This is a genomic window from Streptomyces sp. LMG1-1-1.1, assembly GCF_040815545.1.
Classification (GTDB): Bacteria; Actinomycetota; Actinomycetes; order Streptomycetales; family Streptomycetaceae; genus Streptomyces.
In genome coordinates this window covers 280057-334379 of record NZ_JBFPNH010000001.1, presented here as the reverse complement: position 1 = coordinate 334379, position 54323 = coordinate 280057, and the positions used below count along the sequence as shown (strand labels likewise).

Here is a 54323-nt window from a genome sequence, read left to right as displayed (position 1 = left end):
GACGGTGAGGCCGAGGGAGTCGGCGACCTCCTCGGCGCGCTCGTCGAGGTCGGCGCCGCCGAGGTTCAGCCAGCGCTCCAGGGTCACGGAGTACGCGTCGTCGGCGCCCGGGGTGCCGTCGACGAGGCCCTGGGTGGCCTCGTCCATGGCGGCCTGGGCGGCGGCGACACCGGTGCGCCGGGCGAGGAACTCGCGGACGGTCTCGCCCGCGCGCCGCTCGGGCTCCTGCGGGAGGTGACCGACGGCGGCGGTCGGCGGGGAGAGCCGCAGCTCGCCCTCCTCCGGGGTGTCGAGGCCGGCGAGCAGCCGCAGCAGCGTCGACTTGCCGGCGCCGTTGACGCCGACGAGGCCGATGACGTCGCCGGGGGCGACGACCAGGTCGAGCCCGGCGAAGAGGGTGCGTTCGCCGTGGCCGGCGGCGAGGTCCTTGGCGACGAGGGTTGCAGTCATCAGGGGACGAATCTTACGGGGGCGCCCCGACCGGCCGTACCGCCGGTCACGGCTCCCGGCCGCACCCTCCGGTCACGCGGGCCGCGCCGTCCGGTCGCGCAGGCCCCGCCGTCCGGTCGCGCGGGCCGCATCATCCGGTCGCGCGGGCCGTCCCCGAGCCCGGGTCGCACGGTCCGGGAACGCCGGCCCGCCGCCGCGTCACACGGTCACACCGTCACGACGTCACGACGTCACGACGTCACGCCACCCGGAGGTCCCGGCCGGTTCGCCCGTGTCGCGGGCGTGCTCCGCGAGCAGGCGGTGGAGGACCGCGCGGTAGGTGGCGCCGTGGAAGAGGTACGGGCCGATGCCGGGGTAGACGTCGCGGTCGGGGTCGAGAGGGGCGCCGGTCTGCCAGGCGAGGTCGCGCCAGACGACGTCCTCGCCGGCGCGCTCGACGACGGCGGTGACGGCTCCGCAGCCGGGGTCGTCGCAGTCGGGGCAGGAGTGGATCACCCGGCGGGTGCCGTCGGCGAGCAGGAGGAGCTCGGCGTGGGCGGCGCGGACCGTCGGCGGGAGGTCCGCCGCGAGCGGCGAGACGGCGTCGACGCCGTCGACCTCGTCGAGCCGGTGGAGCAGTGCCCTGCCGTCGACGAGGACGTCGCGGTGCGGGGCGGGCGCGCCGCCCGCGCGGTCGGCGGGGGCGAGGTCGAAGGGTGTGTACGGGACCGGCATGAGTCGAGTCTTCCGGTTTTCCGTGGCCGGGCCGTCCCGGAAATGTCCCGGTCCCGGTACGGTCCGGGCCATGGAGAGCGACGTGAGCGACGTGATCGTGGTGGGCGGCGGGGTCATCGGTCTGACGACGGCGGTGACGCTGGCGGAACGCGGGCTCCGGGTACGGGTCTGGTCGCGGGACGACGTCACGGCGACGACCTCGGCGGTGGCGGGCGCGCTGTGGTGGCCGTACCGGATCGAGCCGGCGGCGGAGGCGGGGGCCTGGGCGCTCGGCTCGCTGCGGGTGTACGGGGAGTTGGCCGCCGATCCGGAGCGGACCGGGGTGCGGTGGGTGCCGGGGGTCCACGCGGACACCGTCCTCGACGGTCTCGGGTCCTGGGCGAAGGAGGTGCCGGGTCTTCGCCGGCTGGCTCCGGAGGAGGTGCCGGGGCCGTACGGCGTGGGTCTGGCGGCCCGGCTTCCGCTGATCGACATGCCGGTCCATCTGAGGTGGCTGCGGGGCCGGTTCGAGGCGGCGGGAGGGGTCTTCGAGCGGCGTGCGGTCACCGGCTTCGAGGAGGCGGCGGCGCGGGCGCGGGTGGTCGTCGACTGCGCCGGGGCGGCGGCGCGGGAGCTCGTGCCGGATGCCGGACTGCGGCCGGTGCGGGGGCAGTTGGTCCTGGTGGAGAACCCCGGGATCGACGAGTGGTTCACGGCGGCGGACGCCGGGTCGCGCGAGACGACGTACTTCTTCCCGCAGCCGGGGCGGCTGGTGCTCGGCGGGACGGCCGAGGAGGACGACGAGCGGCTCGCGCCCGATCCGGCGACGGCGGCGCGGATCGTCGCCCGGTGTGCGCGGGTACGGCCGGAGATCGCGGGGGCGCGGGTGATCGGGCACCGGGTGGGGTTGCGGCCGGCGCGGGTGGGCGGGGTGCGGATCGAGGCGGTGCCGCTGCCGGGCGGCGGGCGGCTGGTCCACCACTACGGGCACGGGGGCGCCGGGGTGACGGTGGCCTGGGGCTGCGCGGAGCGGGCGGCGGAGCTGGTCTGCGGCTGACCCGGCTCCGGCGGCACCGGGCGTGGTCCGGGTCGGACCACGCCCGGTGCCGGTCCCGCGCGGAGACGGGGCGGGGTCATCCGGGTCCGGGGGCTGGTTCCGGGGGTGTCAGCGGCTCGCCGGGACGGGGACCGCGGCCAGGCGCCGTCGGAGGGCGTCGGCCTCGGGGACGCCCAGCCGTTCGGCGATGTCCAGGGCGGCCCGCAGGTGGGGGATGGCCAGGGTGTGCCTGTCCAGGGCGACGAGGCAGTCCGCGATCCCCTGATGAGCGAGCAACTCCTCGTACAGTGCCTGGATCCTTCCCGCCAGGACGAGCGATTCGCGGTGCCGGGCGGCGGCCTTTTCCGGGTGGCCCAGGGCCAGCAGCGCGGAGCCGTGGATGTACAGGGCGGTCACCTCGCCGCCGAGGTCGCCGAGGTCGCGGAAGGCGGCGAGGCAGCGCTCCGCCTCGTCCCGCGCCAGGTCGTGCGCGCCCCGCAGGAGGGCGGCCTCCGCGAGGTGCAGCTTCGTGTAGGCGCTCCCCATCGCGCTGTTGACCTGCTCGCAGATGGCGAGGGAGCGGCGGAGGCAGTTCTCCGCCTCCTCGATCTCGCCGCGCCGGAAGTGGACCCGGGCGAGGTACGTCGACGAGTTCGCGACACCGAGCCGGCTTTCGATCTGGTCGTGCTTCCGCACCGATGCGGTCAGAAGGGCCTTCGCCTCCTCGTAGGCGCCGGTGAGCCGCAGCACGTCGCCGAGGTCGGCGAGGACGTTCGCCTCCCCCAGGACGTTGCCCAGCTCGCCGTACAGAGCCAGGGCCTGGCGGTGGTGGGTCATGGACTCCGCGTACCGGCCCAGGGATCGGAGGATGTCGGCGAGGGTGGCGAGGGAGTTCGCGAGACCGAGCCGGTCTCCGGTGTCCCGGAACGACGCCAGGGCCAGGCCGACGCTTTCCGCGGCCTCCGGGTAGCGGCCGGCGAGTTGCAGCACGTGGCCGAGTTCGTTCCGGACCAGCCCCTCGTCCCGCCGGTCGCCGGTGCCGGCGAAGCACTCCAGGGACTGCTCCAGCGCGTCGGTGGCCTCCTCGTACCGGCCGGTGAACCGGAACACCCGGCCGAGGTCGTGCATCACCATGCCCTCGCGTCGGCGGTCGCCGCGCGAGCGGACCAGGAGCAGCGCCTGGAGCAGTCCGGACTCCGCTTGTTCGTACGAGCCCTTGAGCGAGTCGACGATGGCGAGGTGGTGCAGGGAGACGGCCTGACCGAGCTCGTCGCCGGCGGTCCGGGCAGCCGCGAGGGCGATCAGGTGCAGGTCCTGGGCCTCACCCCAGTGGCCGTCGACCCGCAGGAAGTCGTGCATGGCGGCGGGCAGGTACACGGCGGCCTCGTGGAGACCGTGGCGGGAGGCGTGTTCGACGGCGGCGCGGAGATTGGCGTGCTCGGCACGCATCCATGCCGTCGCGTCGCCCGCGTCGGCGAACTCCGGCAGCGTCGTCGGTCGTTCGGCCGTCAGCTCGGGCGGCCGCACCGCGTGCCGGGCGATTCTGACCCCCGCGTCCGACGCCGCGTGGAGGTAGTGGTCGAGGAGGCGCCGCACGGCCGGGTCGGCGTCGGCCGGCCCGTCGGCGAGCGCCAGGGTCCGGGCGTACTCGCGTACGAGGTCGTGCATCTGGTAGCGCCCGCGCGAGGGCTCGTCGACCAGGCTGTGGTCGCAGAGTTCCTCCAACAGGCGGCGGGCGGTGCCGAGGTCGGAGCCGTGCAGCGCGGCGGCGGCGCGGACGTCGACGTCGGATCCGGGCAGGAGCCCCAGCCGGCACAGCAGGGTGCGGGAAGGGGATGACAGCGCCCGGTACGACAGGTCGAACGCGGCGGCGACCGACACGTTCTCGGTGGCGAGGGCGGCGAGCCGGCCGGTCGCCGTCCCGAGGTCCTCGGCGATGTCCGCGGGGGACCAGCTCCGCCGGTGGCGAAGCCGGGCGGAGACGAGGTTGAGTGCCAGCGGCAGGTGGCCGCAGAGGTGTGCCAGCCGGGCGAGTGAGGGGTCGTCGGGTGTGATGTCCGGTCGGCCCGACCGGGTGATGAGCAGCCGTATCGCGTCGTCCTCGGCCAGCACGCCCAGGGTGATCGGTGCGGCACCCGTGAGCGCCTCCAGGCGACGCCGACTGGTGACGAGGACCAGCGAGCCCGCCGTACCGGGCAGCAGCGGCTCCACCTGGTCGGAGCCCGAGGCGTCGTCCAGCAGGATGACCATGCGGCGCCCCGCGATCCGGCTCCGCCACAGGCCCGCGCGTGCGGCGAGCCCGTCCGGCACGCGGTGGGGGCTCTCGCCGACGGCGAGGAGCAGCTCGGCCAGGGCGTCCTCGGGGGCGACGGGCGGGGTGCCGACGGTGTGGGCGTGCAGGGGAAGGAAGATCTGGCCGTCCGGGTAGTCCGCGCCCACGTGGTGGGCGACGCGCAGGGCGAAGGCCGTCTTCCCGACCCCGGGCATCCCGTCCACGGTGTGGAGGTCCACCGGTCCCGTCCCGCCCTCCGCTCCCGCGCGCAGGTCGGTGAGGAGTGCACTGATCTGCGCCTCGCGGCCGGTGAAGGCGACCGGGTCGCGCGGCAGGGTCCTGGGGACGGCCGCGGAGCCGGTCACCGGGCGGCCGGACTGCTCGGCGGGGGTGCACTCGTCGTCCAGCACCTGCTGGAAGGCCGAACGCGCACCGGGGCCGGGCTCGACACCGAGGGCATCGACGAGTGAGCGGCGCAGTTCGTGGTACGTCGCCAGCGCCTCGGCACGGCGGCCGGTGTGGTGCAGCATCAGGATGAGGTGCGTATGGAAGGACTCGCGCAGCGGGAACTCGGCTGCGGCCCGCCTCAGTTCGGGCAGCAACTCCTCGTGGCTGCCCAGTCGCAGGACCGCTTCCGCCCGGAGTTCGAGGCACTGGAGTCGGGTCTCCTGCCACCGGGTGAGGTCGGAGGCGGACGCGGTCGCGAGGGCCGGGAACTCTTCGAGGGGTGTGCCGCGCCACAGCGCCAGCGCCGCCTCCGTGAGGCGTGAGACGCGCTCCCAGTCCTCGGCGTGCCGGGCCCGGCGCGCCTCGTCGAGGGCGCTGACGAGGCGGTCGGCGTCGAGTTCCCCGGCCTCGACGCGCAGGACGAGGCCGCGGTCCCTGCTGAGGATCCGTGTCGGGTCGCCGAGGGAACGGCGCAGCCGGGTCACGTGGTTGTGCAGGGACGCGCGGGCGCTGGCGGGCGGGCGTCCGTCCCAGAGCATCCCCTCCAGGCGGTCCAGCGTGACGACGCGATTGGGTGCCAGCAGGAGCGCCGCGAGCAGGGCTCTGGGCAAAGGCGGGCGCGGCGCGCGTTCCTCCCCCCGATCGTCCGTGGCCGACAACGTTCCGAGCAGCGCGAAGCGCATGTCCATACCCCCCGGGTTCGAAGCGCGGGGCAGGCCAGGGCCTCGCGCCAGCGCATCGTAACCGCGGTGGGGGACGGATCCACGATCTTGGTCCGTCACAGGCCTGTCGCGGCCGTGCCCTCGATCGAGGGGCGCGGCCGCGAAGTGTCCGCGCCCGGGGGCGCGGTGGCGTGCGACTAGCCGGAGACGGGGATGTAGTCGTCGGCGTACTGGGTCGGGATGGTCACTTCGCCGATGTAGGCGACCGTGGAGCCGAACGTGCACTCGCCCGCGGTGTAGCCGGTGATGTTGACCGGGCCCTTCCACCACCAGCCGGAGAGGTAGTTGTCCGTGTAGTTGGTGTTGAAGCACGCCTCCACGTACTGGCCGTTCTGGTTGTTGCCCTTGATGCGGACCGAGTAGATGGTGCCCCGGCTGTCGTGGAACTTGATCTGCTGACCGTTGCTGCCGGCGGCCGCGGGGCTCGCACCGCTCATGACGGCGAGGCCGCCGAGGGCCGCTGCCGCGGCGGCGACTCCGAGTCGGCGCAGCGGGGACGTGGTGATCGTGGTGCGGTGGGACACGGTTTCTCCTGTTCGGCCGGGCCGGGAGTTCCGGGCCGGGGTGTGCGGTCCAGTGGGTACGGACGCGTGAGAGGCGGACGCGGCACGCATCGGCGAGGCGGCTACGCGCGGGGCGTGGTCGGGCCCGAGAAAGGATCACCAGTAACGGCGTCGAACGCAAGGCCGAATAGTGCGGGGCCCGTTCCCGCCGACGGCCCCGACGTGGCTCCGGGGCCGGTGGTCTTCGTGGGCGGCGCCATTCCGGCGGGCGGGGTGAGGGAGATCATCCAACAGACCCGCCAGCGGCCTTGGTTGTCGATCCTGGCCATCAACTCGCTGCTGGTGACGCGTGCGTCGGGGTAGACGGCCCGCGCCTTCGCCGTGGCCTGCTCCCTGGTCACGGTCGCGCGGGGCAGGTCGGTGGCGCGGTCGTTCCTGGCGGCGAAGGAGAGGATCTTCCGGTCGGCTCCGATGACGACGTCCAGCCGCATCGGCATGAGGACTCCGTCGACGCGGCTGCGCCACTGCACCACCTTGGCCTGCTGGTCGGGCCCGCCGGCGGCGAAGACCTGTGCCTCGCTGCCGCGCAGGGCCCAGGGGAAGTGCTGCGCGGCGAACGCGTCTCCGGTCTCGCGTGCCGTCCCCTCCGTCAGTTCCGCCCGCGCGGCCTTCTCGGGTACGACGGCCGCGAGCTGGCCCGACGTCACCTCGCGGGAGGGCCAGGCGAGCGTGATGTTCCCCGATCCGGTGCTCACGTCGACCCTGCCGGGCCGCCGTTCCGACGCCGGGGTGTACCGGACGTCGGTCGGGACCGCTCCGGGTCCGAAGAAGGACCGCACGGCATCGGCCGCCGCCACCAGTTGTGCCGCGTCCGGTCGCTGGTCGGCCCGTGCGTCGGACTCCGTGAACGCCAGCGCGGGCAGGGCCACGGCGGACAGCAGGATCCCGCCGCAGACGGAGACGATCACGCCGAGGCGGAGGTCGCGGGCCCGGGTGCGGCCGGTGGACTCCGGGGTCGTCCGGTCGGCGCGGCGCCGGATCCACGCGCTTCCGGACAGGCAGCCCAGCAGCGCGCCCAGCACGTTGGCGCCGAAGTCGGAGGCGTCGCAGGCCCTGGCCATACCGGGGGTCAGCGCCTGTGCCACCTCGACGCCCCCGGAGAGCAGCACCAGCGCGGCGGCGACGGTGGCGGGCCGCCGGGTGGCCACGGTGAGGAAGAGCGCCGGCGGCACGAAGAGGGCGATGTTCATCAGGCCCTGGTCCGCGAAGAGCGAGGCCGCCAGGTCCGTGGGCAGCGAGCACACCCGCAGCGCCGGTGCGTGCGTCCCGAGGGGCGAGAGGGTGGCCGCGAGGACCACCGCGCCCGAGACCGCGGCTCCCAGGGGGGCCACAGGCACCCGGCCGTTCCGCCGGTGCAGCAGCCAGGCCGTGAGGGTCGCGGCCAGGAGGATCAGGGCAAGGGCCGGTATCAGAAACGGACTTGCGCCCAGTGAGGCATCGATCATGGTGGTGGTTCCCGGTGGGACGGCTCGGCGGCGGGCACGGGGTGTGCGGCGCCGGCCCTCCGGGAGGGAGAGCCGGCGCACGCCGTCAGCAGGCGGTCACCGGTGCGTTGTAGAAGGTGCTCTGCCCGGAGACGGCCAGCCAGCCGACGACGTTGTTGCAGTCGTTGAAGCCGAGCCCGTTGAAGAACTCCTGCGACGTGGTGCCGGCGGACTGGGTGAACCAGCCCTTGCTGTAGCTGTAGCCGTGGTAGTTGAAGCCGAACTGGGCGGTGATCGTGCCGCCGCCCGTCTTCTCGTACCACTCGTTCATCTTCCAGTACACGCCCCCGTCGGGCTGCTCGATGGGGTAGTCCCAGTCGGCCGCGATCTGCGTGAACAGGTAGCCGTTGCTCAGCTTGGTCCGCGATGTGCCGTAGTCCCAGTTTCCGCCCGCCGAGGCGGCCGGGGCGACCGCCGTCAGCAGGGCCAGCAGGCCGGCGGTGGCACCGAGAACAGGACGAATCTTCATGATCACCTCGTGAGTGCCCGAGGCCCGAGGGGCGCCGGGAAGCAGTCAGGACAAGGGGACGGCACGGAGCAGGGCGCCGACCGCCTGCGGCCATCCTGTGGAGGCCCTCCAACCGGCGGCCAACCGCCCACCAACAGCGCGTCAGCGGCCCTGCCGCACCGGGTCCACGGGCATGCGAAAGGGCGGGCGGCCTCCGGGGAGACCGCCCGCCCTCTCAGGCCGAGCCCTTCGCCTTCGCTACTTCCAGAGCGGCGGCTTGCTGTTGTTGTCCGCGTCGGCGCACTGGCGGGCGCGCCGCTCCAGGGCGTCGGCCCTGGCGTAGGCCTTGCGGGCGTCCGCCGTGGCACCGAGGCGCTTGAGCTGGGCGGCGCGGGCGCGCTCCTTGTGGGCGTCGGCCCGCAGCTTGGTGATGTTGCAGGTGATGGTGCCGGCGGCGGCGGGCTCGGCGGTCGCGGTCTGCCCGAGCAGCACGCCCCCGGCGAGCAGCGTCGTGGCGAGCAGGGCCGTCAGGGTACGGCGTGCGGGCTTGGTGTGGCGCATGGTGGTTCTCCAACTTACGGGCCGCTGGGGCCGGTTCGAGGCATGGTCAGTACCGATCGGTAACTTTACCTCGGCAAAGGTCGGAATCACGCCACGGCGGCCGCGGGTCACCCGATCGTCAACACTCCTCCACAGGACTCCCACTGACGAGGTGATAGGTCGCGCGCGCGTCGAGGAGCAGCGGGACCAGGGCGCGCTGCGACTGCCGCAGCGGTACGAGGACCCCGGCGCCGTCCCGTCGGACGGTGACCCCGTGCAGGTCGAGTTCGTCGCCGACCTCGGCGTACTGGGCGGCGTCGAGGCGGTAGCCGCACGGAGGGTCGGCGATGACCTCGCCCGGCTCCGGCGCGTCGTTGTCGGCGCCGCCGAGGTACACGGGGCCCCGGTCGGCGAACCCGGCGTTCCGGGCCGCGGCGGTCGCCGCGATCAGCGGCCCGCGCCGCTCCTTCAGGTAGGCGAAGGCTCCGTCGAGCGCCGCGTGCTGGGTGGCGACGCGCCGCCGGTGGTTGCGGGCCGGGTCCGTCTCCTCGGCGTCGTCGAACGCGTCCACCCGGGTCTCGACGAGCAGTCCGGCGGAGTGCTTGATGCCGGCCGTGTTGCGCAGGATCCGCTCCTGGCCGTCGCCGGCGACCTGCTTGAGCGGCTGCCCGGTGACGGGGTCGGTCCAGATGCCGTAGATGCCGCTGCTGTACCCGGCGAGCCCGGCGGTGGGCCGGACGTACGACTCGGAGAGCGTCCGCGACTCGTCGTGGACGCGCGCGTCGGCGTCGAGGCTACGGGGCCAGAGGGCGAGCAGGTCCTTGTCGTAGTAGCGGGGGGTGGCACCGTACTCGTGCAGGTCGTAGACGAGTTCGGGCCGCCGGTCGCGGAGGACGGCCGCGACGGCGCGCGCCTCGGCGGTCCGCAGGGCGATGTGGTCGCGGTTGACGTCGACGCCGGCGCCGTTGCCCCGGGTGTCGGCCTCCCGGCCGTCGGGGTTGGCCGTGGGGACGACGAGGACGGTCGTCCGGGCGAGGAAGCTCAGGGTCTCCCGGTCCCGGGCATACGCGAGGTCGCGCACCGTGCTCAGACAGGCCTCGCGGCCGGCGGGTTCGTCGCCGTGCTGGCTGCAGACGAGCAGCACGGTGGTGCCGCCCTTCCCGGTGCCGAGGGTGGCGAGCCGGAGCGGGCGGCCCTGCGCGGTCGTGCCGATCACGCGCAGCGCCACACGGTCGCTCCCCCGGTCGACCGCCGCGAGGAAGTCCCGCTCCTCGGCCTCGCTCGTCCAGCGGGCCCCCGCGCTCGCCTCGAACCCGGTGCGCGGCGGCGGCTCCGCCGGCGGGGTGTCCGCCGCCTTGGCGGGCACGGTGACGAGCGGCAGCCCGAGGGTGGCGGCCCCCACCACGAGGGCGAGGGCGCGCCGCGAACTCCGGTACGCGGTACGGATCCTCATCGGCCCGCTCCCGGCCCGGGCAGGCGCGGTCCCGCGACGGCGGCGGGCGGTACGGGGCCGCTCAGGGACGGGACGGCGGCGGGCGGCGACGGTACGGCCGGGGCCGCTCCCGTCGTGGCCCGGGCGAACGCGCCCGCGCCGCCGACCAGGGGCAGCTTCGCCCAGGTGCGGGCGAGGTCGAGGGTGAGGGTCGGGGTGGTCGACGGAGGGTCGAGGAGGTCCCTGTCGGTGCCGCCGACGATCAGGGCCAGGCGGTGTCCGGCGGGGACGACGTGGTCGGTGGCGGCGAGCCTCAGCGTGAGCGTGTACGCCCTGCCGGGGGTCAGCGGGCGCTCCCGGCCCGGGTCGGCCCAGGTGCCGAGATCGGCCCAGCCCCGGCTGACGACGGTGAACCCGACGTCCGTGGTGCGGGCGGCGGTCGCCTTGAAGCAGGCGCTGTCGCCGGGGGTGCTCGCACCCCAGCAGGTGCGGTCGGTGAGGGTGGTGATGCCCTCCCCCGCCGCCGCGTAGTCGCGGATCGTGTCCGGGCCGAGGTCGACGAGCACGGCGGAGAGGTGCGCGGTGGCGGTGGTCGGGGTCGCGGTGACCGTCACCGTCGAGGAGCCGGAGATCCGCAGGTCGCGGGAGAGCGGGCGGGTCGCGAACCCGGCCTTCTCGGGGGTCGCCGAGTCGATCCGGGCCGCCCAGTCCAGCTCGCCCAGGCCCGGGTCGTCCGTGAACGTCGCGGTGGACCCGGGGGCGGCGGGCGTGCGCCCGAGGACGCCGGGGCCGGGCGCGGTGCCGGGCGCGGGCCGCAGGGTGGTGGTCGCGGTGGTGCTCGGCGGCCACTGGCGGTCGGTGGTCCACCGGTCCGGGGCGCGCTCGATGTCGGCGACCGGTTCGCGGTCGATGCCGTTCTCGTATCCGAGCAGGTAGTGGTCGAACCAGCGGTGCAGGGTGCGGACCCAGTCGGCGCGCCGGAAGTCGAAGGGGTCGACGTGTCCGGTCTGCGAGAGCCAGATCTTCCGCTCGACGCCGTGGGCGGCGAGCGCGTCCCACCACTGGCCGAACTGGTTGGCGCGGACGTTGAGGTCCTGCTGCCCGTGGACGACGAAGACGCTGGCCCGGACCTTGGAGGCGTCCTTCACGTGGTCGCGCTCGGTCCAGGCGGCGGTGCGGTCGCCGCTGTAGGGGGTGGCGGCGGCGATCCGGTCCTGGACGGCGCCGCAGCGGGCCTGCGCCTCCGGGCTGTTCACGTACTCGGAGAGCCAGCTCGGGTTGGCGTTGTAGAGCGGGGCGCCCTGGGAGTGGAAGTAGTCGTACCAGGAGGAGATCGCGCCGATCGGCACGATCGTCCGCAGCCCCTCGACTCCGGTGGCGGCGACGCCGTTGGCGATGGTGCCGTCCCAGCTCTTGCCGATCATGCCGACGTCGCCCGTGCTCCAGCCGGTGGCGCGGGCCGGGGTCGTGCCGGTCCGGCTGGTGTAGCCGCGGGCGCGGCCGTTCAGCCAGTCGACGACGGCCTTCGCGGACTGGACGTCGGACCGGCCGCCGACGTCGTCGCAGCCGTCGGAGCGGCTGGTGCCCGCGAGGTCGACGGCGGCGAAGGCGTAGCCGCGCGGGACGAAGTAGTTGTCGTAGAAGAGCGGGAGCCGGTCGGGGTTGCCGTCGGCGTCGTACGTCTTCTTCTGGCCTTCGTTGCCTCGTCCGCAACAGGCGTAGTACGGGCTGGCGTCCATGATGACCGGGATCCGCCGGCCGGCCGCCGCGGGCTCCCGGGGCCGGACGATGTCGACGGCGACCCGGTCCGCGCGCCCGTCGCCGTCGCCGTCGAGGCCGGTGTCGACCCAGACGGACTCGCGGACGGCGTCGGCGTACGAGTGGACGGGGCGGGACTCGCGCACGGCGGGCGCGGACGGGGCCGCCGCGACCGGGGCCGCGGGCTGCGGCCGGGCGCCGGCCGGAGTGACCAGCGTCGCGAAGAGGGCGGCCGTGGCCGTGGCCACGAGGGTTCCGTACGACAGTCGGGCTCCGGGTGTTCTCCGCTTTCGCATCGGCATGGGCCGGAACGTACCCCGGTCGACTCCCGCGCAAAAGAGTGCCGGAGGGAATCGAGCGGGAATGGCGTGACGCAAGGTTCATGTCGGCCGAATGGCGATCGTGTGACAGGGGGTCCCCTGGACGTGACGGTGCGTCGGGAGGCTGAATAGTGTCCAAGCTAAGGACCGGCGCCCACCCACACGCCTTACGTTTCTTACGACTTGGAGCACCCGTGCATCGCAGACTCATCGTTCCGAGCGCCCTCGCGGCCTCCCTGCTGCTGGCGATCCCGGCATCGGCGGCCGACTTCGTCCCCGGTGCCGCGGGCATCGGCGACTCCTACTACCCCGCCAGCGGCAACGGCGGTTACGACGTCTCCCACTACGACCTGCGCCTGAAGTACCAGCCCGCGACGGACCTGTTGGAGGGCACGGCGACGATCCTCGCCACCACCACGCAGAACCTGTCCCGCTTCAACCTGGACTTCGCCCTGAAGGTCAGCGAGGTACGGGTCAACGGGCGGTTCGCGAAGTTCACCGCGTCGGGGGACCACGAGCTGGAGATCACGCCGGCGACCCCGCTGGAGAAGGGCAAGGCGGTCTCGGTCGTCGTCCGCTACGCGGGCAAGCCGTCCGAGGTCAAGATCGACGGCTGGTCGGCCTGGGCCCGCACCCCGGACGGCGGCGTCGCCGCGCAGGAACCCGACTCGGCCGTCTGGTGGTTCCCGTCCAACGACCACCCGCTGGACAAGGCCACCTTCGACGTCTCCGTCTCGGTGCCGGACGGGCACCAGGCCATCAGCAACGGCGTCCTCCAGTCGCAGTCCTCGCGGCTCGGCTGGACCCGCTACGCCTGGCGCTCCAACAAGCCCCAGGCGCCGTATCTGGCCACGCTGGCCGTCGGCAGGTTCGACATCACGACGGACAAGACCGCGAACGGGCTGCCCGTCCTCAACGCCTACAGCAAGGACCTCGGCGACAACGCGGGCGCGGCGCGCGCCTCGATCGAGCGCACGACCGAGGTCGCCGAGTGGCTCGAGTCGGTCTACGGGCCGTACCCGTTCAACTCCCTCGGCGGTTACGTGCCGAACGTGACCAGCGGTTTCGCCCTGGAGACGCAGACCCGCCCCTTCTACAGCCCGCGGCAGTTCGCCAACGGCGCGAACGTGTCGGTGGTCGTCCACGAGCTGGCGCACCAGTGGTACGGCGACAGCGTGTCCGTCCACGACTGGAAGGACATCTGGGTCAACGAGGGCTTCGCCCGCTACAGCCAGTGGCTCTGGTCGGAGAAGGAGGGCGAGGGCACGGCACAGGAGCTGGCGGACTACGTGTACGCCGCCCGGCCTGCCGACGATCCCTTCTGGACGGTGAAGCCGGGCGACCCGGGCGCCGAGAACCAGTTCCACGGCGCCGTCTACGACCGGGGAGCACTCGCCCTCCAGGCGCTGCGCAACGAGATCGGCGACGAGGACTTCTTCGCGATCCTCAAGGGCTGGCCGCAGGAGTTCGCCTACGGCAACGCGCGGGTCTCCGACTTCGTGCGGTACGCGGAGCGGGTCTCCGGCAAGCCGCTGGCCGGGCTCTTCGACACCTGGCTGTACCAGCCGGTGAAGCCGTCCGCCCCGGCGGTGGGGGCGGACGGTACGGCGGCCCGGTCGGGCGCGCTCGCGGCGTCGCCCACCACGGCCGGGCAGCCGGGCGGCACGCCGGCGAAGCCCGTCCAGCCGAAGTCGTGGAAGAAGATCGCGGCGACGAACACGATCCACGAACGGGACGCGCACGGCGGCCACTGAGCCGTGCCGTGACCGGGGCCGTCCGTCAGCGCGGGGCGCTGCGGGCGGCCTCGCGCGCCTTCCTGGCCAGGGGCAGGTAGCGGAGCCGTTCCGGCAGGACGGGGACGACGGCCCGGACGATCCGGGCGTACCGGCGCAGGGTCCGCTCCTGCGCGTCGCTCCAGTCCAGGCCGATGGCCTCGCGGGCGTCCGCCGGCATCAGGCCGACGGTGAGGAAGGCGCGCAGCCGCAGGAACGGGCGGCGCAGGACCGGCCACAGGAGCCGGAGCGCGATCCTGACCGGCAGCGGGCCGCGGTCCGGGGCGGGCACGGGTAGGTCGGTGTCGAGCAGCTCCCGTACGACGACGGTCGCCTCGAGCTCCTCGGCGAGGACCTTGCGGTAGTACGGCCAGAACGCCTCGATCGTCTGCGGCATGTCCCGGTCGTGGATGCCGAGGACCCGGCCGACCTGGAGCCATTCCGCGTACAGCCGCCGTTCCTGCGCCTCGGTGAGGGGGCGGGCGAGGAGGCCGAGCCCGCGCAGGTACACGGGGAATCCCGTCGCGTGCACCCACGCGTAGTAGGCCGGGGTGAGCGCGTGGTAGCGGCGGCCGTTGGCGTCGGTACCCTGGATGTTCCGGTGCAGTTCCCGGAGTCGGCGGCCCTCCCGCGCGGCGTCCTCACCGCCGTAGATCCACAGCTGGAGCGAGCGCAGGGAGCGTTCGCCGCGACCCCAGGGGTCGGTCCGGAAGACGGAGTGCTCGTCGACTCCGGCGCCGATCGCGGGGTGGGCGACCTGCATGGTGAGGGCGGCGGGCAGCATCAGGAGGGCCCGGACGTCACCGGCGACGGTCCACAGCACCCCGCCTACGGGCGGCGGCGCCGGGTCGGCGACCCGGGCCTGGTCGAGGCTCGTCCCAGACGGCATGGTCTCTCCTCCTCTGTCTCCAGGCTGCCACGCACGGCGAAGGGGCCGACGCCCGGGCTGTCGCGGCCCGGGCGTCGGCCCCTCGGTGGGTGTACGGGTCAGCGGCGGTCGGCGCCGACCGGCTCGCCGACGATGCGGGCGGCGAGGGCGTGGGCCCAGGCGTCGACGTCCGCGGTGAGCTCGCGCTCGGCGGCGGCGCGCTCGGCGGCGATCTTCTCGACGCCGGCGGCGACGATCGCGTCGCGCTCGGCGATGCCCTCGGCGCGGGCGGCGGCGATGGCGGCCGAGCCCTCCTCGGTGGCGCGGGAGCGGATGCGGGCGGCCTCGTGGCGGGCCTCGGCGAGCTCCGCCTCGTACTGCTCACGGATCTTCGTGGCCTCGGCGCGCAGGTCGTCGGCGCGGTCGGTGCCGCCCTCGATCGCGTCATCGCGCTCGTCGAGCGTGCGCTTGATCTTCGGCAGGATGCCCTTCGCCAGGATGAGGAAGGTCAGTCCGAACACCACGAGGCCGAGGATGAGCTCGGCCCAGACGGGGTTGAGCGGACCGAGGTCCGTCTTGAAGATCTGCGAGTTCGCGAGGGTCATGCGCGCATTCTACCTGGTCCAAACAAGGACAATTCAGACACCGGGGCGAGAGTTGGCGTGATCGTGCTCGCTCGGCAAGATTCCCGGCATCCAAAGGCTACCGGAAGGTAATCACGGCTGATTGTATGTGCGGCGCCAGGCCAACCCCCCACGCCTCCACAGGAGTTCACGTGTCCTTCGCCGCCTTCCGCCGCACCCCGGGCGCCGCGCTCTCCCTCGCGGTCGCCGCCGCCACACTGGCGGTCACCGCCCCGGCCGCGTCCGCCTCCGCCACGGCCACCGCCGCCGAGGCCCCGCGACTGAAGGTCCTCACCTACAACACGTTCCTCTTCAGCAAGACGCTCTACCCGAACTGGGGCCAGGACCACCGGGCCAAGGCGATCCCCGCCGCCGCCTTCTTCCAGGGGCAGGACGTCGTCGTGCTCCAGGAGACCTTCGACAACTCCGCCTCGGACGCCCTCAAGGCGAACGCCGCCGGGCAGTACCCGTACCAGACCCCCGTCGTCGGCCGCAGCAAGACCGGCTGGGACGCCACCGGCGGCGCCTACTCCTCGACCACGCCCGAGGACGGCGGCGTGACGATCCTCAGCAAGTGGCCGATCGTCCGCAAGGAGCAGTACGTCTACAAGGACGCCTGCGGCGCCGACTGGTACTCCAACAAGGGCTTCGCCTACACCGTCCTCGACGTCAACGGCAGCCGGGTCCACGTCGTCGGCACCCACGCCCAGTCCACCGACCCCGGCTGCTCGGCGGGCGAGGCGGCGCAGATGCGCAGCCGCCAGTTCAAGGCGATCGACGCCTTCCTCGACGCCAAGAACATCCCGGCGAACGAGCAGGTGATCGTCGCCGGCGACATGAACGTCGACTCCCACACCCCCGAGTACGGCACGATGCTCGCCGACGCGGGCCTCGCGGGCGCCGACGCCCGCACCGGCCACCCGTACTCCTTCGACACCGCGCTGAACTCGATCGCCTCCGAGCGCTACCCGGACGACCCGCGCGAGGACCTCGACTACGTCCTCTACCGCGCCGGGAACGCCCGCCCCGCCGGCTGGACCAACAACGTGGTCCTGGAGCAGAGCGCCCCGTGGACGGTCTCCAGCTGGGGCACGCAGTACACCTACACCAACCTGTCCGACCACTACCCCGTCACCGGCTTCTGACCGGGACCCCTCAGTAGGGGTACCCGCCGAACATGCCGTAGAGCCAGACACCGAGCACCGCGCCGACGCACAGCAAGACCACCCAGGAGCCGGCACTCGTGTGCCGCTCCTTCCGGGGCCGGCGGCCGGGCCGGGTGGCGCGAGCCGTCCGGCCCGGCCCTCCCCGCTTCTGCGGCTTCCCGGCCCCGGACGGCCCCGCCGCCAGATCGCCGGCCCCCGCCACATCCGCGAGCAGCCGCCGGCACACCGCCGCCAGCTCCCCCGTCCCGGCCGTCAGGTCCACGACCACCTCCGTCCGCGCCGGCGCCGTCGTCCCCCCGTCCAGGATCCGCCCCGCCCTCACCAGCGCCCTGTCCTTCCCCCCGGTCGGCGCCAGGCTGATCCACCGCCTCACATGCTCCCCCCGTATCACCACCCCACCACCCCGCTCCCGGTACACCGTGTGCTCCCGCCACAACACCCCGGCCAACTCATCAGCCGTCTCCCTGAGTTGCGCGTACATCCGACTCCCCCGCTCCCTACCCGACACGATCAGCGGCCGACTCTAACCCGCCTCGTCGAACACCTCTACGACAACCCGTCCCCGCGCCCCTTACCCGCCGAAGTCGTACACGGTGACCGATATCCCCCGGTCCACCAGCCGCCGGAGAACGAGGGGCTCGACCTTCTCCCAGGAGCCGCCGGCGAGCCCGCAGCCGATGCGGGGCATGTGCACGGACGCGCCGAGCCCGGCCGCCTTGTCCCCGAGCTGCCCGAGGGCGGCGTCGATCGCCTCGTACCGCACGGGGACGCCGCTGCTCCGCCCCGTCCGCATCCCCCGCTGCCCGACCAGGTTGGCCACCCAGACGTACGGCTCGACCCGGACGAACTGGGCAGCGCCGAGGCCGAAGTCGTTCCGCGCCCGCTCGCGGTGCCAGCGCCGGTAGGCCGCCTCCGGTTCCGGCCAGCGCCGCGAGACGGCCAGGACGAAGCCCTTGCCCCAGCCCCCGAGGTCGTTGCACACGTGCGCGACGATCTTGACGCCCTTGCCGTGCGGTGCGGTCGCGTCCCCCCGGACGTACGTGATCCCGTTCATGACGATCACGCTACGACCCACCACTGACAGTCGCGCCGGTCTTTTACACGGCTGGTGAGACAGCAATACTGTTGGACCATGGAGCAGGCGAGCGGCGCGCGGGAGCCGGTGTACACCGTGGACGAGCTGGCGGCGCGGGCCGGGGTGACGGTGCGGACCGTGCGGTTCTACGGGACGCGGGGGTTGTTGCCGCCGCCGGTGATCGGGGCGCGGAGGGTGGGGCACTACGGGCCTGACCACGTGTCGCGGCTGGCGTTGATCGAGGAGTTGCAGCGGCAGGGGATGACGCTGGCGGCGATCGAGCGGTATCTGGAGCAGTTGCCGGCCGATCTGAGTGCGCAGGACCTGGCGATCCACCGGGCGCTGGTGGCGGCATGGGCCCCGGAGTCGGCGGAGACGATCACGCGGCGGGAGTTGGAGCGGCGGGCGGGGCGGGGGCTGGCGGAGCGGGACGTGGACCGGCTGGCGGCGATGGGGGTCCTCGACCGCACGGACGAGGACGACACGTACCGGCTGGACGGGTCGTTGCTGCGGCTCGGGGTGGAGCTCCTGGACGTGCCGATCGAGCACGAGACGATCCTGGCCTCGCGGACGGTGCTCCTGGAGCACGCGCGCACGGCCGCGCAGGAGCTCTCCCGGCTTTTCCAGGAGCAGGTGTGGAACCCGTACCGCGAGAGCGGGGAGGACCCGGACCACCTGACGGCGATGAGGTCGCTGTCGGCACACATGCAGCCGATGGTGGTCCAGGCCCTCGTCACGGCCTTCCAGCGCTCGCTGAGCGAGGAGCTGAGGACGGCGTTCCGGAGCCCGTGAGGCCCCCGGCCGGGAGCCCGGGGCCCGTGTCAGGGCCCGTGAGGCCTCCGACCGGGAGCCCGGGGCTCACGTCGGGAGCCGTGAGGGCCGGCCCGGAGCCCGGGGCTCGTGTCAGGAGCCCGGGGCTTGCGTCGGGAAGCCGTGAGGGCCGGCCCGGGGGCGGAGGGGGCGGTCAGGAGTCGGTGAAGAGCTCGCCTTGTTCGGCCTTCCGGACGAGGAGGGCGGTGGGGGTGAACCGCTCGCCGTAGGTGTCCGCCAGTTCGCGCGCGCGGGCGACGAAGCCGGGGAGTCCGCCTTCGTAGCCGTTGATGTACTGGAGGATGCCGCCGGTCCAGGCGGGGAAGCCGATGCCCATGATGGAGCCGATGTTGGCGTCGGCGACCGAGGTGAGGACGCCTTCCTCGAGGAGGCGGACGGTGTCCAGGGCCTCGGAGAACAGCATCCGCTCCTGCATGTCGCGGAAGGGGATCTCGTACCCGGGCTTGGCGAAGTGCTCGCGCAGGCCGGGCCAGAGCTTGCCGCGCTTGCCGTCCTGGCCGTACTCGTAGAAGCCGGCGCCGCCGCTGCGGCCCGGGCGGCCGAACTCGTCGACCATGCGGTCGATGACGGCCTCGCCCGGGTGGGTGGTCCAGGTGCCGCCCTCCTCCTCGACCGCCTTCTTCGTCTCGTTGCGGATCTTGCGCGGGAGGGTGAGGGTCAGCTCGTCCATGAGGGAGAGGACCTTCGCCGGGTAGCCGGCCTGGGCCGCGGCCTGCTCGATCGAGGCGGGCTCGATGCCCTCGCCGACCATGGCGACGCCTTCGTTGATGAAGTGGCCGATCACCCGCGAGGTGAAGAAGCCGCGCGAGTCGTTGACGACGATCGGGGTCTTGTTGATCTGCCGGACGAGGTCGAAGGCGCGGGCCAGCGCCTCGTCGCCGGTGCGCTCGCCCTTGATGATCTCGACGAGCGGCATCTTGTCGACGGGCGAGAAGAAGTGCAGGCCGATGAAGTCGGTCTGGCGCTCGACGCCCTCGGCGAGGACGGAGATCGGCAGGGTCGAGGTGTTGGAGCAGAGCAGCGCGTCGGGCGCGACGACGTGCTGGATCTCCTGGAAGACCTTGTGCTTGAGCGCGGTGTCCTCGAAGACCGCCTCGATGACGGCGTCGCAGCCGGCGAGGTCGGCCACGTCGCCGGTGGGGGTGATTCGGGCGAGCAGCGCGTCGGCCTTCTCCTGGGTGGTGCGGCCGCGCGAGACGGCCTTGGCGCACAGCTTCTCGGAGTACGCCTTGCCCTTCGCCGCCGACTCGGCGGAGACGTCCTTGAGGACCACGTCGATGCCGGCGCGGGCGCAGGAGTACGCGATGCCGGCGCCCATCATGCCCGCGCCGAGCACGGCGACCTTGCGGACCTGGCGCTTGTCCACGCCCTTCGGGCGGCTCGCGCCCGAGTTGACGGCCTGGAGGTCGAAGAAGAACGCCTGGATCATGTTCTTCGCGGTCTGGCCGATGACCAGCTCCGTGAAGTAGCGGCTCTCGATGGTGAGCGCGGTCTCGAAGTCGACCTGGGAGCCCTCGACGGCGGCGGCCATGATGGCGCGGGGCGCCGGGTAGGGCGCGCCGTTCAGCTGCTTGCGCAGGTTGGCGGGGAAGGCCGGCAGGTTGGCGGCGAACTTGGGGTTCGACGGGGTGCCGCCGGGGATGCGGTGGCCCGGGACGTCCCAGGGCTGGCGGGACTCCGGGTGCGCGTCGATGAAGGAGATGGCCTTGGCCATCATGTCCTCGGGGGTGGCGGCGAGCTCGTGGACGAGACCGCTGTCGAGGGCGCGCTGCGGGTTGTACTGGGTGCCCTGGAGCAGCACCTTGAGCAGGGCGTCGGTGATGCCCATGAGGCGTACGGTGCGGGCGACGCCGCCGCCGCCCGGGAGCAGGCCGAGCGTGACCTCGGGCAGGCCGATCTTGGAGCCGGGGGCGTCGAGGGCGACGCGGTGGTGGGAGGCGAGCGCGATCTCGAAGCCGCCGCCGAGGGCGGCGCCGTTGATCGCGGCGACGACGGGCTTGCCGAGGGTCTCGATGCGCCGCAGGGCGTTCTTGATCTCGATGGCGGAGTCGAAGATGTCACGGGCGTGCTCGGGGCCCGCCTTGACCATGTCCTTGAGGTCGCCGCCGGCGAAGAACGTCTTCTTGGCGGAGGTGTAGATGATGCCGCGGATGGAGTCCTTCTCGGCCTCCACCCGGTCGGCGATGGCGATGATCGAGGCCCGGAAGGCCTGGTTCATGGTGTTGGCGGACTGGTTCGGGTCGTCGAGGACGAGGGTGACGATCCCGGTCGCGTCCTGTTCCCAGCGGATGGTGGTGCTCTCGCTCATGGCTCTGCTTCTCCGTAAGAGGGGTGCGGACGGGACGGTCAGACGCGCTCGACGACGGTGGCGATGCCCATGCCGCCGCCCACGCAGAGGGTGGCGAGGCCGTAGCGCTTGTCCTGGCGCTCCAGCTCGTCGACGAGGGTGCCGAGGATCATCGCGCCGGTGGCGCCGAGCGGGTGGCCGAGCGCGATGGCGCCGCCGTTGACGTTGACCTTGTCCAGGGTGATGCCCATGTCCTTGACGAAGCGCAGGACGACGGCGGCGAAGGCCTCGTTGATCTCGATGAGGTCGATGTCGTCGATGGTGAGGCCGGCCTTGGCGAGGGCCTTGCGGGTGGCCGGGGCGGGGCCGGTGAGCATGATGGTCGGCTCGGAGCCGGAGACGGCGGCGGAGACGATCCGGGCGCGCGGGGTCAGGCCGTACCGCTCGCCGACCTCCTGGGAGCCGATGGCGACGAGGGAGGCGCCGTCGACGATGCCGGAGGAGTTGCCGGCGTGGTGGACGTGGTCGATCTCCTCGACCCAGTGGTACTTCTGCAGCGCGACCGCGTCGAAGCCGCCCAGCTCGCCGATGTCGGCGAAGGAGGGCTTGAGGCGGGCGAGGGAGTCGGCGGTGGTGCCGGGGCGGAGGTGCTCGTCGTGGTCGAGGACGACGAGGCCGCTGCGGTCGAGGACGGGGACGACGGAGCGGGCGAAGCGCCCGTCCTTCCAGGCCGCGGCGGCGCGTTCCTGGGAGAGTTCGGCGTACTCGTCGACGTCGCGGCGGGTGAAGCCCTCGATGGTGGCGATGAGGTCGGCGCCGATGCCCTGGGGGACGAAGTTGGTCTCCAGGTTGGTCATCGGGTCGGCGAACCACGCGCCGCCGTCGGAGGCCATCGGCACCCGGGACATGGACTCGACGCCGCCGGCGAGGACGAGGTCCTCCCAGCCGGAGCGGACCTTCATGGCGGCCATGTTGACCGCTTCGAGGCCGGAGGCGCAGAAGCGGTTCTCCTGGACGCCGGCGACGGTGTCGGGCAGGCCGGCGGCGATGGCCGCGATCCGGGCGATGTCGGAGCCCTGGTCGCCGACGGGGCCGACGACGCCGAGCACGATGTCGTCGATGGCGGCCGGGTCCAGGCCGGGGTTGCGGGACTGGATCTCCCGGATGAGGCCGACGACCAGGTCGATGGGCTTGGTGCCGTGCAGGGAGCCGTTGGCCTTGCCGCGTCCGCGCGGGGTGCGGATCGCGTCGTACACGTACGCTTCGGTGCTCACGGGAAGCCTTTCGCGATGAGGGTGGGAGAAGACGGGCGGCGGGAGGTCAGCCGAGGAGGGACCGGCCGATGATCTCCTTCATGATCTCGGTGGTGCCGCCGTAGATGGTCTGGATCCGGCCGTCGGTGTAGGCACGGGCGACCGGGAATTCGCTCATGTAGCCGTATCCGCCGTGCAGTTGCAGGCAGCGGTCGGCGACGCGCTTCTGGAGTTCGGTCGCCCACCACTTGGCCATGGAGGCGTGGACGGCGTCGAGCGCGCCGTTCGCGTGCTCTTCGATGCAGCGGTCGACGAAGGTGCGGGTGACGGCGCACTCGGTGGCCATCTCGGCGATCTCGAAGCGGATGTGCTGGAGCCTGGCGAGGGGGCGGCCGAACGCCTCGCGTTCCTTGACGTAGCGGGTGGTGATCTCCAGGAGGTGCTCGGCCCCTGCGATGCCGGCGACGGCGATGGCCAGGCGCTCCTGGGCGAGGTTGGTCATCAGGTGCACGAAGGCGCCGTTGAGCTCGCCGAGCAGGTTCTCCCTGGGGACGCGGACGTCGGTGAAGAACAGCTCGGCCGTGTCCTGCGACTTCTGGCCGATCTTGTCAAGGTTCCGGCCGCGCTCGAAGCCCTCGGCGCCGCGTTCGACGACGAGCAGGGAGAGGCCGTGGGCACCGCCCTCAGGGGTGGTGCGGGCGACGACGACCACGAGGTCGGCGAGGATGCCGTTGGAGATGAAGGTCTTGGAGCCGTTGAGGATCCAGTGGTCGCCGTGGTCCTCGGCGGTGGTGCGGATGCCCTGGAGGTCCGAGCCGGCGCCGGGTTCCGTCATGGCGATGGCCGTGACGATCTCGCCGGAGCAGAAGCCGGGCAGCCAGCGCCGCTTCTGCTCGTCGGTGGCGAGCGAGGTGAGGTACGGGCCGATGATGTCGTTGTGCAGGCCGATGGCGAGGCCGGGCGCCCCGGCGCGGGTGAACTCCTCGGCGAGGACGGCGCCGTAGCGGAAGTCGGGGTTGCCGCCGCCTCCGTACTCCTCGTCGACGGCGAGGCCCAGCAGTCCCTGCCGTCCGGCGGCGAGCCAGACCTCGCGGGAGACGATGCCGTCCTTCTCCCACTGCGCGTAGTGCGGCAGCACCTCCTTCTCCAGGAAGGTGCGGACGACCGCCCGGAAGGCCTCGTGGTCGGCGGTGTAGAGCTGGCGCTTCATGCTTCGGTCTCCTCGGTCTGGGTCGGGCTCGCGAGGCCGGGTACGGCCCAGTCGCGGGCGACCTCGGCGGTGTGGGCACCGGGCAGGGCGGGGCCCGTGCGGAGGGTGCCGGGGGTGGCGGAGAAGCGGGGCGCGGGGGCGGGCTGGGCGATGCCGTCCCGCTCGGTGAAGGTGCCGCGGGCGGCGAGGTGCGGGTGGGCGGGCGCCTCGCGGAGGGAGAGGACCGGGGCGACGCAGGCGTCGCTGCCGTCGAAGACGGCGGTCCACTCCTCGCGGGTGCGGCCGCGGAAGGCGTCGGCGACGGCCTTGCGCAGTTCGGGCCAGCGGGCGAGGTCGTGGCGGGCGGAGGCGGCCTCGTCGACGCCGAGGAGGCGGACGAACTCCGCGTAGAACCGCTCCTCCAGGGCGCCGACCGCCATGTGCCCGCCGTCGGAGGTCTCGTAGACGCCGTAGAAGGGGCAGCCGCCGTCGAGGAGGTTGACGCCCCGCCGGTCCTGCCAGCCGCCGGCCGCGAGCATGCCGTGGATCATGGTGGTGAGGTGGGCGGTGCCGTCGACGATGGCGGCGTCGACGACCTGGCCCTCGCCGTGGGTCCGGGCGTGCTGGAGGGCGGCGAGGACGCCGATGACGAGGTAGAGGGAGCCGCCGGCGTAGTCGCCGACGAGGTTGGCGGGGATGGTCGGCGGGCCGTCCGGGTCGGGGCCGATCATGCCGAGGGCGCCGGTGATCGCGATGTATCCGATGTCGTGTCCGGCGGTGGGGGCGAGCGGCCCGTCCTGGCCCCAGCCGGTCATCCGCCCGTAGACAAGGCGCGGGTTGCGGGCGAGGCAGGCCTCGGGGCCGACGCCGAGGCGTTCGGCGACGCCGGGCCGGTACCCCTCGATCAGGACGTCGGCGCGTTCGACGAGGTCGAGCACGGTGGCGGGGCCTTCCTCGGCCTTGAGGTCGACGAGGACGGAGCGCTTGTTGCGGTTGGTCAGGTCGCGCGCCGGGTCGATGCCGAGTCCGGCGCCGCCGGGGCGGTCGACGCGCACGACGTCGGCGCCGAGGTCCGCGAGGACCATGGCGGCGAAGGGACCGGGGCCGATGCCGGCGAGTTCGACCACGCGTACGCCGGTGAGCGGGCCGGTCCCGGTGGTGTGCGTCGTGCTCATCGAGCCCCCAGGAGTGTGTGACACCAATGATGTAACACCGGAGATGCTAGGAACGTGTTCCACTCGGCACAAGCCCCCGAGCCGAGCAAGCGCTTGGAAATTGCCCGTCGTCCGACTTCCGCTATCCTCCGCCGACGACAACCGCGCGCGGCGGCGCGGCACGGCCGAAACGAGGGGCTGCATGGACACAGGGGCGGACAAGGGCCGCGAGGCGGGGGCGAGCCCGTCGGACGCGGTGGAGCGGGAGGCCGGGACGGGACCGTCCGACGCGGCCGAGCGGGAAACCGGGGCGGGGCCGTCGGACGCCGGCGCGCTGGAAACCGGGGCGGGGCCGTCGGACGCCGGCGCGCTGGAAACCGGGGCGGGGCCGTCGGACAGCGTCGAGCGGGACACCGGGGCGAGGCCGTCGGAGGTGCTGGGGCGGGACACCGAGGCGAGGCCGTCGGACGCCGTCGAGCGGGAGGCCGGGGCGAGGCCGTACGACGTGGTCCTCTTCGGTGCGACCGGGTTCGTGGGCGAGCTCACCGCGGAGTACCTCGCCGGTAACGCCCCGGCGGAGTGCCGCTGGGCGCTCGCCGGCCGCAACCGGTCGGGGCTCGCCTCCCTGCGCGACCGGCTCGCCGCCCGGTGGCCGCACTGCGCCGACCTGCCGCTCGTCGTCGCCGACGCCGACGACCCCGACTCGCTGCGCGACCTCGCCGAGTCCACCCGGGTCGTGGCCACCACCGTCGGGCCCTACGTCTGGTACGGCGACGGGCTCGTCGCCGCCTGCGCGGAGGCCGGGACGGACTGCGTGGACCTCACCGGCGAGGCCGAGTTCGTCGACCGGACCTACGTCCGCCACGACGCGCGCGCCAGAGAGACCGGCGCCCGGATCGTGCACGCCTGCGGCTTCGACTCCGTCCCCCACGACCTGGGCGCGTACTTCACCGTCCGGCAGCTCCCCGAGGGCGTACCGCTCCGAGTCGACGGCTTCGTCCGGGCCGGGGCCGCCTTCTCCGGCGGCACCTTCGCGTCCGCGCTCACCGCGATGGGCCGGGGCCGGGAGATCCTGCGAGCCGCGCACGAACGGCACCTGTACGAACCGCGGTTGGTGGGCCGCCGGGCCCGCGCGCCGCTGGGCGGACCCCGGTTCAGCACGGAGACGGGCACCTGGGCGCTCCCGCTGCCGACCCTCGACCCGCAGATCGTGGCCCGCTCGGCCGCGAGCCTGGAACGGTACGGGCCGGACTTCCGCTACCGGCACTACGCCTCCGTGAAGACCCTCCCGATGGCCCTCGGGGGCGCGGCCGCCGTCGGCGCGAGCGTGGCGGCGGCGCAACTCCCCTCCGTACGCGGCTGGCTGATGGAGCGTTACTCGGCGGGCGAAGGCCCTTCCGCCGAGCGGCGCGCCCGCAGCTGGTTCTCGGTCCGGTTCGTCGGCGAGGGCGGTGGACGACGGGTCTTCACCGAGGTGTCGGGCGGCGACCCCGGCTACGACGAGACGGCCAAGATGCTCGCCGAGTCGGCCCTCTGCCTCGCCTTCGACCCCCTGCCGAAGACCGCCGGCCAGGTGACCACGGCCGTCGCGATGGGCGACGCGCTCACCGACCGGCTGCGCGCGGCGGGCATCCGCTTCCGGGTGGCCCACCGGGGCTAGCCCGCGCCGGCGGGACGCGATCAGGGCCGTACGGGGAGTCAGGGCCGTACGGGGAGGACCGCGCCGCGCTCGACGCGGCGCGGGCGTCCGGTCATCCGAGCGTCCAGTCAGCGAGGACGTACAGGATGGCGCAGGCCCAGGCGAGGGCGGAGGCCCCGCCGACGGCGAGGGCGACGGTGAGACCACGGGGTGCGGGAACACGAGCTGTCATGACGCCCACTCTGCCGTGGGGGTATGACAACGGGCATCCGTACGGCTACTCACCCCGGGTACTCAGAGGGACCCGCCCGCCCCCAGCGCCTCCTTGAGCGCGCCGCGGCAGAGGGAGTCGGCGTGCCGGGTGGTCTCGGGCACGCGGTAGCGCGGGGAGAGGAGCAGGGTGTGGGCGCAGGCGTTGTCGAGGGAGACGCGGTGGCCCACGGACACGTAGACGGGCTTCACCCCCGCCTGGGTGCGCAGCGCCCTGCCGACCTCCTCGCCGTCGGCGAGCAGCGGGGCGAAGTCACCGCGCCCGTCGCCGGGTTGCTCGAAGGTGAAGGTGAAGGGGTTCTTGGCGACGCCGATGGACGGCCGTCCGGTGAGCACCCCGAGGTGGCTGGCGAGGCCGAAGCGGCGGGGGTGCGCGATGCCGTAGCCGTCGCAGACCAGGAGGCCCGGGTCGGCGGTCAGGGAGTCGAGCGCGGCGAGCACGGTCGGGATCTCCCGGAAGGCGAGGAGCCCGGGGACGTACGGGAACGAGACCCGGCCGACGGCCGTGGCCCGCTCCACCACCTCCAGGGTCCGCGCGTCGAGCACCACGGCCGCCGCGGCGACGAGGTCCCGCTCGTCGTCGTACGCCACGTCGAGCCCGGTGACGTTCCCCTCCCCCGGCACCGGCCCGCTCTCCCCGAGCACGAGCCGCTCCCGCAACTCCCGCTGCACGTCCCGCGCGGCACCCTCGTCGGCGGGCCAGCCCGCCGGAATCTCGATGATCGTCATGATGGGCCCACCCTAGGGGGCCTCTTGTCGCCGGGCGGCCTGCTCAGGGAGGTGGGCGGCGGCCGAACGGTCGCCGCGGGGCACGGGTAGCCTGGCGATCATGTTCGTACTGGAATTGACCTACACCGCACCCGTCGAGCGGGTCGACGCCCTCCTCGACGCGCACGTCGAGTGGCTCGACGCCCGGTACGCCGAGGGTGTGTTCCTGGCGTCCGGCCGGAAGAACCCGCGGGACGGCGGGGTGATCCTGGCCGCCGGGGTCGACCGCGCGGAGATCGAGAGGATCGCGGCGGCCGACCCGTTCAGCGTCGAGGGCGTGTGCGCGTACCGGATCACGGAGTTCTACGCGACCAAGACGGCCGACGGGATCGCCGCGTACCGGGAGCAACTGCCCTCCTAGGTCCTGTCCGAAAGTCGCGCCTGGCGCTGATTTCGGACGGGACCCGGTCCTTCGGTCGTCCTTCCTTACCGGCCCGGTCCTTCGGTCAGTCCTTCCTGAGCAGTCGCGCGATCCGGCCCTTCTCGCCGGAGGCCCAGCAGGAGCCGTCGGCGGTGCAGTCGACGGTGTCGTACGAGCCGGTGTCGACGGTCCGCCAGGTGCGGCCGCCGTCGGTGGTCAGGTCGGTGCCGGTGGGGCCGACGGCGAGGGCGGCCGCCTTGGCGTGCGGGAGCCAGGCGACGCCGGAGCGGTAGGCGGGCGGCGGTGTGGCCGAGGTGCGCCAGGTGCGGCCCCCGTCGTCGGTGACGGCGCCGGCCTGCGGGGAGGGCTGGTCCCTGCGGTAGTCGCCGCCGACCGCGATGCCGTGGGTGCGGTCGCGGAAGGCGAGCCCGAAGACGCCCTTGGCCGGGTCGCCGGCCGGGATCGGGGTGGTGGTGGCGGTCCAGGTCAGGCCCCAGTCGGCGGAGTGGAGGACCCGGGCCGCGGCACCGCCGCCGGTGGCGAGCCAGACGTCCCGGGGTCCCGCCGACACCAGGCACTGGCCGCTCGCCGCGAAGCCGGCCTCGCCGGGGAGGGCGTCCGGCATGCCGGCGGTGGGCTGGACCTGCCAGGACCGGCCGCCGTCGCGGGTGGCGAGGATGCGGTACTTCCCGTCGACCGGGTCGCTCATGGCGAGGCCGTGCCGGCGGTCGAAGAAGGTCATGCAGTCGTAGAAGGCGCGCGGGTCGGTGTTGCGGAAGGATTCGGTCCAGGTGGCTCCGCCGTCCTCGGTGCGCAGCACCCGCGAGGCCTCGCCCTCACCGATGGCCAGGACGACGGCCCGGCGGGCGTCGAAGGCCTGCACGTCACGGAACTCCAGGTCGCCCGCGCCCGCCGGCGAGACGTCTCGCCAGCTCCGGCCGCCGTCGGTGGTGCGCAGGACCGTGCCCCGGGAGCCGGCGGCCCAGGCGGTGGAACGGTCGACCGCCGCGAGCCCGCGGAAACGGGCGTCGGTACCGGTCGGTGTCAGGTGCCAGCCGGCCGCGGCCGCGGGGGTCTCCCCGGCGCGCGCGGGTGCCGCGAGGGTGAGCGCGAGCGCCGCCCCGATCAGCCCCACCGACATCATTCGTCTCGTCTTCCCCATGGACGTCATGGCGCCGGAAGCTAGTGCCCCAGGACGGTCCCCGTCCAGGGTGCGTCCCGCGGCGGGCGTTCCTAGGCTGGGTCGCATGAGCGAGCGAACGGACGAGCGGGCGGGCGACGAGCAGCCGAAGCTCAAGGAGTACGAGGGCGAGGGCATCACCGTCACCTTCGAACCGCGCCGCTGCCTGCACGCGGCCGAGTGCGTCCACGGCCTGCCGGAGGTCTTCGACTTGTCCCGGCGCCCCTGGGTGCTGCCCGACGCGGCCGAGCCCGGCCAGGTCGAGCGGGTCGTCCGCCGCTGTCCCTCCGGGGCACTGCAGTACCACCACCGCCCGGCGGACGCCGCCGTCGAACCCCCGGACTCCCCCACCACCGTGCGCCGCAGCCCCTCCGGGCAGCTCGTGCTCCGCGGGGACCTACTGGTGACGGGCGCGCACGGGGACCGGCACGAGACCCGGGTGGTGCTCTGCGGCTGCGGGGCCTCGGGGAACCAGCCGTACTGCGACCACTCCGGCCCGTGCGCCGAACCGGACGACGACGTGGCCGACGAGCGCTGACCGCCGGGCGCCGCCCCGGAAGCCTCCCGCCGCCCCCCGCCGTTCCGTCCGTGGCGCTGACCTCCCGGCGCCTCCCGACCTTCCGTCCGTGGCCCCGGCCTCCCGCCGCCTCCCGCCGATCCGTCCGTGACACAGGTCACGTGGGCGGCGAGTGCACGTTCCGGCCGTCCCGCTCGTCCTCCCTGGTGTCAGGTGCCCTGGTGTCGGGGAGACGCACAGGATCCGAAGCCCGCGTGAGAGGAGCCGGTCTTGTCCGCCGTCATCGAACAGTCCCTCCAGGCCCGTCTGGTCGCATCCGCTCCCCGTATGGAGACCGTTCCCGCGACCCTGCGGTACGACCGCGAGGACCCGTACGCCGTGAGCATGGCGTTCCCGCCACCGGCGACCCTGGAGGGCGTCGAGGTGTCCTGGGCGTTCGCCCGTGAGCTGCTCGTCCAGGGGGTCGAACGGCCGGCCGGGGTCGGTGACGTGCGCCTGCGTCCGTACGGGTACGACCGCACGGTGGTCGAGTTCCACGCCCCCGAGGGGGTGGCCATGGTCCATGTCAGGACGTCGGAACTGCGCCGTTTCCTGGAGCGGGCGGAGCACCTGGTGCCGGCCGGGCGCGAGCACCAGTACCTGGACTGGGACCAGGACCTGGCCGAGCTGCTCCGCGACCACCCGTAGCGGATCCGCCGTAAATCGTTTGCCCCTCTGCCGGTCCCGGTCGTACCGTCGTCCTTGACCTTGTCGTCACCCGATCGGAGAAGGACGTTGCTCGTCTGAGGTTGCGAGACACCGCGCCGCGCGTGCCCCCTGTGCCGCGTGTGCCGTTCTCGACCTCGGCGTACGAGCCGTTCCTCACACTGCCCGCGCCCCGGTGTCTCGCGTCGCCCCCATTTCCACGCTCGCGCGACCGGGAGGCCTCCATGGCGCATCACCCCACCTTCATCACCTGTTCCTCGCTCTCCTTCTCCTGGCCTGACGGCACCGAGGTCCTCGACGACTTCCGGCTCACGGTCGGCCCCGGCCGCACCGGGCTCGTCGGCCTCAACGGCTCCGGCAAGTCCACGCTCCTGAAGCTCGTCGCCGGCGAGCTCACGCCCGCCTCCGGCGCGGTCCGGGTCACCGGCGAACTCGGCTACCTGCCGCAGAACCTGGTCCTGGACACCGAACGGCGGGTCGACGAGATCCTCGGCATCGCCGCCAAGCGTGCGGCCCTGCACGCCATCGAGGCGGGCGACCCGGCGGAGGAGCACTTCACCGCCCTCGCCGACGACTGGGACGTGGAGGAGCGGGCCCGGGCCACCCTCGACCAGCTCGGGCTCGACCACGTCGGCCTGGACCGGACGGTGGGCGAGATCTCGGGCGGCGAGTCGGTGCTGCTGCGGCTGGCCGCCCTGCTGCTCGCCCGGCCCGACGTGCTGCTGCTCGACGAGCCGACCAACAACCTGGACCTGCACGCGCGCGCCCGCCTGTACGAGGCGGTGGAGAACTGGTCCGGGGTCCTGGTCGTGGTCAGCCACGACCGCGAACTCCTGGAGCGCGTCGACCAGATCGCCGACCTGCGCGACGGCACGATCACCTGGTACGGCGGCAGCTGGTCCGCGTACGAGACGGCGCTCGCCGCCGAACAGGACGCGGCGGAGCGGATGGTGCGCGTCGCCGAGGCCGACGTGCAGCGCCAGAAGCGGGAACTGGTCGACACGCAGGTCAAGTCGGCCCGGCGCAAGCGGTACGGACAGAAGAGCTCCGAGAACAAGGTCGCCTCCAAGATCGTGGCGAACGGCCGGAAGAGGGACGCGCAGGTCACCGCCGGCAAGCAGCGCACGCTGCACTCCGAGCGCCTCACGGAGGCCCGGGAGCGGCTCGACGCCGCGGTGGAGGCGGTGCGGGACGACGACGAGATCCGCGTCGAGCTGCCCCGCACTTCGGTGCCGCCGGGGCGCGAGGTCCTGTTCCTGCGCGACCTGGAGCTGCGGTACGGGGCCCGCGTCGGGGGCGGGTTCGAGCTGCGCGGCCCGGAGCGGATCGCGCTGGTCGGCCGGAACGGGGCCGGGAAGACGACGCTGCTGCGGACGATCGCCGGGGAGTTGGAGCCACTGGCGGGCGAGACGGAGGCACGGGTGCCGCTCCGCTTCCTTCCCCAGCGGCTCGACGTCCTCGACGACGGGCTGAGCGTGGTGGAGAACGTGGCCCGCTTCGCGCCCACGGCGACGGGGAACGCGATCAGGGCGAGGCTGGCCCGGTTCCTGTTCCGGGGGGCGCGGGCCGATCAGGCCGTGGGCACCCTGTCGGGCGGCGAGCGGTTCCGGGCGACGCTCGCCGCGCTGCTCCTCGCGGAGCCTGCCCCGCAGCTGCTGATGCTGGACGAGCCGACGAACAACCTGGACATGGCGTCCGTACGGAAACTGACGGACGCCCTCGACGCGTACGAGGGGGCCCTGATCGTGGCGAGCCACGACGTGGCGTTCCTGGAGTCGCTCGGGATCACCCGGTGGCTGCTGCTCGACGGTGAGTTGCGGCCGACGACGGCGGAGGAGGTACGGGAGACGGTGGCGGTACCGCGCTAGCGGGGTCGGGTCCGCGCCGGCGGTGGCGGAATGACACGAGCGGTACGGCGCTAGCGGTGGAGTAACGCCCAGGACTTGGTGCCGCCGCCGGGAGTGAGGACGGGGGCGAGCCCCCAGTCGCCGCCGTGCGAGTCGACCGCCGCGGCCAGCAGCCACATGCTGCGGCTGCGGCGGTCGCGGCATTCCTCGGCCGCGGCGGGCGCGGCGTGGGCCGGATGCTGGTCGTAGACCACGATCCGCAGCGCCTCGTACTGCCAGCGGACGCGCAGGATCATCTCGCGGTCGGGGGTGAACCGGTAGGCGCCTGCGACGAGTTCGGACGCGGCCAGGGCGGCGGTCTCGTTGAGGTCGGACAGGCCGTGACGATTCAGGAGCGAGGTGACGGACTCGCGCGCGAGTCCGGCGCAGTAGGCGCCGCCGGGGAGCAGCATCGAGTAGCTGAGGTTCTCCGTGGCGGGGGGTATGGGTCCGGCCGCGGCGGCGGACGGGAGGCAACGCAGGGCGCCCTTCATCGGGTTGCTCACATTTCCTGTGCATGGGGGGTTCCTGCACACGGCCTCGGTAGCGCCGTGTGAGACTTGCGCTACCGACCGTAGCGCACGACCGGAGCACAGTGCTACTACTTGCAGGTACTCACCGCATTTCGGCCAAATCGACGCCTCTCCGGGCCGTCGCGGTCACGGAGCGAAGGGAAGACGGAGCGTGCCACCCAGGAGCAGCCCGACCGCGCGACAGCAGCGACTCGGGAGCGAACTGCGCAAACTGCGCGAACAGTCGGGGATGTCGGCCCAACAGGCCGCCGCCCTCCTGGGCGTCGACCGCACCCGGATCCCGCACATCGAGGCCGGCCGCTTCGGGATCAGCGCCGAGCGCGTCCGGACCCTGGCCTTCAACTACGGCTGCCCGGACACCGCGCTGGTCGACCTACTCGCCGCGATGGCCCAGGAACGGGACCGGGGCTGGTGGGAAGGACACCGGGGCCTGCTGCCGCCCGCGCTGATCGACATCGCCGAACTCGAGTTCCATGCCTCGGAGTTGCACACCGCCGTCACCACCCACATCCCGGGCCTCCTACAGACCGAGGAACACGCGCGGGCCGTCTTCGACACGGCCGTCCCACCCCTGCCGGCGCCCGACCTGGAGGCCCGGCTCTCCCTGCGGCTGCGCCGCCAGGAGGTCCTGCACCGCGACCGGCCCGTGCGCTACGAGGCCGTGATCCACGAGGCGGCGCTGCGCATGCAGTTCGGCGGCCCGAAGGTGACGCGGGGCCAGCTGGAGCACATCCTGGCGCACACCGGACGCGATACCGTCTCCGTCCGCGTGATCCCCTTCGCCGCGGGGGGTTTCCCGGGCGCCGGCCAGTCGTTCACCTATGTGTGCGCGCCCGTGCCGCAGCTCGACACCGTGCAGCTCGACTCCTCCCACGGCTCGCTCCTCCTCGACACCGGCATGCAGCTGCGCCGGTACCGCGGCCTGCTGGACCGGCTGCGCGGGCTCGCGCTGCCGGAGGCCGAATCCCGCGCGTTCGTCCGAGCCATAGCCCAGGATCTGTGAAGGACCCCTCACCATGAACAGCATCACCGACTCCCCCGCCGCCCCGGCCGCCCCGGCCGTCGAGATCGACTGGAACGCCCCCTTCTGCAGCGAGGGAGCGAACTGCTTCCGCTTCGGTGTGGACGACTCCGGGCACGCGTACATCGGCTCGACGCTCGCCCCCGGCGCGTACGTCAGCGACTCGGTGGAAGCGCTGCGGGCACTGATCTCCGCGGTGAAGGCCGGCGCCGCCGACCACCTGCTGTGAGCTGCCGCGCCTGCGCTGCGTAGTGGTCCCGACGTCCACCGACGGCCTCCGGGGACGTGACCTGGGTCTCCGACACCCTCGCCGAGCAGCGCACATAACGGAACGTAACCGGACATCGCCGGGACGGGCTTGGCCGACGCCTTACGGAGCCTTAACCTACGGTCTCGTAACCTACGAATCCGTAGGTATGCCCGTATGCCCCCCCCGCTCCCCGTCCCCAGGAGTCCCCGTGACGCTCACTTCTCCCCCCCTCGGCAGCTCGACAGGGTGGACCGACGCTCGGCTGCTCTACGCGCTGGAAGAGGTCGTGGAGAAGGAGCTCAACCGGCACCTCAAGGTCACCAAGGACTGGATGCCGCACGAGTACGTGCCCTGGTCCGACGCCCGGAACTTCCCCGGCTTCTTCGAGGACGGCGAGGCCTGGGACCCGGCGCAGTCCAAGGTGACCGACATCGGCAAGATCGCCCTCGTCGTGAACCTGCTCACCGAGGACAACCTCCCGAGCTACCACCACGAGATCGCCAGCCTCTTCGGCCGCGACGGCGCCTGGGGCACCTGGGTGCACCGCTGGACCGCCGAGGAGGGCCGCCACGGCATCGTGATGCGCGACTACCTGCTCGCCTCGCGCGCCGTCGACCCGGACAAGCTGGAGCAGTTCCGGATGGCGCACATGAGCGAGGGCTTCGAGTCCGACAACCGGCACTCGATGCTGCACTCGGTGGCGTACGTCGCCTTCCAGGAGCTCGCGACCCGCATCTCGCACCGCAACACGGGCCACCACTCCGGCGACCCGGTGTGCGAGCGGATGCTCTCCCGCATCGCCACCGACGAGAACCTGCACATGGTCTTCTACCGCAACCTGCTCGGCGCGGCCTTCGAGATCGCCCCCGACCTGACCATGCAGGCCGTGCGGGACGTCGTGGTCAACTTCCGGATGCCCGGACACGGCATGCCCGGCTTCGAGCGGGCGGCGGCGCAGATGGCGATCGGCGAGATCTACAACATGCGCATCCACCACGACGACGTCCTCCAGCCCGTCCTCCGCTTCCTCAAGGTGCTCCAGATCGACGGTCTGGGCCCCGAAGGACTGCGCGCGCAGGAGGAGCTGGGTCTCTACATGAACGGTCTGGACAGCGAGGCGAGCAAGTTCGACGAGAAGCTCGCGGCGCGCAAGGCCCGCATGGCGGCCCGAGCGGCCGGCTGACCCACCGGCAGGGTCCGACCCGGAACGCGGGGCGGCTCAGCGGCTCTGCCGCTTGAGCCGCCCCCGCTCCTTTTCGGAGAGGCCGCCCCACACCCCGAACCTCTCGTCGTGGCGGAGCGCGTAGTCCAGGCACTCCACGCGCCCCTCGCACGCCCCGCACAGCTGCTTGGCCTCGCGCGTCGACGAGCCGGGGGCCGGGAAGAAGAACTCGGGCCCGGCCTGGGCGCACAGGGCGTTCTCGCGCCAGGCGAGGTCGGGAGCGGTCAGCGTGTCGGTATCCGTCTGCATGGCTCCTACGGTGCCGCCACCGCGTAAACGAGCCATCAACGTTCGATCAATGGCGTGTACCCGGTGCCGCCCCAGGCGTTTCGCCGGTGCCGTCCGAGGCGTTTCGGCCGCCCGCCTCCCCCTTCCCGGAAGCGGGTCGACCAGGCGGTTCCCAGGGTGTGGGAGCACGTGTGAACGTCGTGTTTCCGACCCGGCGCAAGCCCCGTGCCGACTCCCGCCATGTGGCAGCGTGGGAGCCCGATCACCCACGGGGAGCGAACCCTATGACGACCGAGGCCGGCATCGTCCGACCCCCGGCGGGCGCCCAGGCGGTCCGCCGCGCACTGGACGTGCTGCACTGTTTCCACGACAACGGACCCGACCTGAGCGCCTCCGACCTCGCGCGCCGGCTCGGCCTCTCCACCTCCACCGCGCACCGGCTGGCCCGGACCCTGCTCGGCGCCGGCTTCCTCGAACAGGACGCGCGCACCGCCCGCTACCGGCTGGGCCCCGCGACGACCGAACTCGGCCGTCTCGCGTACCACCAGCGGGGGCTCCACCTGGCCGAGCCCGAACTGTCCGATCTGGCCGAACGGACCGGAGCGACGGCCGACCTGGCGCTGCGCAGCGGACCGTACGCGGTGATCGTGGCGGGCGGCCCGGTGACCCCGAAGGTGGGCCTGCGCCGGCCGCTGCACACCACGGCGCCGGGGAGGGTCCTGCTCGCCTGGCCCCAGGCGGGCGAGGCCGGGCCGTGGTCGCCGCCGGGGCCGTACGCGCTCACGGGACCCACGACCCTCGAGCCTCCCGCACCGGCGGCCGAGCTGGCACGCGTACGGGAGTCCGGGTACGCGCTCGACGACGGTGGGTCGGCCCTCGGGATACGCACCGTGGCCGTCCCGGTCATGGAGCGGGCGGGGCACGCGCGCTTCGCGCTCGCCGTCCGCGCGACCCCGGAGCTGATCACCGACGCCCGGCTCGACTGGTACCTGGCGCAGGCACGGGCCTGCGCCCGCGCCCTGGAGGTGCTCCTCCTCGCGCCGGCGGAGCGCCGGGACCCGGGAGAGCGGGCCGGGTAGGGCCACGGCCGCACACAGATATCCGCACGGTCGTGCGTTCAGTACGATGGGGGGATGAGCGGCGAGACCAGGACCAAGACCGACGGGCGCGTCGAGCGCGGCAACCAGACCCGGCGCCTGGTGCTCGGCCGGACCATGGACATCGCCTCCGTCGAGGGCCTCGAAGGGCTGTCCCTCGGACGGCTCGCCACCGAGCTCCAGCTGAGCAAGAGCGGCGTCTTCGCCCTCTTCGGCTCCAAGGAGGAGCTCCAGCTCGCCACGATCCGCGCGGCCGTCGCCGTCTTCGCCGACCGGGTCGTCGCGCCCCTCGCGGACGTGCCGCCGGGCGCGCCGCGGGTGCGCGACCTCTGCCGGAACTGGCTCGCGTACTCCTCGGAGCGGGTCTTCGCCGGCGGCTGCTTCTTCTACGCGGTCTCGGCCGAGTTCGACGCGCGGACGGGCCCGGTCCACGACGCCGTCGCCCGGACCAGGCTCGACTGGAGCGCCTACGTGGAGCGCTCGCTGACCGAGGCGCGCGCCGCGGGCGACTTCGCCGCCGACCTGGACGTCGAGCAGCTGGCCTTCGAGGTGATCGCCCTCATGGAGGCCGCCAACGCGCAGTCGGTCCTCTTCGGCGAGACCTCGGCGTACGCCCGCGCCGACCGCGGCATCACCGCCCGGCTGCGCGCGGAGGCCACCGACCGAGGCCGCACGGCACTGGCCGACACGGCCTGAGACCCGACGCCGGCGGAGGACATGCACCCGCCGACCACCCGCCGGTGCAGCGCACGCCACGCCGCCGACCACCCGCGGCGCAGCACACGCCACCCCGCCGACCACCCGCCGACGTCGAGTCCGAGGACCCCGCGGCCCTCAACCCGCCGCGACCCGGCCTTCCGGCTTCGCGACCACCGGTTCCGTGAGGGAGCCGGCGGTCACGAACTCCACGGTTTCGGCGACGACTTCGGGGTCCGTGAGGATACGGCGGTGGCCGAGTCCCCGGGTGACGACGAGCCGGGCGCGGTCGCCGTGCGCGCGGGCGAGCAGACGCGCCTGGGCGAGGGGCACCATGTCGTCGCCCTCGTCGTGGAACAGGAGGACGGGCGCCCCGAGTTCGCCGGGGTCCCGGTCGGCGCCGAAGCGGTCCCAGATGCCGGGCTCGTCGGGTGCGAGGCGGCGTTCGACGTGGTCGCGCATGCACTGGACCACCCGGTCGTCGATGCCGAGACCGGCCTGGAAGCCGGCGAGCAGCAGGTCGAAGGAGCCGACGCCGCCGATCCCCACGAAGCGGGCGGTGCGCACCCCGTCGCGGAGGGCGAAGAGGGCGGCGAGGGCGCCGAAGGAGTGGGCGACGACGGCGTCGAAGTCGCCGTGCCGGGCGTGCAACTCCCGGATGACCTCACGGTATTCGAGGATGTTGCTGGCCCGCCCCTGGGCCTCTCCGTGGCCGGGCGCGTCGAAGGTGACCGGGCTGTACCCGCGGGCGATCAGCTGCTCGGCGAAGGCGGTGAGGCGCGAGGCGCGCGAGGACCAGCCGTGCACGAGCAGGACGGGCCGCCGGCCGTCGCCCCATTCGTAGGTGACGACCTCCTTGCCCCGGACCCGGAGACGGCCGGTGCGCGCGGCGGCGAACAGGTCCCGCTCACCGGGCTTGAGCCGGGCCCGTCCGAGCGGGCGCACGAAGAGGTGGAAGGCGAGGCGGCCGGCCGGTCCGGGGGCGACGCGGGCGGCGGCGTTCAGGGTCGTGCGTACGAGCGGAGCCATCGGGTACATGCCGGTTCTCCTCGGTCGTCCTGGCTGTAGAAAAATGCTAGCACGATCGTTCGTATTGTTTTAGGATAGAAGAAGAGGCGGGGCGGCGCCGACCCGGAAGGTGCCGCCCCGCCCCTGCCGACCCACCCAGGGCCCGCGGGCCCGGAGCCCACGCCCTACCGCCACCCAGACCTCCCCTACGCCTCCTCCCCCGCCTCCTCCTTCGGCTTCTTCGCCCGGCTCGGCTGCACCCGCTTCGGCTCGCCCGGCATCTTCGGGTACTCCGGCGGGTACGGCAGGTCGCCCAGGCCGTGCTCCGCCTCGTCGCGCCGGGCCAGTTCGAGCAGGGGTTCCAGGCTGAACCGCTCGTCGTCCATGTCGGCGTGGACGTCGCCGACCTCGGCGTACCGGACGGGCATCGTCCTGATGTCGAAGTCCCGCGGCACGGCGTCGTCGATCTCCTCCCAGCGCAGCGGCGCCGAGACGGGGGCGTGCGGGCGGGGGCGTACCGAGTAGGCGGAGGCGATGGTGCGGTCCCGGGCGGTCTGGTTGTAGTCGACGAAGATCCGCTCCCCGCGCTCCTCCTTCCACCACTTGATGGTGACCCGCTCCGGCATCCGCCGTTCCAGCTCGCGGCCGCAGGCGATGGCGGCCCGCCTGACCTGCGTGAACGTCCACTCGGGGATGATCGGTACGAAGACGTGGAGGCCGCGCCCGCCGGAGGTCTTCGGCCAGCCGCGCAGCCCGTGCTCGTCGAGGACGGCGCGGAGTTCGTGGGCGGCGCGGACGGCGTCGGCGTAGTCCGTGCCGGGCTGGGGGTCGAGGTCGATGCGGAGTTCGTCGGGGTGGTCGGTGTCGTCCCGGCGCACCGGCCAGGGATGGAAGGTGACGGCGCCGAGGTTGGCCGCCCAGAGCACGGCCGCCGGCTCGGTGGGGCACATCTCGTCGGCCGAACGGCCGCTCGGGAAGGTGATGTGGGCCGTCGGGATCCAGTCGGGCAGGTACTTCGGCGCGCGCTTCTGGAAGAAGGACTCGCCGGTCACCCCGTCGGGGTAGCGCTCCAGGGTGGTGGGACGGTTCCGCAGGGCGCGGGTGATGCCGTCACCGACGGCCAGGTAGTAGGTGACCATGTCGAGCTTGGTGTAGCCGGGCTCGGGGAAGTAGACCTTGTCCGGGTTCGAGACCCGTACGGTCCGGTCGCCGACTTCCAGTTCGAGCGCTGCCGCCTTGCCTGCCATGCGGGTCAGCCTAGGGCTCGCCGACAACTCACGCATACCGGACAATCGCCCCATGGATCTTCCGGTGATGCCCCCCGTGAAACCGATGCTCGCCAAGGCCGTGAAGCGGATCCCGCCCGGGATGCAGTACGAGGCGAAGTGGGACGGCTTCCGCGCGATCGTGCACCGGGACGGGCCGGAGCTCGTCATCGGCAGCCGCACCGGCAAGCCCCTCACCCGCTACTTCCCCGAGCTCGTCGAGGCGCTCGCGGACCGGCTGCCGCAGCGCTGCGTGGTCGACGGCGAGATCGTCATCGAGCACGACGGACACCTCGACTTCGACCGGCTCACCGAGCGGATCCACCCGGCCGAGTCCCGGGTCAGGATGCTGGCCGCCACCACTCCGGCCCGGTTCGTCGCCTTCGACCTGCTCGCCCTCGGCGAGGTCCCGCTGCTCGACGTCCCCCTGAGCGAACGGCGGACGGCCCTGGAGCGCGTCCTCGAAGGGGTCGACGCCCCGGTCCACCTCGCGCCGGCGACCACGGACGCCGCACTCGCCGCCCGCTGGTTCGAGCAGTACGAGGGGGCGGGCCTGGACGGGGTGATCGCCAAGCCCCTCGACCTGCCGTACCGCCCGGACGCCCGCCTCATGTACAAGATCAAGCACGAGCGGACGGCCGACGTGGTGGTGGCCGGGTACCGCTTCCACAAGAGCGGGCCGGTGGTCGGATCCCTGCTGCTCGGCCTGTTCGACGACGGGGGCGTGCTCCAGCACGTCGGCGTGTGCGCGGCGTTCACCGCGCAGCGGCGCGCCGAGCTGATCGAGGAGTTGGAGCCGCTCCGGATGGACCCGCCGGACGGACACCCGTGGGCGGCCTGGACGGAGGAGGCCGCGCACGCGGGGGCACGGCTGCCGGGTGCACCGAGCCGCTGGTCGGGCAAGAAGGACCTGTCGTGGGTGGCGCTGCGGCCGGAGCGGGTCTGCGAGGTCGGCTACGACCACATGGAGGGGGACCGCTTCCGCCACACGGCCCAGTTCAAGCGGTGGCGCCCGGACCGGGAGCCGGAGTCCTGCGGCTACGGGCAGCTGGAGGAACCGGTCTCGTACGACCTGGCCGAAATCCTCAGGTAGACCCCGTACGTCCCGGGAGACCCGCGGGCCCCAGGGCCCCCACGGGCACAGCAGCGGCCCGACCGGAAGCCTCTCGACCACGGAGTGAGATCCTTCACATTCCCGCGGCCGTCCAGGGGGCCCGACACCCCTCCGACGGGACCGCGTTCGACGCGCTTCCGGACGATACGCAAGGTCGGTACACAATCGGCGGCCCGGTCGCGCGCCCCCGCACCTGCGGGAACGTCCCCGTGCCCGACCGGCGGCGGCCGGCGGTCGGCCCGCGGGGCGCCGCCGTGTTCGACCGGGCGCCCCGCGCGCCGTCGCACAGCCGCGACCGACCCGTGCCGGAACCTGTACCGGCATCCGGTACGTATGGAGAGGAGAACCTCCCGCACCCTTCCCGGACCGACTAGGACTGACCCGTGATCACCTCCCCCTCGCCCCTCGTCCCCGTCCCGATCCCCGACCGCGTGGCCGCGATGATCGGCTCCTGCCTCCCGCTGCACGTCCTCCAGGCCGAGGTCGACGCGGACTGCGCGGCGCGCGAGGTGTACCGGTTCCGGGGTCCGCTGTGCGCGGAGGACCGGGCGGACCGCGAGCACGCGCTCGCCGCGCTGGCACGGGCCAACAAGATCCTCGCCAAGCACCACCCCCAGCTGCCCGTCACCCCCTGACAGGCCGCCGCGGGGGTCCACCTGTTCGGGCGTCCCCCGCATGCACGCGCACGGTGCCGGTGTGACGCTGCGAAGGTGACCACGACCAGCGACGCAGCGCCCGCGCCCTCGGCCGCCACCGAGCCACCCGTGCTCGACAGCCGCCGCCGCAACATCGTCTTCGGCACGATCATGCTGGGTGTCCTCCTGGCCGCCCTCGACCAGACGATCGTCGGTACCGCCCTGCCCACCATCGTCGCGGACCTGGGCGGCGCCGCCCACATGTCGTGGGTGGTCACCGCGTACCTGCTCGCGGAGACGGTCGCGACCGTCCTCGTCGGCAAGTTCGGCGACCTCTTCGGCCGCAAGGTGATCTTCCAGATCTCCGCGGTCGTCTTCATCACCGGCTCGTTCCTGTGCGGACTCGCCACGAACATGACGCTGCTGATCGTCTGGCGCGGCCTCCAGGGCGTCGGCGCCGGCGGCCTCATGGTCACCTCGATGGCGCTCATCGCCGATGTGATCCCCCTGCGCGAGCGGGGCAAGTACCAGGGCGCGATCGGTGCGGTGTTCGGTGTCTCGACCGTCATCGGCCCGCTCCTCGGCGGCCTGTTCACCGACCACCTGACGTGGCGATGGGCCTTCTACGTCAACGTCCCCATCGCGATCCTCGTCGTCATCGCCGCCGCCCGCACGATCCCCTCCGTGCGCTCCGCGAGCCGCCCCGTCATCGACTACGCGGGCATCGCGCTCGTCGCCGCCGGTTCCAGCGCCCTGATCCTGGCCACCAGTTGGGGCGGCAACGAGTACGCCTGGGGATCCGCCGTCATCATCGGGCTGTTCGCCGGCGGCTTCATCGCGCTGGCCCTCTTCTGCTGGGTGGAGACCCGGGCGGCCGAACCCATGCTGCCCATGCGGCTGTTCCGGAACCCCGTCTTCACCGTGTGCTCCGTACTCAGCTTCGTGGTCGGCTTCGCCATGCTCGGCGCGATGACCTTCCTGCCGACGTACCTCCAGTACGTCGACGGGGAGTCGGCGACCATGTCGGGCATCCGCACCCTCCCCATGGTCGTCGGTCTGCTCATCGCCTCGATCTTCAGCGGCAACGTCGTCAGCAAGACCGGCCAGTACCGCATCTTCCCGATCGCCGGCTGCCTGGTGATGGGCGTCGGCCTCTACCTCCTCTCGCTCATGGGCCCCGAGACCGGCACCTGGCTCGAATCGCTGTACATGTTCGTCCTCGGCACCGGCATCGGCCTGTGCATGCAGGTCCTCACGATCGCCGTGCAGAACACCGTCGAATACGCCGACCTCGGCACCGCCACCTCCGGTGTCACCTTCTTCCGCACCCTCGGCAGCTCCTTCGGCACGGCGGTCTTCGGCACGATCTACGCCAACTCCCTCAGGCCCGACCTCACCGCGGGCGTCGCCGAGGCCGCCGCCGTCGCCGGGAGCCTCGGCGTCGACCCGGCGGGGATCGCACAGGCCGCGCAGAGCCCGGCCGGCGTGCACGGGCTCCCCGACCAGGTCGCCGAGCCGATCGTCCAGGCCTACGCCGACACCCTCCACACCGTCTTCCTCTGGACCGTGCCGGTCGCCGCCGTCGGCTTCCTCGTCGCCCTCTTCCTCAAGCAGGTCGAGCTCCACGACTCGGCGCGCGCCGGCGCCCCCGACATGGGCGAGGGCTTCGGCTCCCCCACCATGTCCGGCGACTCGGAGAAGCTCCTCGAACTGTCCGTCGGCCGGATCCTGCGCCGCCAGGACATGGAGACGGCCCGCCGGATCGTCGGCGCCTCCGACACCCGCCTCGACTTCGCCGGCGCCTGGGCGGTCATGCAGGTCGAGCTCTACACCCGGACCGTCGGGCACGCCAGCCTCGGCCTGATCTCGGCCGGGCGGCGCGTCCCCCCGGAGGTCCTCCTGCCCGTCTTCGACCGGATGGTCGACGAGGGTTTCCTCACCCGCGACGGCAACCTCCTCTCCCACACCACGGCCGGCAAGCGCGAGGCGGACGTCATCACGCACGCCTGGGGCGACTGGCTCTCCGACGTCGTCGCGCGGGAACGCGGCCGCCCCACCGGTCCCGAGCTGCGGATCGCCACCGACTCCATCGCCAAGAAGATCGTCGCCGAGGACCTCGCCAGCGGCATCCCCCGCACACAGGAGACGGCCAGCGTGGGCTCCCGCTGAGCCCGAGCCCCGGCCACCACCCCACCGCCCTCGCCCCGGCGCGACCCGCGCTTGCCCCCTGGGCGCTCTCTTGCCCATCACGCCGGGCTCGGCGGAGCACCAGCAGCAGCGGTGCCACCGCCATCAGTTCGCCCAGGGCGCCGGTCCACAGGGCCGTGCGCACGCCCGCGTACTGGCCGAGGAGGCCGCCCGCCAGAGCGCCCAGGGGCATGCAGCCCCAGACCAGGAAACGGAAGGTCGCCGTGACGCGGCCGAGCAGCGGGGCGGGGGTGCGGCGCTGGCGCAGCACCACCGAGTTGATCTTGAAGGTCATGAAGGCGGTCCATCCGAGCCCCTGGAGCACGCACGCCAGCGCGTACCGCCCGTCGGCCTGGAAGAACGGCAGCGCGAGCAGCCACAGCACGCCGCTGGCCACGACGGAGGCGCACATCGCGCGCGCCTCGCCGAGGCGGGCGGAGATCCGGGTCGTCAGGAGGCTGCCCAGGAAGCCGCCGACCGCCTCCGCCGTGAACACGAGCCCGCACAGGAACGGCGACAGGCCCAGGTCTCCCGCGAGCAGCACGAGGAGCATCGAGGTGCAGATCGTGCCGCACAGGTTGGAGATCGCGGCAGTGAGCGTCAGCCCCCGGAGCAGGCGGTCGCGCCACACGAACCTCAGGCCCTCCGCGATCTCGTCCCGCAGCCGGGTGCCGGGGACCGGCGCGGGCCGGGGGTCGGGACGGCGGATCCGGGAGAGGAGGAGCGCGGAGGCGAGGAAACTGACGGCGTCGACGGCGAGCGCCACCGGGGCGGTCACCGCGGCGACGAGCGCGCCGCCCACTCCGGGACCCCCCGCCGCCGTGACCGTGCGGGTCGCTTCGAGCGCCACGTTCGCCTCCACCAGCCGGTCCTCGTCGACCAGTCGGGGCAGATGGCTCTGGTACGCGATGTCGAAGAAGGCCGTGCAGACCGAAAGGCCGAAGGCCACCCCGTACACCTGGGGAAGGTCAGGACCCCGAGCCACGCGGCGAGCGGCAGGGTGGCGAGGAGCGCGGCCCTGCCGAGGTCGCCCACGAGGCCCGGGGCATCGCCCTGGACGGCGGCGGGATCACCCTCGCCCCGAGCGTCTTCACGACCCGCTGCGTGCTGCTCCCGGGGCGGGACTCCGGGCCGGGACGGCCCGGCACCGCGCCGTGCCTCGTCTATCCCGCGCGGGCCGTCGGCACCCTGTGGGAACGGCGTGCCGAGCCGGGCGACGGGCTCGCGCGGCTCCTCGGGCGCAGCCGGGCGGGGCTCCTGGGGCGTACGAGCACCCCGACCACCACCACGGGCCTCGCCCTGCAGACGGGGCTGAGCCCCGGCGCGGTCTCGCAGCACCTCGCGGTCCTGCGGGACGCGGGCCTGGTGACCTCGCACCGGTACCGGCGCGAGGTGTACTACCGGGCCGGCGAACTCGGCCTGGCCCTCCTCGGGCCGAGCTCCCAGGACGGCCCGGGATGACGGGCAAGAGGCCCCGCCGGACAGGGCCGAGACGCCTCCTAGTCGATGAAGTCGCCGTCCACGTACACCCAGGCGCCGTCGTGGCGGGCGAAGCGGCTGCGCTCGTGGAGGGTGCCGGGTTCGCCGTCGTGGACGAAGCGGGCGGTGAAGGTGACGGTGCCGTGCTGGTGGAAGGCGGTGCCGTCGGTGGCGGCCTCGATGTCCAGGCCGGCCCAGCGCAGCGCGGGGTCGAAGTCGACGTCGTGGGGCCGGGTCGCCGGCGCCCAGGTCCGGAGCAGGTACGCCTCGTCGCGGACGACGAAGGCGCTGTAGCGGGACCGCATGAGGAGCTCGGCGGTGGGCGCGGTGGCGCCGGTCCCGGTGTGGAAGCGGCCGCAGCACTGGCCGTACGCGGCGTCGAGGCCGCAGGGACAGGGCGAGGTCGCGGTCACGGCGGGCGCGGCGGCCGTGGTCGTACGGGGGCGGGGCTTGCGTCGGGACATGGCGCCATTCTCGCGCACCGCGGCGGCGGGACGGCGCCCGGCATGTGGACGCCCTGGTGGACGTCCGGTGGGAATCCCGCTGCTCAGAGGGCGCGTCCGAGTAGCGTACGACCATGAAACTGACGATTCTCGGAGGCGGCGGATTCCGGGTGCCGCTGGTGTACGGGGCCCTGCTCGGCGACCACGCCGAGGGGCGGGTCACCCACGTCACCCTGTACGACCTGGACGACGCGCGGCTGTCGGCCATCGCCGGGGTGCTCGCGGAGCAGGGCTCGGGGGTGCCGGACGCGCCCGTGGTGACGGCGACGACGGATCTGGACGAGGCGCTGCGCGGGGCCGACTTCGTGTTCTCGGCGATCCGGGTCGGCGGGCTTGAGGGCCGCGCGGCCGACGAGCGGATCGCGCTCGCCGAGGGTGTGCTCGGCCAGGAGACGGTGGGCGCGGGCGGCATCGCGTACGGGCTGCGGACCGTGCCCGTGGCGGTGCACATCGCGCGCAGGGTCGCCGAACTCGCCCCGGACGCCTGGGTCATCAACTTCACGAACCCGGCGGGGCTGGTCACGGAGGCGATGTCCCGGATCCTCGGCGACCGGGTCGTCGGCATCTGCGACTCCCCCGTGGGCCTGGGGCGCCGGGTCGCCCGGCTCGTGGGCGCGAACCCGGCCGAGGCGTGGATCGACTACGTGGGCCTCAACCACCTGGGCTGGCTGCGGGGGCTGCGGGTCGGCGGGCGGGACCTGCTGCCGGGCCTGCTGGCCGACGAGGCGGCGCTCGGCTCCTTCGAGGAGGGCCGGCTGTTCGGGCCGGAGTGGCTGCGTTCGCTCGGCGCGATCCCCAACGAGTACCTGCACTACTACTACTTCAACCGGGAGGCGGTCCACGCCTACCGGGCCGCCGAGCGGACGCGCGGCGCCTATCTCCGCGACCAGCAGGCCGGCTTCTACGAGGAGGCGGCCAAGCCCGACGTGTCGGCGCTCGCCGCCTGGCACCGTACGCTCGCCGACCGGGAGGCGACCTACATGGCCGCCAACCGGGAGGCCGCGGGGACCGGGGACCGCGACGAGGAGGACCTGGAGTCGGGTGGCTACGAGAAGGTGGCGCTGGCGCTGATGCGGGCCATCGCGCGGGACGAGCGCGCCACCCTGATCCTCAACGTGCGCAACGGCTCGACGCTCGCCGCGCTCGACGCGGACGCAGTGATCGAGGTGCCGTGCTCGGTCGACGCGAACGGCGCCCACCCGGTGTCGGTGGCCCCGCTGCCGTACCACGCCGTCGGTCTGGTGACGGCGGTGAAGGCCGTCGAGCGGGAGGTCCTCGCGGCGGCGGAGAGCGGCTCGCGGGCGACGGCCGTGAAGGCCTTCGCGCTGCACCCGCTGGTCGACTCGGTGGCGGTGGCCCGCCGGCTGGTGGACGGCTACCGGGCGGAGCACCCGGGACTTGCGTATCTGCGGCACTGAACCGTCGCCGAGTCGTACGGCCGGCGAACATCTTTACGGGGCGGGGGGCGCGGCCTAGGCTCGCGCCCCATGACCTCACAGCGCAACGGAGCACACAGAGGCCTGGCCAGGATCGTCGCGGTCTGTCTGCTGGCCGCCGGACTCGTGGGAGCGGGACCGGCGGCCGCGGAGACCCCGACGCCAGGTGACGGTCCCGTCGTCGTCCCCGTCCAGACGACCGGGCCAGCCGACCGGCGGTTCAACCTGGTGTTCATGGGCGACGGTTACACCGCAGAGGAGATGCCCGCGTTCCGGGCCGACCTCGAACGGCACCTGAACACGCTGTGGAGCATCGAGCCGTTCGCCTCGTACCGCTCGTACGTCAACGTGTGGTCGGTGGAGGTCCCTTCGCCGGAGTCGGGCGTCGACTGCGACCCGGCGCTGACCGCCCCGGCCCGTGACACCCCGCTCGGCATGGGCTTCTGGGGCGGCTGCAACCCGGACAGCGTGCAGCGGCTGCTCACCGTCGACAGCCGCAAGGCCGCCGCGCTCGCCGACCTGGTCCCGGGCACCACCCGCGCCAACCGGCAGATCGTCGCACTGGCCCACAGCTCCACCTACGGGGGCGCAGGCGGAAGTTACGCCACGGCCTCCGGCGGCAACGCGCTCTCCTCCCTCATCACCCCGCACGAGATAGGCCACTCGCTCGGCGGTCTCCAGGACGAGTACGACTACTACGCGCGCGGAGTGCCGGGCGAGGCCTATTCCGGGCCGGAGCCCAGCTCCGCCCACCACACCCTCCTGACGGAGGAGGAGATGACGCGGCAGCGGGCCAAGTGGTGGCGCTGGCTCGGCGAGGAGAGCGAGGCCGGCGGGGTCATCGGGCGCCACGAGGGCGGCCTGTACAGCACGAAGGACGTCTGGCGTCCGAGCCGCCACTCCCTCATGAAGACGCTCGGCTACGCGTTCGACCAGGTGGAGCGCGAGGTGATGGTCAAGGCCATCTCGGCGAAGGTGAACCTGGTCCAGGACCACACGCCGAACACCGCGCCGATCGGCGCGGACCGCACCGTGTGGGTGGACACCCTGCACCCCGTGGGCGGCGCGCTCGCGGTCACCTGGCGGCTGGACGGCCGTGCCCTCGCCACGCGCGGGGCGCGCACCGTCGACCTGCGGCGCCTCGGCGTCTCCCCCGGTGCGCACACCCTGACGGCGACGGTGACCGATCCGACGCCCTTCGTCCGCGACCCCGAGGTCCGCGCCTCGACCGCGCTCACCCGTACGGTCACCTGGTCGGTGGACCCTTCGCTCGGCACGCGGGAGGAGCCGGTGGAGGCCGCGTTCACCGGGCACACCCCCACCGGGCAGCCGGTCGGCGCCCGGTCGGTGGTCCACGCGGACACCACGCATCCGGCGGACCGCACCCCGGCCGTGCACTGGCGCCTCGACGGCCGGCCGGTGCGCCCGGGCGGCCGCAACGACCGTGACCTGGACCTGGGTTCGCTCCGTCTCGCGCCCGGCACGCACACGCTGACCGCACGCATCCCGGGGACGGCCGAGGAGTTGTGCTGGACGGTGGACGCCCGCCCGGCGACGGCCTCGTACGAACTGTCCACGCCGCTGCGCACGGTCCGGCGGACGGACGGGCCCGACGAGTACGTCTACGACGGGCCGTTCACGATGCGGCTGACCGCGCGGGACGACCAGGAGGGCGCCGTGGTCAGTCAGTTCCGGGTCGACGGCGACGGCTGGTACACGTACTACGGCTGGCCGACGGACGCGGACGCGCCGTTCCGTTTCTCGCCCGGCGGCACCGTGATCGACGACCTGGTGTACGGGAAGCTGGGCCGGAGCCGTGCGGTGCCGTGGGACGACGCCACCCCGGACTACGGCACGCACACCGTCGAGTACCGCACGATCGACGCGGCCGGGAACGTGGGCCGCGCGCGGAGCTTCCTGGTGACCCTGGTGAAGCCGTAGGGAGCGTCCGGCACGGGAAGCGAACGGGGCCCGTGGACCGGATTCCGGTCCACGGGCCCCCTTCTCGCTCCGTACGGGTCGGGTCAGGGCTTGCGGGCCACGGCGGCCCACCCCGGGATGGGGTCGTCGCCCTGGACCGGGACGGGCTCGCCCAGCTCCGGGTGCCACTCGGCGGTGAGCGAGACTCCGGGCTCGACGAACTCCATGCCCTCGAAGAAGGCGGCCAGCTCGTCGCGCGAGCGGGGCCGCAGGGTCAGCCCGCGCGCCTTGTACATGGCGCTCGCCTTCGCCGCGCCTTCGGGGTCGAAGTCCCCGGTGACGTGCGAGAGGACGAGGTAGCTGCCCGGCGCGAGCTTCTCGACGATCTTGGAGACCAGCTCGTACGCGCCGTCCTCGTCCCCGACGAAGTGCAGCAGGGCGAGCATCGACAGGGCGATGGGCTGGTCGAAATCAAGGACCTTTCCAGCCCTTTCGAGGATGACCTCGGGTTCGCGGGCGTCCGCCTGGATGTATTCGGTGGCCCCTTCCGGGGTCGAGCGCAGCAGGGCGGCCGCGTGCGCGAGCACGATCGGGTCGTTGTCGCAGTAGACGATGCGGGACTCCGGCGCGGCCTCCTGCGCGATCTGGTGCAGGTTGGGCTCGGTCGGGATGCCCGTGCCGACGTCCAGGTACTGCCGGACGCCGTGGGCGCTGAGCCAGCGGATGGCGCGGTGCATGAAGGCCCGGTTGACGCGGGCCATGTCCCGGCCCCGGGCGTCGACGGTGAGCAGCTGGCGTGCCATCGCCTCGTCGACCGGGTAGTTGTCCTTGCCGCCCAGGAACCAGTCGTACATCCGCGCCGGATGGGGCTTGCTGGTGTCGATCCGGACGGATGCGGGGTCCTGGGTCATCGGCTCTCCTGGTCGGGATGAACGGCTGTCGCTACAGCAAGAGTTACGCGATGGTAGGGGTGGGACGGAAGGGTTCAGGTGAGCAGAAAGTCAGCCTGACCGGATTTGGCGCCCTGGATGAAAGCGGCGATCTCCCCGTGGGTGTAGATGAGCGCTGGTCCTTCAGGGTCTGCGGACTGTCGCACGGCGACTCTGCCGTCGGCCAGCTTCATGGCCTCCACGCAGTTGCCCCCGTTCCCGCCGCTCCACGGCTTGTGCCATCCTTCGGCACCGAGCTCCGCGGCGGGCATGCCGTTGTATATGCGATCCATTCACAGCTCCTTGCGGAGATTCCGGAGAATCTCCTTCGTGCGTTGTGCAGTCGCGGCCTGAGCCGCCATGCGGTCCATGACCTCCAGGTGGGATGCCACCTCGGGGCGCGCGTCGAGGTAGACGGCGCCGGTCAGGTACTCGCTGTAGACCATGTCCGGCAGTTCGGGCATGGCGAAGCGGAAGAGGACGAACGGTCCGTAGGTGCCGGGATGGTGGCCGGACGCGAACTCCGCGATCTGCAGGGTGACGTTCGGCGACTCGGACGCTTCGAGCAGCCGGTCGAGCTGGTCGCGCATCACCTCGGGCCCGTCGCCGACCGGTCGGCGGAACACCGTCTCGTCCATGATCACCCAGAACTTCGGGGCGTCCTCCCTGGTCAGCAGGGACTGGCGCTCCATCCGTAGGGCTACATGACGCTCGGCGTCCTCGTCCTTGGCGGCGTCGCTGCCGCCACCGACCGCCCCGCTGCGCAGAATGGCACGGGCGTACGCCTCGGTCTGCAGGAGACCGGGGATGAACTGGGGTTCGTACGCGCGGATGAGGCTCGCGGCCCCCTCCAGGCTCACGTACATGGAGAACCAGCCGGGCAGCACGTCGTGGAACCGCTGCCACCAGCCGGGGAGGTTGGCCTCCTCCGCGAGGGCGATGAAGCCCTCGGCCTCGGAGTCCGTGATCCCGTACTCCTTCAACAGGAGCTGGACGTACGGGATCTTCAGCGCGACCTCGGCGGTCTCCATCCGCCGGACGGTGGCCGGGGCCACCCGGAGGATCTTCGCGGCCTCTTCCCTCTTCAGGCCGGCCCGCTCCCGCAGATCCTGCAGGCGCCTGCCGAGAACGACCTGTCCCACCGTGGGGGCGGACCGCGGCTCGCTCACTCTCAGACCTCCCCGACGCACTGTTTCGACGAGTGTGCCACGAAGCCGGGCCAGTGAGAACAAGGCACTCTGCAATTTCCAGAGTGCCACTTGCCAAGTGTCCGACTCAGGAGGACAGTGTTCCGGTGAACCAGTACACGCTGCCGCCGTGCGCCACCAGGCCACGGCGACAGCGCCGTACGGCAGTCCTGCCCACTGTTGTGAGGAACCGGTCGTGGCTTCTGGTAACGCGCAGCCCTCAGGTCTCTTGAGCCCGCGAGCTCCCCGGGTCATGGCCCAGCGCCCACAGCAGCACACCGATCCCGTCCGCCGCTTCGCCTTCGAGCTCCCGGCCCGCACCGAATCCGTCGCCCGCGCCCGCCGGCTCGCCGAGGAGCGGCTCATCCTCTGGGGCTGCGGCCCCGAGATACGCGACACGGTCGCCCTCGTCGTCTCCGAACTCGTCACGAACGCCGTCGTGCACACCGCGAGCGACCGGGTGATCTGCGAACTCCGCGAGGGCGAGGACACCCTGCGCATAGCCGTGCGCGACGAGGGCGGCCCGGCAGATCCCCGCATACGCGACTGCGGCGAGGACGAACGCGGCCGCGGACTCCTCATCGTCGACGCGCTCTGCACCGCCTGGGGCGCCGACCGCACCGGCCACGGCACGGCACAGGTCGTCTGGGCGGAGCTCGCCCACGGCATGGGGGAACCGTGCTGAGGTCGATGGCCACCCTGCTGACCCCCCGGTCGGCCCGCAAACCCCTGGACACCCCCACCGTCCCGCGCCAGCGCGCCGCCGCCGACTCCCGCGCACCGCGGCCCAGGCGACTCGTCTCGACCTCGCCCGGCTCCCGGACGCTCGACTCCGCGGACCTCGACGCCACCCGCCTCGCCGTCCCCGTCGGCCTCCACACCGGCCTCGGCTGCGACGCCGTCGGCGTCCCGGCCCGCTTCGGCTTCAAGATCCTCTCCCGCCTCCCCGCCAAGGGCTGCGTCTACGCGGACTCCGCATGGTGGTGGTGGCTGGTCCCCGCCGGTTCCGACCACGACCTCGGCTGGCCGCTGCCCGCCTGCTACGCCCCCGGCGCCGAGATCCCGGACCGCGGCCCGCGCCTCATCCACCACCCCGACGGCACCTCCCCCTACACCCCGCCGATCCCGCTCTACCTGCTCGTCTGCCAGCTGACGGGCACCGCCCCGGCGTGGCCGGCGCCCTCGGTGGGCAGCGCGCTCTGACGCGCGGGGCCGGTCACGGCATAGGGTCGGGGACATGTTCACCCCGCAGGGCCCCAGCCTCCGCGAGCTGACCGTCCAGGCCCTCTCCTCCGTCGAGCACGGCTACGACCTGCTCGCCGGCAAGTTCGACGCGACCCCGTTCCGCACCTCCGACCGCCTGCTCGGCGCGGTGGCCCGCACCCTGGAGACCCTGGGCCCGTTCGACTCGGGGCTCGACGTCTGCTGCGGCACCGGCGCCGGACTCGGCGTGCTCCGCTCGGTCTGCGCGGGCCGCGTCACCGGCGTCGACTTCAGTACGGGGATGCTGGCGCGGGCCCGGACCGCGCACCCCGCCGCCGACCTGGTCCGCGCCGACGCCCTGGCGCTCCCCTTCGCCCCGGCCTTCGACCTGGCCGTCAGCTTCGGCGCCTTCGGCCACTTCCTGCCCGCCGACCAGCGCACCCTGTTCGCCCAGGTCCACGCGGCCCTCCGGCCCGGCGGCACCTTCGCCTTCCCGGTCGCGGCCCCGCCCCCCGTCGGCTCCCGCCTCTACTGGGTCCTGTGGGGCTTCGACGCCGCCATGCGCGTCAGGAACACCGTCTGGCGTCCGCCGTTCGTCATGTACTACCGGACCTTCCGCCTCGCCGACGTCCACTCACGTCTGCGGGACGCCGGCTTCGAGGTCTCCCTCGTGCCGGTCGAGAGTCTCGGCTGCCGTGACGACGGCAGCCCGGTCTGCCGCCTCGTGGTGGCGCGCAAGCGCACCGAGTGAGGGCGCGGGCATACGCGAAAGTGCCGGTCGATTCGAGATCGACCGGCACCTTCGTGTGGTGTCCGAGGGGGGACTTGAACCCCCACGCCCGATAAAGGGCACTAGCACCTCAAGCTAGCGCGTCTGCCATTCCGCCACCCGGACCAGGTGTTTGTCGCTTCGTGGTTTCCCTCGCGGCGACAGATGTAACTCTACCAGGGGTTTGAGGTGCCTTTCACCAGCGTTTTCCGTGGTCAGTGGGGTGCGGGGGCGACTTCGGACGCGATTGAGACGATTTGCCCGATCGTGTACGCGTTCGGTGGTCGATGATGAGCGCGCCGTACGGAGAGCGCGGGGGTGGGAGCCCGGCGCCCCCCGACGCCGGCTCCGTGGGGGTCACAGTGACGACCGCGCGCGGTCCGGGCCATGGAGGCGGCGGCAGTCCGTCAGGTCGGGGAGGTCAGCGGACGTCGACGAGACGGGCCGAGACGACCGTGTTGCCGGTGTAGCCGCTCTCCTCGGTGAACGCGCCGCCGCAGGTGATGAGGCGCAGCTCGGGGCGGCCGGAGTCGCCGTAGACGCGTGCGGCGGGGAAGGCGTCCTTGGGTACGACCTCGACGCCGTACACGGAGAAGACGGCGGTCCGGCCGTCGCGGCGGGCGATCTCGACGCGGTGCCCCTTGGCGAGGGCGCCGAGGTCGTAGAAGACCGCGCGGCCGTTCGGGGTGTCGACGTGGCCCACGACCACGGCGGTGCCGCGCTCGCCGGGGGTGACCGCTCCGGTGAACCAGCCGGCGAGCCGGTCGTCCTCGGGCGGCGGGGCCTCGATCCAGCCTTCGGCGTCCAGTCCGACGTCCGTGACGGGGGCGTCGATGCGGACGGCGGGGACGCGGACCCGGACGGGGGCGGACGGGGGCAGCGGACCGGGTACGGAGACGGCGGCGACCGCTGAGGCGTCGGCGCGGGCGCCGTCGGGGGCGGCCGCGACAACGGGCTGGGGCGGGCCGTCGGCGCCGCCCGTGCCGCCGCGCACCAGGTGCACCCCGACCAGGAGGACGACGGCGACGACGCCCCAGGCGCCGCGCCGCGCGTGGCCGTCGGCCGCGAGGGCGCCTTCCGAACGGACCCGTGCCCGGCCCGTGGCGTGGTCCCGTCCAGCGCCGTCCGGCACCGTGGCGCCGTCCGACCGTCCCGTAGCCTGCGCGCGCACGGCGCCGTCCGCCCCTCCTCGCGTACCGCGCGACCGCCCCACGTCCGCCCTCCTCGGCAGCGTCCCCACACCGTTTGGCGCCCCTCCGTCCCGGACCTCGTCACACCGGGGCGGAGGGGCCGTTTCTCAGGCCGCCCTGGGCCGGCCGTCAGGCGCCGCCGGCGGCGCGGCGGCGGGTCAGGACGACGGCGGCGCCGAGGGCGCCGGCGATGAGCAGGACGCCCGTGACCACTTCGGTGGTGCCGAGGGCGTCGGGGTCGGAGTGCGCGGCGGCGGTGCCGAAGCCGGCCTTCACGCCCTTGTGCGCTCCGGGGGGCACGCCGTTGTCGTGGCCCTCGGGGTTCGGGCTGGGCTCGCCCTGGGCGATGGTGAGGGTGGTCGTGCCGCGCTCGCCCTTGCAGTCGAAGGTGATCTCGTGCTGGGCGCCGGCCTTGGCGTCGATGTCCACGGTCGCGCTGCCCGAGCGGCCCTCGGTGAGGGTCACGGTGTCGAACACACCGGAGGTGACGGTCACGGACGGCACTTCACAGCCGTCGGAGGTGAGGGTGACGGTGCCGCCGGGGGCGACCGTCGCGGGGGTGACGGAGAAGCCGAACGACGTGATGTTCCGGTTGCCCTCGTCCGCCAGGGCGATCGGCGCGGCCGCCACCACGGCGACGGCGCTGAGCAGGGCGGCGGAAGCGGCACGTATCGCGCGCATGGGCGGTCCTCCGGTTCACGCGGGGGGTCGGACACGGAGCGATTCCGTACCCGGGACGAAA

Annotated in this window: 53 protein-coding genes, 1 tRNA gene and 1 pseudogene (1 of these 55 running past the window's edge); 23 read left to right on the top strand and 32 right to left on the bottom strand. The window is 73.1% G+C overall.

Annotated elements, in window-relative coordinates; all coding sequences use genetic code 11:
* Together MRBLMG1_RS01375 and MRBLMG1_RS01370 are read right to left on the bottom strand one after the other, a co-directional pair.
* Nucleotides 1-450 carry the beginning of an ABC-F family ATP-binding cassette domain-containing protein gene (locus MRBLMG1_RS01375; RefSeq protein WP_367819836.1) on the bottom strand. It extends 1188 nt beyond the left edge of the window, so only the first 450 of its 1638 coding nucleotides appear in the window; the start codon lies at nt 448-450; its stop codon lies beyond the left edge, outside the window.
* Nucleotides 451-672: 222 nt separating this feature from the next.
* Complete coding sequence (locus MRBLMG1_RS01370) at nt 673-1164, bottom strand: hypothetical protein (protein WP_367819834.1); 492 nt, start codon at nt 1162-1164, stop codon at nt 673-675.
* A 70-nt stretch (nt 1165-1234) separates the two neighbouring features.
* On the opposite strand from MRBLMG1_RS01370, the gene MRBLMG1_RS01365 reads away from it, so the two are divergent.
* Complete coding sequence (locus MRBLMG1_RS01365; protein WP_367819833.1) at nt 1235-2200, top strand: NAD(P)/FAD-dependent oxidoreductase; 966 nt, start codon at nt 1235-1237, stop codon at nt 2198-2200.
* A gap of 108 nt (nt 2201-2308) precedes the next feature.
* Here MRBLMG1_RS01365 and MRBLMG1_RS01360 read toward each other — a convergent pair whose 3' ends face one another.
* The 7 genes from MRBLMG1_RS01360 to MRBLMG1_RS01330 all read right to left on the bottom strand — a co-directional run bounded on the left by MRBLMG1_RS01360 (nt 2309) and on the right by MRBLMG1_RS01330 (nt 12147).
* On the bottom strand, nt 2309-5581 hold the full coding sequence (locus MRBLMG1_RS01360) for an AfsR/SARP family transcriptional regulator (RefSeq protein WP_367819831.1): 3273 nt from the start codon (nt 5579-5581) through the stop codon (nt 2309-2311).
* A gap of 176 nt (nt 5582-5757) precedes the next feature.
* A complete protein-coding gene (locus MRBLMG1_RS01355) occupies nt 5758-6144 on the bottom strand; it encodes a hypothetical protein (protein WP_367819830.1) in 387 nt (128 codons plus the stop codon).
* Nucleotides 6145-6245: 101 nt separating this feature from the next.
* The gene (locus MRBLMG1_RS01350) at nt 6246-7628 is read right to left on the bottom strand and encodes a VanZ family protein (RefSeq protein WP_367819829.1); all 1383 of its coding nucleotides are present in this window, start codon (nt 7626-7628) and stop codon (nt 6246-6248) included.
* Nucleotides 7629-7713: 85 nt separating this feature from the next.
* Nucleotides 7714-8136, bottom strand: coding sequence for a hypothetical protein (locus MRBLMG1_RS01345; RefSeq protein WP_367819827.1), 423 nt, complete (start codon nt 8134-8136; stop codon nt 7714-7716).
* A gap of 237 nt (nt 8137-8373) precedes the next feature.
* On the bottom strand, nt 8374-8676 hold the full coding sequence (locus tag MRBLMG1_RS01340) for a hypothetical protein (RefSeq protein WP_367819825.1): 303 nt from the start codon (nt 8674-8676) through the stop codon (nt 8374-8376).
* Nucleotides 8677-8794: 118 nt separating this feature from the next.
* Complete coding sequence (locus tag MRBLMG1_RS01335) at nt 8795-10108, bottom strand: M14 family metallopeptidase (protein WP_367819823.1); 1314 nt, start codon at nt 10106-10108, stop codon at nt 8795-8797.
* Nucleotides 10105-12147, bottom strand: a complete 2043-nt coding sequence (locus tag MRBLMG1_RS01330; protein ID WP_414721468.1) for a Xaa-Pro dipeptidyl-peptidase — start codon at nt 12145-12147, stop codon at nt 10105-10107. The genes MRBLMG1_RS01335 and MRBLMG1_RS01330 overlap by 4 nt, the downstream gene beginning before the upstream one ends.
* A 212-nt stretch (nt 12148-12359) precedes the next feature.
* Between MRBLMG1_RS01330 and MRBLMG1_RS01325 the strand changes: the two genes are divergently transcribed.
* Complete coding sequence (locus MRBLMG1_RS01325) at nt 12360-13919, top strand: M1 family metallopeptidase (RefSeq protein WP_367819821.1); 1560 nt, start codon at nt 12360-12362, stop codon at nt 13917-13919.
* 25 nt (nt 13920-13944) lie between these two features.
* Here the strand turns inward: MRBLMG1_RS01325 and MRBLMG1_RS01320 are convergent, their stop codons facing one another.
* Both MRBLMG1_RS01320 and MRBLMG1_RS01315 read right to left on the bottom strand, forming a co-directional pair.
* On the bottom strand, nt 13945-14826 hold the full coding sequence (locus tag MRBLMG1_RS01320; protein WP_367819819.1) for an oxygenase MpaB family protein: 882 nt from the start codon (nt 14824-14826) through the stop codon (nt 13945-13947).
* A gap of 98 nt (nt 14827-14924) precedes the next feature.
* Entirely contained in the window at nt 14925-15410 is a 486-nt protein-coding gene (locus MRBLMG1_RS01315) for a hypothetical protein (RefSeq protein WP_367819817.1), read from the bottom strand.
* A 125-nt stretch (nt 15411-15535) separates the two neighbouring features.
* Between MRBLMG1_RS01315 and sph the strand changes: the two genes are divergently transcribed.
* Nucleotides 15536-16573, top strand: coding sequence for a sphingomyelin phosphodiesterase (sph, locus tag MRBLMG1_RS01310; protein ID WP_414721467.1), 1038 nt, complete (start codon nt 15536-15538; stop codon nt 16571-16573).
* A gap of 10 nt (nt 16574-16583) precedes the next feature.
* Here the strand turns inward: sph and MRBLMG1_RS37280 are convergent, their stop codons facing one another.
* Nucleotides 16584-17075, bottom strand: coding sequence for a hypothetical protein (locus MRBLMG1_RS37280; protein ID WP_414721465.1), 492 nt, complete (start codon nt 17073-17075; stop codon nt 16584-16586).
* A 90-nt stretch (nt 17076-17165) separates the two neighbouring features.
* Entirely contained in the window at nt 17166-17648 is a 483-nt protein-coding gene (locus MRBLMG1_RS01300; protein WP_367819812.1) for a macro domain-containing protein, read from the bottom strand.
* 78 nt (nt 17649-17726) lie between these two features.
* Here MRBLMG1_RS01300 and MRBLMG1_RS01295 point away from each other — a divergent pair, with 78 nt between their 5' ends.
* Nucleotides 17727-18461, top strand: a complete 735-nt coding sequence (locus tag MRBLMG1_RS01295; protein ID WP_367819811.1) for a MerR family transcriptional regulator — start codon at nt 17727-17729, stop codon at nt 18459-18461.
* A 172-nt stretch (nt 18462-18633) separates the two neighbouring features.
* On the opposite strand, the gene MRBLMG1_RS01290 is transcribed toward MRBLMG1_RS01295, so the two are convergent.
* The 4 genes from MRBLMG1_RS01290 to MRBLMG1_RS01275 are packed head-to-tail and all read right to left on the bottom strand — an operon-like array spanning nt 18634 to nt 24404.
* Nucleotides 18634-20808: a 3-hydroxyacyl-CoA dehydrogenase NAD-binding domain-containing protein gene (locus tag MRBLMG1_RS01290; RefSeq protein WP_367819809.1), complete on the bottom strand. Its 2175-nt coding sequence runs from the start codon at nt 20806-20808 to the stop codon at nt 18634-18636.
* 38 nt (nt 20809-20846) lie between these two features.
* Nucleotides 20847-22061 (bottom strand): acetyl-CoA C-acetyltransferase, encoded by a 1215-nt coding sequence (locus tag MRBLMG1_RS01285; RefSeq protein ID WP_367819807.1) that lies wholly within the window; start codon nt 22059-22061, stop codon nt 20847-20849.
* Between the two features lie 46 nt (nt 22062-22107).
* Nucleotides 22108-23250: an acyl-CoA dehydrogenase family protein gene (locus MRBLMG1_RS01280; protein WP_367819806.1), complete on the bottom strand. Its 1143-nt coding sequence runs from the start codon at nt 23248-23250 to the stop codon at nt 22108-22110.
* On the bottom strand, nt 23247-24404 hold the full coding sequence (locus MRBLMG1_RS01275) for a CaiB/BaiF CoA transferase family protein (protein ID WP_367819804.1): 1158 nt from the start codon (nt 24402-24404) through the stop codon (nt 23247-23249). Before MRBLMG1_RS01275 ends, MRBLMG1_RS01280 begins: the two co-directional genes overlap by 4 nt.
* 181 nt (nt 24405-24585) lie before the next feature.
* Between MRBLMG1_RS01275 and MRBLMG1_RS01270 the strand changes: the two genes are divergently transcribed.
* Complete coding sequence (locus MRBLMG1_RS01270) at nt 24586-26043, top strand: saccharopine dehydrogenase family protein (protein ID WP_367819802.1); 1458 nt, start codon at nt 24586-24588, stop codon at nt 26041-26043.
* A gap of 91 nt (nt 26044-26134) precedes the next feature.
* Here MRBLMG1_RS01270 and mmpA read toward each other — a convergent pair whose 3' ends face one another.
* Nucleotides 26135-26254, bottom strand: a complete 120-nt coding sequence (gene mmpA / locus MRBLMG1_RS01265; RefSeq protein WP_367819800.1) for a morphogenic membrane protein MmpA — start codon at nt 26252-26254, stop codon at nt 26135-26137.
* Nucleotides 26255-26316: 62 nt separating this feature from the next.
* On the bottom strand, nt 26317-27021 hold the full coding sequence (locus tag MRBLMG1_RS01260) for an endonuclease V (RefSeq protein ID WP_367819798.1): 705 nt from the start codon (nt 27019-27021) through the stop codon (nt 26317-26319).
* Between the two features lie 100 nt (nt 27022-27121).
* Here MRBLMG1_RS01260 and MRBLMG1_RS01255 point away from each other — a divergent pair, with 100 nt between their 5' ends.
* Complete coding sequence (locus MRBLMG1_RS01255) at nt 27122-27421, top strand: YciI family protein (protein WP_367819796.1); 300 nt, start codon at nt 27122-27124, stop codon at nt 27419-27421.
* Between the two features lie 85 nt (nt 27422-27506).
* Here MRBLMG1_RS01255 and MRBLMG1_RS01250 read toward each other — a convergent pair whose 3' ends face one another.
* Nucleotides 27507-28592 carry a WD40/YVTN/BNR-like repeat-containing protein gene (locus tag MRBLMG1_RS01250; RefSeq protein ID WP_367819794.1) on the bottom strand — a complete coding sequence of 362 codons (1086 nt, stop codon included), beginning with the start codon at nt 28590-28592 and terminating at the stop codon, nt 27507-27509.
* A gap of 76 nt (nt 28593-28668) precedes the next feature.
* Here MRBLMG1_RS01250 and MRBLMG1_RS01245 point away from each other — a divergent pair, with 76 nt between their 5' ends.
* The 3 genes from MRBLMG1_RS01245 to MRBLMG1_RS01235 all read left to right on the top strand — a co-directional run bounded on the left by MRBLMG1_RS01245 (nt 28669) and on the right by MRBLMG1_RS01235 (nt 31691).
* The gene (locus MRBLMG1_RS01245; protein ID WP_367819792.1) at nt 28669-29139 is read left to right on the top strand and encodes a (4Fe-4S)-binding protein; all 471 of its coding nucleotides are present in this window, start codon (nt 28669-28671) and stop codon (nt 29137-29139) included.
* Between the two features lie 249 nt (nt 29140-29388).
* Nucleotides 29389-29805 carry an SsgA family sporulation/cell division regulator gene (locus MRBLMG1_RS01240; protein ID WP_367819790.1) on the top strand — a complete coding sequence of 139 codons (417 nt, stop codon included), beginning with the start codon at nt 29389-29391 and terminating at the stop codon, nt 29803-29805.
* Nucleotides 29806-30047: 242 nt separating this feature from the next.
* Entirely contained in the window at nt 30048-31691 is a 1644-nt protein-coding gene (locus MRBLMG1_RS01235) for an ABC-F family ATP-binding cassette domain-containing protein (protein WP_367819788.1), read from the top strand.
* Between the two features lie 50 nt (nt 31692-31741).
* Here the strand turns inward: MRBLMG1_RS01235 and MRBLMG1_RS01230 are convergent, their stop codons facing one another.
* Entirely contained in the window at nt 31742-32215 is a 474-nt protein-coding gene (locus tag MRBLMG1_RS01230) for an ATP-binding protein (RefSeq protein WP_367819786.1), read from the bottom strand.
* 178 nt (nt 32216-32393) lie between these two features.
* On the opposite strand from MRBLMG1_RS01230, the gene MRBLMG1_RS01225 reads away from it, so the two are divergent.
* The 3 genes from MRBLMG1_RS01225 (at nt 32394) to MRBLMG1_RS01215 (ending at nt 34696) form a co-directional block, all read left to right on the top strand.
* On the top strand, nt 32394-33245 hold the full coding sequence (locus MRBLMG1_RS01225) for a helix-turn-helix domain-containing protein (RefSeq protein ID WP_367819785.1): 852 nt from the start codon (nt 32394-32396) through the stop codon (nt 33243-33245).
* Nucleotides 33246-33258: 13 nt separating this feature from the next.
* On the top strand, nt 33259-33492 hold the full coding sequence (locus MRBLMG1_RS01220) for a hypothetical protein (protein ID WP_367819783.1): 234 nt from the start codon (nt 33259-33261) through the stop codon (nt 33490-33492).
* A gap of 229 nt (nt 33493-33721) precedes the next feature.
* Entirely contained in the window at nt 33722-34696 is a 975-nt protein-coding gene (locus MRBLMG1_RS01215; RefSeq protein WP_367819781.1) for an acyl-ACP desaturase, read from the top strand.
* A gap of 36 nt (nt 34697-34732) precedes the next feature.
* Here the strand turns inward: MRBLMG1_RS01215 and MRBLMG1_RS01210 are convergent, their stop codons facing one another.
* Nucleotides 34733-34984 (bottom strand): WhiB family transcriptional regulator, encoded by a 252-nt coding sequence (locus tag MRBLMG1_RS01210; RefSeq protein ID WP_367819780.1) that lies wholly within the window; start codon nt 34982-34984, stop codon nt 34733-34735.
* Nucleotides 34985-35247: 263 nt separating this feature from the next.
* Here MRBLMG1_RS01210 and MRBLMG1_RS01205 point away from each other — a divergent pair, with 263 nt between their 5' ends.
* Complete coding sequence (locus MRBLMG1_RS01205) at nt 35248-36042, top strand: IclR family transcriptional regulator (protein WP_367819778.1); 795 nt, start codon at nt 35248-35250, stop codon at nt 36040-36042.
* 54 nt (nt 36043-36096) lie between these two features.
* Nucleotides 36097-36756, top strand: coding sequence for a TetR/AcrR family transcriptional regulator (locus MRBLMG1_RS01200; protein ID WP_367819776.1), 660 nt, complete (start codon nt 36097-36099; stop codon nt 36754-36756).
* 138 nt (nt 36757-36894) lie between these two features.
* Here MRBLMG1_RS01200 and MRBLMG1_RS01195 read toward each other — a convergent pair whose 3' ends face one another.
* On the bottom strand, nt 36895-37794 hold the full coding sequence (locus MRBLMG1_RS01195) for an alpha/beta hydrolase (RefSeq protein WP_367819774.1): 900 nt from the start codon (nt 37792-37794) through the stop codon (nt 36895-36897).
* Between the two features lie 176 nt (nt 37795-37970).
* Nucleotides 37971-39011: a non-homologous end-joining DNA ligase gene (gene ligD / locus MRBLMG1_RS01190; RefSeq protein WP_367819772.1), complete on the bottom strand. Its 1041-nt coding sequence runs from the start codon at nt 39009-39011 to the stop codon at nt 37971-37973.
* 52 nt (nt 39012-39063) lie between these two features.
* Here ligD and MRBLMG1_RS01185 point away from each other — a divergent pair, with 52 nt between their 5' ends.
* The 3 genes from MRBLMG1_RS01185 to MRBLMG1_RS01175 all read left to right on the top strand — a co-directional run bounded on the left by MRBLMG1_RS01185 (nt 39064) and on the right by MRBLMG1_RS01175 (nt 42947).
* Nucleotides 39064-40122: an ATP-dependent DNA ligase gene (locus MRBLMG1_RS01185; protein ID WP_367819770.1), complete on the top strand. Its 1059-nt coding sequence runs from the start codon at nt 39064-39066 to the stop codon at nt 40120-40122.
* A gap of 461 nt (nt 40123-40583) precedes the next feature.
* On the top strand, nt 40584-40778 hold the full coding sequence (locus MRBLMG1_RS01180) for a hypothetical protein (RefSeq protein ID WP_051034050.1): 195 nt from the start codon (nt 40584-40586) through the stop codon (nt 40776-40778).
* Between the two features lie 75 nt (nt 40779-40853).
* Nucleotides 40854-42947: an MDR family MFS transporter gene (locus tag MRBLMG1_RS01175; RefSeq protein ID WP_367819769.1), complete on the top strand. Its 2094-nt coding sequence runs from the start codon at nt 40854-40856 to the stop codon at nt 42945-42947.
* A gap of 88 nt (nt 42948-43035) precedes the next feature.
* Here MRBLMG1_RS01175 and MRBLMG1_RS01170 read toward each other — a convergent pair.
* Nucleotides 43036-43914 (bottom strand): annotated as a pseudogene (locus MRBLMG1_RS01170) (MFS transporter); the annotation flags it as partial.
* A 155-nt stretch (nt 43915-44069) separates the two neighbouring features.
* Here MRBLMG1_RS01170 and MRBLMG1_RS01165 point away from each other — a divergent pair.
* Entirely contained in the window at nt 44070-44426 is a 357-nt protein-coding gene (locus MRBLMG1_RS01165; RefSeq protein ID WP_367819767.1) for an ArsR/SmtB family transcription factor, read from the top strand.
* A gap of 38 nt (nt 44427-44464) precedes the next feature.
* Here the strand turns inward: MRBLMG1_RS01165 and MRBLMG1_RS01160 are convergent, their stop codons facing one another.
* Nucleotides 44465-44908: a YchJ family protein gene (locus MRBLMG1_RS01160; RefSeq protein WP_367819766.1), complete on the bottom strand. Its 444-nt coding sequence runs from the start codon at nt 44906-44908 to the stop codon at nt 44465-44467.
* Nucleotides 44909-45021: 113 nt separating this feature from the next.
* Between MRBLMG1_RS01160 and MRBLMG1_RS01155 the strand changes: the two genes are divergently transcribed.
* Complete coding sequence (locus MRBLMG1_RS01155; protein WP_367819765.1) at nt 45022-46365, top strand: 6-phospho-beta-glucosidase; 1344 nt, start codon at nt 45022-45024, stop codon at nt 46363-46365.
* 69 nt (nt 46366-46434) lie between these two features.
* The gene (locus MRBLMG1_RS01150; protein WP_367819764.1) at nt 46435-48324 is read left to right on the top strand and encodes a M64 family metallopeptidase; all 1890 of its coding nucleotides are present in this window, start codon (nt 46435-46437) and stop codon (nt 48322-48324) included.
* An 83-nt stretch (nt 48325-48407) separates the two neighbouring features.
* Here MRBLMG1_RS01150 and MRBLMG1_RS01145 read toward each other — a convergent pair whose 3' ends face one another.
* From MRBLMG1_RS01145 to MRBLMG1_RS01135, 3 genes are all read right to left on the bottom strand, one after another.
* The gene (locus tag MRBLMG1_RS01145) at nt 48408-49214 is read right to left on the bottom strand and encodes an SAM-dependent methyltransferase (protein WP_367819762.1); all 807 of its coding nucleotides are present in this window, start codon (nt 49212-49214) and stop codon (nt 48408-48410) included.
* Nucleotides 49215-49288: 74 nt separating this feature from the next.
* Complete coding sequence (locus tag MRBLMG1_RS01140; RefSeq protein WP_015037566.1) at nt 49289-49525, bottom strand: DUF397 domain-containing protein; 237 nt, start codon at nt 49523-49525, stop codon at nt 49289-49291.
* Complete coding sequence (locus MRBLMG1_RS01135) at nt 49526-50401, bottom strand: helix-turn-helix domain-containing protein (RefSeq protein ID WP_367819759.1); 876 nt, start codon at nt 50399-50401, stop codon at nt 49526-49528.
* A gap of 271 nt (nt 50402-50672) precedes the next feature.
* Between MRBLMG1_RS01135 and MRBLMG1_RS01130 the strand changes: the two genes are divergently transcribed.
* The 3 genes from MRBLMG1_RS01130 to MRBLMG1_RS01120 are packed head-to-tail and all read left to right on the top strand — an operon-like array spanning nt 50673 to nt 52373.
* The gene (locus MRBLMG1_RS01130; RefSeq protein ID WP_367819757.1) at nt 50673-51104 is read left to right on the top strand and encodes an ATP-binding protein; all 432 of its coding nucleotides are present in this window, start codon (nt 50673-50675) and stop codon (nt 51102-51104) included.
* 5 nt (nt 51105-51109) lie between these two features.
* Entirely contained in the window at nt 51110-51622 is a 513-nt protein-coding gene (locus tag MRBLMG1_RS01125) for a hypothetical protein (protein WP_367820288.1), read from the top strand.
* A gap of 34 nt (nt 51623-51656) precedes the next feature.
* Nucleotides 51657-52373 carry a class I SAM-dependent methyltransferase gene (locus MRBLMG1_RS01120; RefSeq protein WP_367819755.1) on the top strand — a complete coding sequence of 239 codons (717 nt, stop codon included), beginning with the start codon at nt 51657-51659 and terminating at the stop codon, nt 52371-52373.
* Nucleotides 52374-52429: 56 nt separating this feature from the next.
* Here MRBLMG1_RS01120 and MRBLMG1_RS01115 read toward each other — a convergent pair.
* The 3 genes from MRBLMG1_RS01115 to MRBLMG1_RS01105 form a co-directional block, all read right to left on the bottom strand.
* Nucleotides 52430-52517 (bottom strand) — tRNA-Leu (locus MRBLMG1_RS01115).
* A 295-nt stretch (nt 52518-52812) separates the two neighbouring features.
* Entirely contained in the window at nt 52813-53562 is a 750-nt protein-coding gene (locus MRBLMG1_RS01110; RefSeq protein WP_367819753.1) for a class F sortase, read from the bottom strand.
* 148 nt (nt 53563-53710) lie between these two features.
* Nucleotides 53711-54262: a hypothetical protein gene (locus MRBLMG1_RS01105; RefSeq protein ID WP_367819751.1), complete on the bottom strand. Its 552-nt coding sequence runs from the start codon at nt 54260-54262 to the stop codon at nt 53711-53713.
* Nucleotides 54263-54323: the final 61 nt, after the last annotated feature.

Bases quoted from the DNA above. Each gene is read 5' to 3' on its own strand.
- MRBLMG1_RS01290 (WP_367819809.1), bottom strand. From the start codon at position 20,808: ATGAGCGAGAGCACCACCATCCGCTGGGAACAGGACGCGACCGGGATC.
- MRBLMG1_RS01120 (WP_367819755.1), top strand. From the start codon at position 51,657: ATGTTCACCCCGCAGGGCCCCAGCCTCCGCGAGCTGACCGTCCAGGCC.
- sph (WP_414721467.1), top strand. From the start codon at position 15,536: ATGTGCGGCGCCAGGCCAACCCCCCACGCCTCCACAGGAGTTCACGTG.
- MRBLMG1_RS01335 (WP_367819823.1), bottom strand. From the start codon at position 10,108: ATGAGGATCCGTACCGCGTACCGGAGTTCGCGGCGCGCCCTCGCCCTC.
- MRBLMG1_RS01255 (WP_367819796.1), top strand. From the start codon at position 27,122: ATGTTCGTACTGGAATTGACCTACACCGCACCCGTCGAGCGGGTCGAC.
- MRBLMG1_RS01210 (WP_367819780.1), bottom strand. From the start codon at position 34,984: ATGCAGACGGATACCGACACGCTGACCGCTCCCGACCTCGCCTGGCGC.
- MRBLMG1_RS01315 (WP_367819817.1), bottom strand. From the start codon at position 15,410: ATGACCCTCGCGAACTCGCAGATCTTCAAGACGGACCTCGGTCCGCTC.
- MRBLMG1_RS01295 (WP_367819811.1), top strand. From the start codon at position 17,727: ATGGAGCAGGCGAGCGGCGCGCGGGAGCCGGTGTACACCGTGGACGAG.
- MRBLMG1_RS01300 (WP_367819812.1), bottom strand. From the start codon at position 17,648: ATGAACGGGATCACGTACGTCCGGGGGGACGCGACCGCACCGCACGGC.
- MRBLMG1_RS01280 (WP_367819806.1), bottom strand. From the start codon at position 23,250: ATGAAGCGCCAGCTCTACACCGCCGACCACGAGGCCTTCCGGGCGGTC.
- MRBLMG1_RS01260 (WP_367819798.1), bottom strand. From the start codon at position 27,021: ATGACGATCATCGAGATTCCGGCGGGCTGGCCCGCCGACGAGGGTGCC.
- MRBLMG1_RS01330 (WP_414721468.1), bottom strand. From the start codon at position 12,147: ATGCCGATGCGAAAGCGGAGAACACCCGGAGCCCGACTGTCGTACGGA.
- MRBLMG1_RS01105 (WP_367819751.1), bottom strand. From the start codon at position 54,262: ATGCGCGCGATACGTGCCGCTTCCGCCGCCCTGCTCAGCGCCGTCGCC.
- MRBLMG1_RS01365 (WP_367819833.1), top strand. From the start codon at position 1,235: ATGGAGAGCGACGTGAGCGACGTGATCGTGGTGGGCGGCGGGGTCATC.
- MRBLMG1_RS01370 (WP_367819834.1), bottom strand. From the start codon at position 1,164: ATGCCGGTCCCGTACACACCCTTCGACCTCGCCCCCGCCGACCGCGCG.
- MRBLMG1_RS01220 (WP_367819783.1), top strand. From the start codon at position 33,259: ATGAACAGCATCACCGACTCCCCCGCCGCCCCGGCCGCCCCGGCCGTC.
- ligD (WP_367819772.1), bottom strand. From the start codon at position 39,011: ATGGCAGGCAAGGCGGCAGCGCTCGAACTGGAAGTCGGCGACCGGACC.
- MRBLMG1_RS01235 (WP_367819788.1), top strand. From the start codon at position 30,048: ATGGCGCATCACCCCACCTTCATCACCTGTTCCTCGCTCTCCTTCTCC.
- MRBLMG1_RS01250 (WP_367819794.1), bottom strand. From the start codon at position 28,592: ATGACGTCCATGGGGAAGACGAGACGAATGATGTCGGTGGGGCTGATC.
- MRBLMG1_RS01150 (WP_367819764.1), top strand. From the start codon at position 46,435: ATGACCTCACAGCGCAACGGAGCACACAGAGGCCTGGCCAGGATCGTC.
- MRBLMG1_RS01360 (WP_367819831.1), bottom strand. From the start codon at position 5,581: ATGCGCTTCGCGCTGCTCGGAACGTTGTCGGCCACGGACGATCGGGGG.
- mmpA (WP_367819800.1), bottom strand. From the start codon at position 26,254: ATGACAGCTCGTGTTCCCGCACCCCGTGGTCTCACCGTCGCCCTCGCC.
- MRBLMG1_RS01155 (WP_367819765.1), top strand. From the start codon at position 45,022: ATGAAACTGACGATTCTCGGAGGCGGCGGATTCCGGGTGCCGCTGGTG.
- MRBLMG1_RS01125 (WP_367820288.1), top strand. From the start codon at position 51,110: ATGGCCACCCTGCTGACCCCCCGGTCGGCCCGCAAACCCCTGGACACC.
- MRBLMG1_RS01185 (WP_367819770.1), top strand. From the start codon at position 39,064: ATGGATCTTCCGGTGATGCCCCCCGTGAAACCGATGCTCGCCAAGGCC.
- MRBLMG1_RS01340 (WP_367819825.1), bottom strand. From the start codon at position 8,676: ATGCGCCACACCAAGCCCGCACGCCGTACCCTGACGGCCCTGCTCGCC.
- MRBLMG1_RS01160 (WP_367819766.1), bottom strand. From the start codon at position 44,908: ATGTCCCGACGCAAGCCCCGCCCCCGTACGACCACGGCCGCCGCGCCC.
- MRBLMG1_RS01345 (WP_367819827.1), bottom strand. From the start codon at position 8,136: ATGAAGATTCGTCCTGTTCTCGGTGCCACCGCCGGCCTGCTGGCCCTG.
- MRBLMG1_RS01275 (WP_367819804.1), bottom strand. From the start codon at position 24,404: ATGAGCACGACGCACACCACCGGGACCGGCCCGCTCACCGGCGTACGC.
- MRBLMG1_RS01195 (WP_367819774.1), bottom strand. From the start codon at position 37,794: ATGTACCCGATGGCTCCGCTCGTACGCACGACCCTGAACGCCGCCGCC.
- MRBLMG1_RS01145 (WP_367819762.1), bottom strand. From the start codon at position 49,214: ATGACCCAGGACCCCGCATCCGTCCGGATCGACACCAGCAAGCCCCAT.
- MRBLMG1_RS01205 (WP_367819778.1), top strand. From the start codon at position 35,248: ATGACGACCGAGGCCGGCATCGTCCGACCCCCGGCGGGCGCCCAGGCG.
- MRBLMG1_RS01200 (WP_367819776.1), top strand. From the start codon at position 36,097: ATGAGCGGCGAGACCAGGACCAAGACCGACGGGCGCGTCGAGCGCGGC.
- MRBLMG1_RS01140 (WP_015037566.1), bottom strand. From the start codon at position 49,525: ATGGATCGCATATACAACGGCATGCCCGCCGCGGAGCTCGGTGCCGAA.
- MRBLMG1_RS01245 (WP_367819792.1), top strand. From the start codon at position 28,669: ATGAGCGAGCGAACGGACGAGCGGGCGGGCGACGAGCAGCCGAAGCTC.
- MRBLMG1_RS37280 (WP_414721465.1), bottom strand. From the start codon at position 17,075: ATGTACGCGCAACTCAGGGAGACGGCTGATGAGTTGGCCGGGGTGTTG.
- MRBLMG1_RS01350 (WP_367819829.1), bottom strand. From the start codon at position 7,628: ATGATCGATGCCTCACTGGGCGCAAGTCCGTTTCTGATACCGGCCCTT.
- MRBLMG1_RS01130 (WP_367819757.1), top strand. From the start codon at position 50,673: ATGGCCCAGCGCCCACAGCAGCACACCGATCCCGTCCGCCGCTTCGCC.
- MRBLMG1_RS01270 (WP_367819802.1), top strand. From the start codon at position 24,586: ATGGACACAGGGGCGGACAAGGGCCGCGAGGCGGGGGCGAGCCCGTCG.
- MRBLMG1_RS01180 (WP_051034050.1), top strand. From the start codon at position 40,584: ATGATCGGCTCCTGCCTCCCGCTGCACGTCCTCCAGGCCGAGGTCGAC.
- MRBLMG1_RS01320 (WP_367819819.1), bottom strand. From the start codon at position 14,826: ATGCCGTCTGGGACGAGCCTCGACCAGGCCCGGGTCGCCGACCCGGCG.